Source organism: Spiribacter onubensis (assembly GCF_040838425.1).
GTDB lineage: Bacteria > Pseudomonadota > Gammaproteobacteria > Nitrococcales > Nitrococcaceae > Spiribacter > Spiribacter onubensis.
Window position 1 is genome coordinate 223,153 of record NZ_JBAKFI010000003.1, and the last position, 55,032, is coordinate 278,184.

A 55,032-nucleotide genomic window follows, 5' to 3' on the forward strand; every position below is an offset into this window, starting at 1 on the left:
CAAGGTCACGGGGCTCATCGAGACCGGAGCGAATGACGTGCTGGTCGTGGCAGGAGAGCGGGAGCGACTGATCCCCTACGCGCCCGGTGTCTATATACAATCGGTGGATCTGTCCGGCGGGCGGATGGTGGTCGACTGGGACCCGGAGTTCTGAGCGGGAATGCGATTCGACGTCGTTACGCTGTTCCCGGAGATGATCCGGTCGGTCATGGGATACGGGGTCATCGGCCGGGCCATTGAGCGTGGCCTGGTCGAACTGGTGACCTGGAACCCGCGGGACTACAGCCGGGATCGGCATGGCACGGTGGATGATCGTCCCTACGGTGGCGGCCCGGGAATGGTCATGAAAGTCGAGCCGCTGCGTGACGCGATCCAGGCGGCGCGGGCAGTCTCGGAACCGGGGCCGGTGATTTACCTGTCGCCGGATGGGCCGACCCTCGACGGTGGTCATGTGGGATCGCTGGCGGAGCAGTCCCGGGTTATCCTGCTCTGCGGCCGCTATGAAGGCATTGACGAACGGCTCATTGAGCTTGAGGTCGATGCGAGACTGTCGATCGGGGATTATGTCGTCAGCGGCGGCGAACTGCCGGCGATGGTGGTGATGGATGCAGTGGCCCGGCTGGTGCCGGGCGTCCTCGGGCATGCCGAGTCGGCGGCCCAGGATGCATTCGCGGAGGGGCTTCTGGACTGGCCCCATTACACCCGCCCGGAGACCGTGGCGGGGCGTGGCGTGCCGGCGGTGCTGACCAGTGGCGATCACCAGGCCGTGGCACGCTGGCGCCTGCAGCAGGCGCTCGGGCGGACGCAGGCGCGGCGTCCGGATCTGCTGGACAGGCGTGGCCTCGACGAGCAAGAACAGGCGCTGCTCGATGCCTATCGGGCGGAGCACGGAAACTGAAAGACAAGGGATGCTGGCATGAGCAACATCATTGAGGAACTGGAGCGCGAGCAGGTCGAGCAGACCGGGCGTTCGCTGGATGACATCAACCCGGGCGATACGGTCCTGGTCAATGTCTGGGTGCGCGAGGGCAACCGTGAGCGTGCCCAGCCCTTCGAGGGTGTGGTCATCGCCAAGCGGAACCGGGGGCTGAATTCCTCGTTCACGCTCCGCAAGGTCTCCCACGGCGAGGGCGTAGAGCGTGTCTTCCAGCTGCACAGCCCGCTGATCGAGAGCATCAAGGTCAAGCGTCGCGGCGACGTACGGCGCGCGAAGCTGTACTTCCTGCGCGAGCGCCGTGGCAAGGCCGCCCGCATCAAGGAGAAGGTGCGCGCCAAGAGTCGTACCGCTTCCTGAGTCCGCGACGCCGGCGAAAGAATCCGCGCCTAGTGCGGATTCTCCGCGTCGTTCATGCCCATCAGGTAGAGGACGCCATCGAGGCCGATGGTGGATATCGCCTGGCGGGCATTCTTCTGCACCAGGGGTTTGGCGTGAAAGGCGATGCCAAGGCCGGCCATGCGCAGCATGGGCAGGTCATTGGCGCCATCGCCGACGGCGATCACCTGGGCGAGATCAATGCCCATTTCCTGAGCCAGCTCACTCAATAGCAGCGCCTTGCGTTCACCGTCGATGATCTCGCCCTGGACCCGACCGGTCAGGCGGCCGTCCCGGATCTCGAGCCGGTTGGCGTGGACGGTATCCAGATTCAGGCGCGACTTCAGGTGGTGGCCGAAGAAATCGAACCCCCCAGAGATGACGGCGGTGCGATAGCCGAGAACCTGGAGCGTCTTGAGCAGACGCTCCGCGCCCTCGGTCATCGTGAGGCGGTCCGCGACCCGTTGCAGGACCGACGCCTCCAGACCCCTCAGGAGCGCCACACGTCTGGTCAGGCTGTCGCGGAAGTCGATCTCGCCCCGCATGGCGGCCTCGGTGACCGCGGAGACGGCTTCGCCGACACCGGCTTCCCGGGCCAGCTCGTCGATCACCTCTTCACGGATCAGCGTCGAGTCCATGTCGAAGACCACCAGCCGCCGATTGCGGCGATAGAAGTTGTCTTCCTGGAAAGAGATATCGACATCCATCTCGCGGGAGATGGACAAAAACTCCGCCTTCATGGCATCGGCATCGTCCGGTTCGCCGCGCAGGCTCAGTTCCAGGCATGCCCGGCTGGCATGGCTGTCATCATGCAACGGGCTGCGGGCGGACAGCCGCACGATATCCTCGATGTTGAGCCCGTGGGCGGTGGTGACGCCAGCGATACGGGCGATCTGGGCGGCCGTGACCCGGCGGCCCAGGAGCGTCAGTACATAGGCCGTCTGGCCCTCGCCCCGCACCCACTGCTGGTATTCCGCCGGGGTCACGGGCTGGAAGCGCACGCGCAGCTCGAGCTTGTGGGCCTCGAAAAGCAGGTCCTTGAGTACCGGCGCCGAGGCAGTGGAGGCGGGCAGTTTGATGAGGATGGCGAGGGCAAGGTTCTGGTGCACCATCGCCTGGCTGATGTCGAGGACACGGACGCCGTATTCCGCGAGGATGCCCATGAGTGCCGCGGTCACGCCGGGGCGGTCACTGCCGGAGATGTTGACGAGGATGATTTCGTTGTCCGGGTCGTTGTGGCTCATGGGCTCGCTCGTTGCGGATTGGCCGCGGTATTGTAGGGCAAATTCCATGTGAGCCGAGTGCTATGAGCGATCAGGGTGATCCCGATGTAACCGACTGGCGGCAGCGTCTTACCCCCGAGCAGTACCGGGTGACGCGGCAGAAGGGTACCGAGCCCCCATTTACCGGTGAGTACAACGACTTCAAGGGGGATGGCCGATTCCACTGCGTCTGCTGCGGGGCACCGCTGTTCGACAGTCAGCAGAAATTCGACTCCGGCTCCGGCTGGCCCAGCTTCTGGGCACCGGCGGAGGAGGCGCCGATTGATACCGAATCGGACAACAGCCTGGGCATGCGCCGGACGGAGGTTCTCTGCGGGCGGTGCGATGCCCATCTCGGGCACGTGTTTCCCGACGGACCCGAGCCCACCGGCCTGCGATACTGCATCAATTCCGTGGCGCTGCGGTTCGAGCCGCGCCATGAGGGGGATTGATGGTTGTCGCAGTGCACGATGGCTGGGTATGATCAAACCGTACGAAAGTCACTGATTCCAGGATGATGACCATGCAGGAAGCCGCACCTTCCGTTGAGGCCGGGCAGGCCGGCACGCCGGACTCCACAACCACCCGCCACGCTCGCACCGGCGAGCAGATGAGCGGGGCCGAGATGGTGATCGAGGTTCTGGCGCAGGAGGGTGTCGACACCGTATTCGGCTACAGCGGTGGTGCCATCCTGCCCACCTATGACGCCATCTTCCGCTACAACGAGCGCGAGCGCGGCGCGGATCAGACCGACCCCATGCGTCTGGTGGTCCCCGCCAACGAACAGGGTGCCGGATTCATGGCCGCCGGTTATGCGCGCAGCACCGGCAAGGTCGGCGTCTTTCTCGTCACCTCCGGTCCCGGCGCCACCAATACGGTGACGCCGATCCGTGACTGCATGGCCGATTCCGTGCCAGTCGTGCTGATCACCGGCCAGGTGGCGCGTGGCGCCATGGGAACCGATGCCTTCCAGGAGGCGCCCATCGTCAACATCATGGGCAACTGCGCCAAGCACGTTTTCCTGGTGACCCGCCCGGAGCAGCTCGAGGAGACCATTCGCACGGCCTTTGAAGTGGCCCGTTCGGGCCGTCCCGGCCCGGTGGTGGTGGATCTGCCCAAGGATGTCCAGAACTGGGTCGGGGAGTTCCGAGGCAGCGGCCTGCTCGGCATCCGCGGGTATCGACAGCGCATGGAATCACTGCGTCAGACGCAGGTGTCCGAGCGCAAGGCGCGGCAGTTCTTCGAGATGCTCGGCCAGTCCAACCGTCCGCTGCTCTACGTTGGCGGTGGCGCCATTCACGGCGAGGGTGGCGAGGCGGTGACCGCATTCGCCCGGGAATACGGGATCCCCAGTGTGAGTACCGTCATGGGGCTGGGTGCGGTGGACACCACCGACGATCTGCATCTGCACATGCTCGGCATGCACGGCACGGCCTACGCGAATTACGCGGTGGAGGACTGCGATTTCATCATCGCCGTCGGTTCCCGCTTCGACGATCGGGTGGCCGCCAAGGCCGAACTGTTCGCGCCGCTTGCCGAACACGTGGCGCATATCGACATCGACGCGGCGGAAATCGGCAAGGTCAAGCGAGTCGACTGGTCCCACGTGGGCGAGGCCGGCACGGCCATGCATCAGCTCCTGGAGTACGGCCGCAGCATCGATTTCGGCGCTGATTACCAGCGCTGGTCGACGCACTGCCGCAATCTGCGCGAGCGCCACCCGATGAATTTCAAGGAGGATGGTGAGTTCATCCAGCCGCAGGCGGTCATGCGGGCGCTCAACGAGCTCACCGGTGGCGACGCCATCATCAGTACCGGTGTCGGTCAGCATCAGATGTGGGCGGCACAGTACCTGGATTTCCGTCGGCCGCGGCTGTGGATGACATCCGGTTCGATGGGAACCATGGGGTTCGGTCTGCCGGCCGCCATCGGCGCCCAGTTCGCCAATCCGGACGAACTGGTCATCGATATCGACGGTGACGGCAGTCTGCGTATGAATCTTGGCGAGATGGAGACCGTCACCACCTATGGCCTGCCGGTCAAGATCCTCCTGTTGAACAATAATGGCGACGGCATGGTGCGCCAGTGGCAGAAACTGTATTTCGATGACCGCTTCTCCGGCAGCGACAAGTCGCTGCATCGAAAGGATTTCATCAAGGCCGCCGAGGCCGACGGCTTCGAGTTCGCCCGTCGTGTCGCCAGCCGTGAGGAAATGCCGGAAGTGCTGGAGGCCTTTGTCCGGTTCGACGGGCCGGCGTTCCTTGAGGTCATGATCGATCCCGATGCCGGCGTCTACCCCATGGTGGGCCCCGGCATGGGCTACAAGCAGATGGTGACCGGCGACTACATTCCGGGCCGCGAGATCCCCGAGATTGGTCGTGGCGGCCGCGTCGACCCCAGCGAGGCGTTCTGAACGGTCTTGAATTGCGCGCCACCCGACCCCAGTCCAACGTCGGACACGGGATGACAACGGATACACAATGAGCGAGCCACAGACCCCCGAGACTCACGAGTTTCAGGCAGAGGTCCGGCAGTTGCTGGACCTCATGATCCATTCCCTCTACAGCAACCGGGAGATCTTCCTGCGCGAGCTGGTCTCCAACGCGGCGGATGCCGCTGATCGGCTCCGGTTTGAGGCCCTGCAGGATCCTGCGTTGTTTGAGGACGACCCCGAACCGGTTGTTCGCCTGTCGATGGACGAGAACGCGCGGACCATCACGATCAGCGACAACGGCATCGGCATGAACCGCACCGATGTGATCGACAACCTGGGCACCATCGCCCGCTCGGGTACGCGTCGGTTCCTGGACGCGCTCACCGGTGACCAGAAGCAGGACGCCCAACTCATCGGCCAGTTCGGTGTCGGCTTCTACTCCGCCTTTATCGTCGCCGATGAGGTCAGTGTGCACACCCGGCGAGCCGGCGAACCCGCGGAGAACGGAGTGCTGTGGCGTTCGGATGGCAAAGGCGCGTTCACGCTGGAGGACAGCCCCCGCGAGCGGCGGGGGACCGAGGTGACGCTGCATCTGGCCGATGGCCAGGATGAGTTCCTCGACCGCTCGCGCCTGCGCCAGATCGTGCGCAGGTACTCCGATCATATTGCCCTGCCCATCGAGCTGGCGGATGGTGAGGGCGAGTGGGAGACCGTCAACCAGGCCTCTGCCCTGTGGATGCGCCCCAAGGCCGAGATCACGGACGAGGAATACCGCAAGTTCTACCAGCAGCTGAGCTTTGACACCGAACCGCCACTCGAGTGGATGCACAACAAGGTGGAGGGCAATCAGTCCTATACATCGCTGCTTTTCATCCCCGCCCAGCGCCCGTTCGACCTGTTTGAACCGGAGTCGGGGCATGGTCTGCGGCTTTATGTCCGCCGCGTTTTCATCATGGAAGACCGTGAGCATCGACTCCTGCCGCGTTACCTCCGTTTCGTGCGCGGCGTCGTGGACTCGGATGATCTGCCGCTGAACGTCTCACGCGAGCTGCTGCAGCATAACCGTCTGATCGATCGGATTCGTGGCGCCTCGGTCAAGCGTGTGCTCGATGCGCTCGAGCGCATGGCGCGCGACGATGCGGATCGATATGCGCGCTTCTGGGATGCCTTCGGCACGGTCCTCAAGGAAGGTCCGGTGGAGGATCCCGGCAACGCCCAGAAGGTGGCCGGATTGCTGCGCTTCCACTCCACGCATAATGACGGCGGTGCCACGGTGTCGCTCGAGGACTATGTCCGGCGCATGCGTCAGGGGCAGAAATCCATCTACTACCTGACCGGCGAGAGTCTGGCCGCGGTCCGCAACAGCCCCCATCTCGAGGTCTTCCGCAAGCGCGATGTCGAGGTGCTCCTGCTGGCCGAGCCAGTGGACGAATGGTTGGTCGCCCACCTCAATGATTTCGACGGCAGGCCGTTGCAGGCGGTGGCCAAGGGTCAGCTCGAACTCGATGAGCTTGGCGATTCCGACACCCCGGATGGCGGGGAAAAGCCAGAGGCGAGTGACTCGGTGAAGGCGCTTATCAGTCGTATTAGCGAGGCGCTTGGCGATCGTGTAAGCGAGGTGCGGGCCAGTGCGAGGCTCACAGAATCACCGGCCTGCATTGTGGTCGGTGAGCATGAATTCGGCATGAACATGCAGCGCATGTTGAAGGCGGCCGGCCATGAGTTGCCGCAGCAGCAGCCGGTTCTGGAGATCAACCCGGATCATCCGATTATTCAGCGCCTCGCGGAGGACGAGCAGGCGCCCATCGATGAGTGGTCGGCACTGCTGCTCGAGCAGTCGGTGCTGATGGATGGCGGCCGCCTGGAGGATCCCGCCGGATTCGTCCGCCGCATGAACCGGTTGCTGGACTGATGGCAGTCAGTCAGACGTCGGGCGCGGCCTTTGAGCTCAAGGGCCGGATGGCGACACTCACGGTCCTGCGTCTGCTGAGCGCCGATCCCGGGCTTGTGTTCATCCAGCTGGACGCCAGGCTGGCCCAGGCACCGGGATTCTTCGACGGCATGCCCCTGGTCCTCGCCCCGGGGCAGGACGTCAGCCTGGATGCCGCCATGCTCGAGACGCTGGTGGCCGGACTCCGCGACCGCGGTCTGCTGCCGGTGGCAGTGGCCGATGTGTCGGAGGATGTCGCGTCGGTCGCTGGGCTCGGTGTTCTCCGCAACCTCGGCGGCTCACGTTCCGAAGCATCGGGCCAGGCCGCGCGCGGCCGCTCCGAAAAGCCAGCGGCGGAGCCCAGAGCGCATGAGAACGGGGCGGCACGTCTGGTGACCCAGCCGGTGCGTTCCGGTCAGCAGGTCTACGCGCGTGGCGGCGACCTGGTGGTCTCGGCGCCGGTGAGCGCCGGGGCCGAGTTGATGGCGGACGGGCATATCCATGTCTACGGCACCCTTCGTGGACGGGCGCTGGCCGGCGTGCAGGGAGACGTCAATGCGCGTATCTTCTGCCAATCGCTGGAAGCGGAACTGGTCGCGGTGGCCGGTCATTATCGGCTGAGCGAGCAGATTGATGCCGGGCTCCGCGGCGCCCCGGCAATGATCCGGCTGCGTGGCGACGAGCTGGAAATTGACGCGCTCTGAAATTCTGGAGGTGAACGTGGCGCGAATCGTGGTTGTGACATCCGGCAAAGGGGGCGTGGGCAAGACCACCACCAGCGCCGCATTCGGGGCGGGCCTGGCCCGCGCCGGTTACCGTACGGTGGTCGTGGATTTTGATGTCGGCCTGCGCAATCTCGATCTGATCATGGGTTGCGAGCGCCGGGTGGTCTACGATTTCGTCAACGTGATCAATGGCGAGGCCAACCTCAACCAGGCACTGATCCGTGACAAACGCGTCGAGGGTCTCGAAATCCTTCCCGCATCCCAGACCCGCGACAAGGACGCCCTGACCTTCGAGGGTGTCGAGGCGGTACTCAGCGCCCTCGCCGAGACTCATGACTATGTGGTCTGCGATTCACCGGCGGGCATCGAGCGAGGTGCCCATCTGGCGATGTACTTCGCCGATGACGCCCTGGTGGTGACCAACCCGGAGGTGTCCTCGGTCCGCGACTCGGACCGCGTGCTGGGCCTGCTCTCCAGCAAGACGCGTCGCGCGGAGCAGGGCGATGAGCCCGTGAAGGAACATCTGGTGGTTACCCGCTACGCGGCCTCGCGCGTGGGCAAGGGTGAGATGCTGAGCATGGAGGACATCTGCGAGATCCTGTCCATCGATCTTCTCGGCGTAGTCCCTGAATCGACGGCCGTGCTCAATGCCTCCAACGCAGGCGTGCCGGTGATCATGGAGGAGAAGACGGATGCCGGTCAGGCCTATGACGATCTGGTGGCACGGTATCTGGGAGAGGAGCGGGAGCACCGTTTCCTGACCGAGAAAAAGGGTCTGTTCGGCCGGCTGTTCAAGGGCTAGCGCAATGGGTTTTCTGGATTACTTCCGTTCCGAGAAAAAACGCAGTGCCTCGCTGGCAAAGGAAAGGCTTCAGGTGATCGTGGCCCGGGAGCGCACGAACCGCGGCGGGGCGGATTACCTGCCGGCGCTCCAGCAGGAGATCCTCGAGGTCATTCGCCGCTACATCGCTGTCGATGACGACGCCGTTCGCATCCAGGTGGAGCGAGAGGGAGACTGCGAGGTCCTTGAGCTCAACGTGACGCTGCCCGAAACGGAGTGAACCCGGCGCAGAGGGAGTAAGCGCTCAGAGATTGCTCTGGGCGGTCACATCCACCTGCATGCGAAGCGCCTGGCCAGGTTGTAGATAGACGCCCTCGCGCAGGCCGTTCCAGCGTCGAAGGTCGGACACACTGACATTGAAGCGGCGGGCGATCCGGTGAAGTGAATCGCCCTCGCGTACCGAATACGTCACGGACTGCAGACGGTCACCCGGTGTGCCGCCGGCGGTCGCGAGGCCGGCGCGATCGTCAGACCAGACCGTGAGCTGTTCACCGATGGCCAGCGTCTCGTCGGGTGCCATGCCGTTCCAGCGGGCCAGCTCCCGCATGCCGACCCCGAAGCGCTGCGCGATGGACCAGAAGCTGTCCCCGGCGCGGACTACGTAGTTCCGCCGGCTGCTTCCTTCCCGTGCCCGGTTTCCCGAGCCCCCGCGGTTCGAACCGGCGGTCAGCGTGGACTCGCCCGATGGCCGGCCCGCCATCGGCACAAGCAGATGATCGCCGGCACGGATCATGTGGCCCTGGACATCGTTGGCCTCCTGTAGCGCGGCCACGGTGACGTGATACCGATTGGCGATTTCACCGAGGGTCTCACCCCTTGCAATGCGGTGCCGCTGCCAGCGCATCCACCCCCGGCGAGGCGTCTCCGCCAGCCCCTGCCGGAACGCCGCCACCCGGTCGCGGGGTAGAAGCAGGCGATGCGGGCCGGAGGGCCCCGTCGCCCAGCGGTTATAGCCGGGATTGAGGCGATAGAGCGTCTCCATGTCGATGCCGGCCAGCTCCGCGGCCAGCGCCAGGTCCAGCTGTTGATCCAGCTCGACCACCTCAACGGTCGGCTCATTGGGGATACTGGCCAGTTCCACCCCGTGCGCTCCAGGGTCTGCCACCAGTTCGCTGATGGCCAGCAGTCGCGGGACATAGTTCATGGTCTCGCGTGGCAGATCCAGCGACCAGTAATCGGTCGGTTTCCCGGCCTGACGGTTACGTTCCATGGCCCGCGATACGGTGCCCTGGCCGGCGTTATAGGCGGCGAGCGCCAGTAGCCAGTCGCCCTCGAAGAGCTCGTTGAGATGCTGCAGGTAGTTCAGAGCCGCGTCGGTGGCGGCGATCACATCGCGCCGGCCGTCGTACCACCAGTTCTGTTCCAGACCGTAGTGACGACCGGTGGCCGGGATGAACTGCCAGATTCCTGCAGCCCGGCCATGCGAGTAGGCGAAGGGTCGATAGGCGCTCTCCACCATCGGTAGCAGCGCCAGTTCCTGCGGCATGTCCCGTGCTTCGAGCTGCTCGACGATATGGTGCAGGTATGGGCGGGCCCGCTCGGAGACCGTCATCCAGTAGTCGCCGTAGCCCGCATATGCCCGGAACTGCTCCTCCACCCGTTCATTGTCGTGCCCGGGGATCGCGTAGCCGTTGCGCACGCGCTCCCACAGATCGGTTACTTCGGCTGCATCCGGATCGCTCACCCCCTCGGCCCGGCCGCGGGGGGTGAGGCCATGATCGCGGACCGGCGTGTCCACGGACACCGATGGCGTCTGCGCATCACGGGTGATGCCATCGGGCCCGCCGGCCGTCTCGTGCTCTGGCAGGCCGGCGCAGCCGGCGAGAACCAGAGCGGCGGCCAGCGGCCAGTATCGGGCGTTGCTCACTCCAGGCGCTCCTCAGAAGTGGTCCTTCCACTGACGAAGGACGGCGAAGACCTCCGTCGGGCTGTTCAGCGGGTGTCCTGCGTGTTCCATCGCCCGCTCGCAAACGGCGCCGCTGTCCCAGCGCAGGAATGGGTTGGTGGCCCGCTCCTCGCCGATGGTGGAAGGCAGTGTCACAGCGCCGCGGCGGCGCTGTTCGTGTACCCGGGCGAGCCGGTCCTGGGTGGCCTCGTTCTCGGGCTCCACCGCCGCCGCGAATTCCAGGTTCGCTTCGGTATATTCGTGCCCGCAGTAGAGGCGGGTCTCGGGAGGCAGGGCCCGCAGGTCGGCCAGGTAGGCCTGCATCTGCTCCGGGCTGCCTTCGAACATGCGGCCACAGCCGCCGGCGAACAGTGCATCTCCCGCGAACAGCATACCGTCTCCGTAGAAGGCGATATGATCCAGGGTGTGCCCGGGGACGGCCAGTACCTCGAAGCCCGTATCGAGCCCTGCGGGGGTGAACCGGTCGCCGGCGCGTACCGGGTGGCTCAGGTGAGGGATGCGGCTGTCATCCGGGCCGTAGACCGGTACGCCATTCTCCATCAGGCCGTCCACGCCCGCCACGTGGTCGCCGTGGTGATGGGTGATCAGGATGGCGCTCAGGTGAAGCTGAAAGCCTTCAAGCGCGCGGATCACGGGTGCTGCTTCGCCGGGGTCGACGACCACGGCGGTCTGCGACTGCGGGCTGCGCAACAGCCAAGTATAATTGTCGCTGAGGACGGGGATCGGGGTTACTTGCAGCATGCGCGCATGCTACCCCGAGCGCTGAACCGCCTCAAATGCTGATGAGACAGGCATGGATGAGGAGAGCGCCATATGCAGGGGCTGCGTGACTGGTTTGCCACCACGGCCGGACAGGACCTGGCCGAGCGTGAGGCACGGCTGCTGTCGCGCCGTCTGGCGGGGCTCTATGCCAGGCGGGTCCTGCAGATCGGGGCCTACGGCGGCGGCCGCTGCCCCACTGTCTACGGTGAGGCGCGCCAGTGGGTGATGGATGACTGGCCGAATGGCCCGATCGACCTGCATGCCAGCAGCGAGGTGATTCCGCTGGCCTCGGGGGGAGTCGACGTGGTCATCCTCATCCATCAGCTTGAGTTCGCCGAACGCCCTCACCAGGTGATCCGCGAGGCCGCGCGTGTACTGGCCCCGGAGGGGCATCTGCTGGTGCTGGGTTTCAACCCACTCAGCCTGTGGGGTCTGCGTCGCATTCTGCCGGTGAATCGACAGACGCCGCCATGGTCCGGTCGCTATCTTGGCGCGCGGCGGATCGCCGACTGGATGCTGCTGCTCGGTCTGACGCCCCGCCCCCGCGAGAGCCTGGCGGTGCTTCCGCCGCCGCTGCAGCGCTGGTGGCTGCAGCGTCACCCGTCGCGGGTTGCCGATAGCCAGAGTCTGGGTCCCGGGTTGCGCTGGTGCGGTGGCGTCAATCTGGTCATGGGCCAGAAGCGGGTCAACGGGGCGGTCAGTCCGCCCCTGGCCTGGCGTCGGCGCCTTGAGATCATTCCCGGCGGGCTGGCCGAGGCCGGTGCCGGGGCCCGTCGGACAAGAAGGGAGACCTGGCATGACGCCGGTTGAGATTTACACGGATGGCGCCTGCCGCGGCAATCCTGGCCCCGGTGGCTGGGGCGTGCTCATGCGCTGTGGCGACGCGGAGAAGACCCTCCACGGTGGCGAACACAACACCACCAACAACCGCATGGAGTTGATGGCGGCGATCCAGGCCCTGGAGGCGCTCAACAGGCCCTGTCGCGTCGAACTCACCACCGATTCGCAGTATCTGCGCAAGGGGATTACCGAGTGGATGGCCGACTGGAAGCGGCGGGGCTGGAAGACGGCCGCGCGCAAACCGGTCAAGAATCGCGACCTCTGGGAGCGGCTCGATGCGCTTGCCCAGCGTCATGAGATACGCTGGCACTGGGTGCGTGGCCATGCCGGCCACGATGAGAACGAACAGGTCGATGATCTCGCGAACCGGGGCATTGACGAACTCGAGCGGGTAACGAATTGATGCGCCAGATCATTCTGGATACCGAGACGACCGGACTCGAGCCCGAGTCGGGCCATCGCGTCATCGAGATCGGCTGCTACGAAATCGAGCAGCGGCGGGCCACGGGGCGGACGTTCCATGAGTACCTCAACCCCGGTCGACCGGTTGATCCGGAGGCCATGGAGGTACACGGCATCACCGACCAGTTCCTGGCGGACAAGCCGCGTTTTGCCGACGTCGCGCAGGGTTTCATCGATTTCATCGCCGGGGCGGAACTCATCATCCACAACGCGCCTTTCGACGTCGGTTTCCTCGACAGCGAGCTCGGGCGACTCGGATCTGCCTGGGGACGGCTGGAGGATCACTGCCGGGTCACCGACAGCCTGACGCTCGCGCGCCGGCGTCATCCCGGTCAGCGCAACAGCCTCGACGCCCTGTGTCGCCGTTACGGCATCGACAACAGTGGGCGCACGCTGCACGGCGCGCTGCTCGATGCGGAGATCCTGGCCGAGGTCTACCTGGCCATGACCGGCGGTCAGGTCACCCTGCATCTGGGTGCCGAGGAGGCGAGCGGCCCGGCGCGCGGTGCCGAGGCCATCCGGCCGGTCAGTGATGACCGGCCGCGGCTGCGCGTGATCGCCCCCAGTGAATCGGAGTACGCCGCCCATGCCGCCTGGCTGGACCGGCTCGATGAGGCCAGCAACGGGCGATGTGTCTGGCGGTCCGTCAGCGAGGGGGTGACGGCTTGAGTACCCAGCCCCTGCGGCCGCCGGTGAAGGCGGTTACCTTTGATCTCGACTTCACATTATGGGACCTGACCGGCGTCCTGCATCATGCCGAAGCGGTGTGCCAGGGACTGCTCGAGCAGCGTTATCCGGAGGTGGCGGCACGTTTCGACCGCGATGGACTGCGTGCTTTGAGGAACACCGTCGCCGAGGAGACACCCGCCATCGCGCATGATGTCACCGCGCTTCGGCGGGCAGGACTGCGCCGGGCGGGAGAACTGGCCGGTTACCACGGGGGCGAACTCGACCAGCTCGTCGAAGAGGCGTTCGAGGTGTTCCTCGAAGCACGCCATGCGGTGACGCTCTACGATGACAGCCTGCCGCTCCTCCGTGCCCTGCAGGGACAAGTCCGGGTGGGTGCGCTGACGAATGGCAACGCGGAAGTCGCCCGGCTGGGTATGGAGGGATACTTCGATTTCGCACTCTCGGCGGTGGAGCTGGGGGCGGCCAAGCCCTCGCATCTCGTCTTTGAGACGGCGGCCAACCGTGCCGGTGTGCCGGCAAGCCAGATCGTCCATGTGGGAGATGACGTCCATAGTGATGTCTACGGGGCCTCAAACTTCGGTATGCAGGCGGTCTGGTTGAACCGTGACGGGGCGAGCTGGCCGGCCGAGGTTCCCCGGGTTCCCCACCATCAGGTCACCAGTCTCGCCGAGTTGGAGGGCATGCTGCTCGGCCTCATCCGGGCGTCCGCATGAGTGGATCGCCGGTTCGCGGATTCGGTCTGATCGTCATCGGTGACGAGCTGCTGTCCGGCAAGCGCCAGGACAAGCATTTCCCGCACCTGCTCGGCCTGCTCGCGGAACGCGGCCTGGAGCTCCGCTGGGTGCGATTCGTCAGTGACGAAGCACCGCTGATCACCCAGACACTACGGGAGACCCTGGCCGGTGACGATGTCGTCTTCAGCTGCGGCGGGATCGGGGCGACACCCGATGACCGCACGAGACAGTGCGCCGCCGAGGCGCTGGGCCGCCCGCTTGCCTTCCATCCGGAGGGCGTGGCGATGCTGGAGGCCCGATTCGGTCAGCCCGTGGAGCCACCGCACCGGCTCAATCTGGTGGCTTTCCCCGAGGGCGCCGGGCTGATCCCCAATCCGGTCAACCAGGTGCCGGGCTTCAGCATCGCCCATCATTACTTCATGCCGGGTTTCCCGAGTATGGCCTGGCCCATGATGGCCTGGGTGCTCGACCGGCATTACGCCAGCTGGCAGAACCCGGATCGCCTGGCTGAGCAGGCCATCGCCGTGGATGGCGCACGCGAAAGCGACGTCATCCCGCTGCTGGAGCGTTTCGAGCGCGATTACCCCGGACTCCGCCTGTCCTGTCTGCCGACCGTGCGTGACGAGGGTTTCTCGCTGGAGCTCGGCCTGCGGGGTGCGCCGGGGGAGGTCGGGCCGGCCATGTCCATTCTCCGGGCAGCGGTGGAGGAACTGGGATTCGAGTGGCGGGAGGTCGGATTGAGTGACCAGCATCCGGAATGAGCACTCGCCCGGCGTCGTCCGCCGGCATGGACTGCAGACCGCGGCGATCGTGTTGCTTATCGTCGTGGCGCCGCTGGTCGGGTCCGGCCTTGCCGGGATTGATGCGGGTGCGTTCCTGCGTTTTCCACCGCGGCCGCTGGAGCCGGCCCCCGGCAGCTTCACGCCCTGGGCCTTCGCGCTCTATGCCCTGTTGATCGTCGGCGTGCTGGCACCCTTCGTGCTCCGTATCACAACAGGCCACGCGCCCGCGGCATCGCGCGCGGTCCAGGCCGCGTCGGAGGCCCGCCCTTTTCCTGCATGGGGCTGGGCCGCCGTGGGCATGCTCGCACTTGCCTGGCTGGTTGCCTGGGTGCCGATACCTGGACTCGAGGAGGCGCGCCGGCTCAGCTTCACGCCTTTGTGGGTTGCCTACACGATCGGTGTCAGCGCCTGGATCCAGCGGCGGGGCGGGCGCGTTCTGATGCTGGAGCAGCCCCGACGGTTCCTGGCCCTCTTTCCGGCGAGCGCGCTGTTCTGGTACCTGTTCGAGTACATCAATCAGTTCACCGGCAACTGGATTTACGCCGGAACCGGCGTCGCCGATCATCAGGCACTGAACTGGTTTCTGCGCTCGGCGCTGCCCTTCAGTACTGTGCTGCCGGCGGTCGTCGTGACCCGGGATCTCTTCGCGACCTGGCCTGCCTTGTCCCGTGGCCTTGACGATTTCCTGCCGATCCGGCCATCGAGGCCTCGCGTCATGGCGGCCTGGCTGCTCCTGGCCGGCGTCGTCGGTCTGGTCGCGGTGGCCGTCTGGCCCGATGCCCTCTATGCGCTCGTGTGGGTCGGTCCACCATTGATCATCGTCGCCGTCCAGGCAATGTCCGGGGAACGCCATCTGTTCTCTCCGGTATGCCGGGGCGACTGGCGTGATGCCTGGCTCGCCGTGCTCGCGGCGCTTTTCTGTGGTCTTTGCTGGGAGCTATGGAATATCTTCAGCCTGGCGCGCTGGACCTACCACATACCCCATGCCCAGGTGCTGCACGTGTTCGAGATGCCGTTGCTGGGTTATGCTGGTTATTTACCATTTGGTATCACTTGCATCGTGGCCGCCCAACTTCTCACCGGGCTCGATCCTCGCGCCCGGTATCGATGATGGGGTAGAGGGCCAGACAGGAGGGCGCCTTTCATGAGTGACTATCGTCGGCGGGCCAACCGGACGCTCGGCCTGCTCGCCATCGCCATCCTCCTGGCCTACATCGTGCCGTATGGACTGATGCGTGACTATGCGGCCTGGCAGGGTGCGTTCCTGTTCTGGACGCTGTTCGGTGTGGTCTCGATCGGGCTCATTTTCCGGCTGGTCGCGGGGTGGCGTTCATGACGGCCGGGATCATCACGGCGCTGGCCCTGTATGCGCTGCTGGGGATCCTGGTTGCCCTCGCCGCCCGTCGTGGTCTGGGCGAGGGCGCAAGTGAATACTATCTGGCCGGTCGCCGTGCCGGCGGTGTCATCTCCGCGCTGAGCTACGGCGCGACCACCTACAGCGCCTTCATGATGGTCGGTCTGGCCGGGTTGACCTATGCCGGTGGTGTGGGTGCGCTCGGTTTTGAGCTGATCTATCTCGCCGGCCTCGGCCTCGTCGCGATCTTCGGCCCGCGGTTCTGGCTGGCCGGGCAGCGCTTCGGGTTCATCACGCCGGCCGAGATGCTCAGCTTTCGGTACGACAGCCGCCTGGTGGGCGGTGTCATGGCGCTGGCCGCCTGTGTATTCCTCATTCCCTACAGCGCGGTTCAGCTGATGGGCATCGGCTATCTCCTCTCCGGCGTGACGGACGGGGCAGTCGGCTTTGAGGCCGGCATTTTCATCGGCGCGGCGCTGGCACTGATCTGGACGCTGGCGGCGGGTCTGCGCTCGGTGCTCTGGACCGATGCCCTGCAGGTGATTGTCATGCTGGTCACCAGCCTGCTGGCGGTGGGCTTCGTCGTGGCGGCTCTGGGCGGGCCGGCGACGTTCCTCCAGTCCACCATGGAGAGCCGCGGGGAATGGCTCAGCGTGCCCGGCCCGGGGCTGTTCAGCCTGACCACGTTCATCGGCCTGACGCTGCCGTGGTTCTTTTTCTCCATCAGCAACCCTCAGGTCAGTCAGCGACTGTTCACCACCGAGTCGCTCGGCGCGCTGCGGGTCATGCTGCTCGGGTTCCTCGTGCTGGGCTTCATCTACACGCTGGTCTCGGTGCTCTGGGGATTTTCCGCACTCCAGTTGCTCCCGGCGCTCGAACGCGCCGATCTGGCCACGCCCCGGCTCCTTGCCAGTGGTGCGATCCCGGCGGCGGTTGCCATCGTGCTGGTGGTCGGTATCGTCGCCGCGGCCGTCTCCACGGTGGACTCCATACTGCTCAGTCTATCGGCGCTGGCCGCCCGTGACCTCTACCGGCCGTTATCACCCCGGGGTGGCCGGGAGATGCTCGCCGGGCAGCTGGTGATGCTGCTGGTGACTGGACTGGCGATTCTCTTTGCCCGTCTGCAGCTGGATCTCATCACCATCCTTTCGGTGGCGTCGTCCTCAGGGCTGCTGGTGACGGTGCCCGCGATCGTCGGATGCTTCTTCTGGCGGCGCGGGACCGCCGCCGGCGCGCTGGCCAGCATGGTGATCGCGGGCATCGTCGTCACCTGGCTGCAGCTGACCGGGACCAACCCGCTGGGCATTCCCGCATCGGTCTGGGGTGGTGGCCTCGCGCTGGGGCTGTTCGTTGTCGTCAGTCTGGTGACCAACCCGTCCCCGGGCCGTGCCGAGCACTTCCTGCAGCCCGTGGAAGAGGGTCTGGCGCGGCATCGGATTCGCTAGCGGCCGGTGCCTCAGTCGGCACCGGCGAGAAGGTCCCGGCGCAGGTTCTTTGACAGCGGGTCATCAGCATCCAGCCAGATCCCGAAATAGGCCGCGGCGAAATCGGCGCCCTCTACCGTGCCGACGGGCTTGCCATTGAACAGCAGCTGGGTGCCCATGCCCGGCACGTAATCCATCCGGTATCGGTCACCATCGCTGACTGCCTGATACATCGAGTGGAACTGCTTGATCTTCGGCTCCAGCCTGTCGAGTTCGCTGCTGCTCAGCTGTTCCTTGAGCTTCGTTCTCGCCGCCTTGATGATGTCGCTGGCACTGATGTCGTGGAAGTACTCGATAGCGAGGATGCGCGGCGTATCCCCCGACAGCACCTGGTCGGTCTTCGTGTCGGCGGGCAGGTAGAGGCCGGCCGCATAAACGGTGATCACGATTCGGTACTTGGCGACGCCCGTGCCACTGAGGTCGAGCGTCTCGTCATCAAGCTGGATCTGCTTGCTGAACCGGGCGCCGTTCTGCTCGACATCGGCACTCAGCGCCAGCGCCGGTAAAAGCAGCAGGAGCGCGCCGGCGATGACCCGCCGGCGGATGCTTGGCTGGACGGTCATGAAGAGGGCCCCTCGGCATCCGCACGCCGGAAGAAAAGCGTCACGGTGCCGACGCGGAATCCGAATTTGGTGACCTCCGCCTTGTTGATGAGGGTGTTCTCATCGGTGAGGTACATCCAGTCATCGAACTGGAGGTTCCACGTCCGGTCGCCGACATCCAGGGCCAGCGTGTAGCGCCAGTTGAGGGCATTGCCATAGCGTTTCCCGGTGGCAACGCCGACAACGTCACCGGCACGCCCCTCGTAGGTGTGGTCGTCGATGCGCTCGATCTCCCAGACTCGCCGGTCGGTCTCGCCGTCGGCGTAGGTGAAGTGCTCATCCAGGGTGATCCGGTCGCCCTCTACCGTGCCGTCGATATCCACGGTGAAACGGCGGCGGACTTCGCCATTACGGGCCTGGAACATGCCCCAGGCATGGACCTTGCCGTCAAAGTAATCCTCAATCCGGAATTCGGGCGTCTCGCCCGCATAATCCCTGGGTGCGACCCCCGCGCAGCCCGCCAGTATGAGGGCGACGGCGGCGATCAGGCCGTATTTGAAGGTGGACGCGCGCGACATTGCAGCCTCCGCTTGCGGGTCTTTCGGGTCATTGGGCATGAATGCCCGTTGACTCTATCATGAGCGCTGAATTCACCGTCATGAGGAATGCGATGTCATCCGGGCACGATATCCAGGAGCTGGCGAAAAGCGCGGAAGTGGTCGTGTTTCACTCGCCGGTGACCGATCTGGCCGGGCTGGATGAGTTGCTGGAGGGCTCCGGTCGCGAGTGGCGTGCCATCGAGATGGGCATGGGCTCGGCCGAGAGTCGCGATCAGTTCGCCCGGCTCAAGTCACTGACCGGTTCGGCAACACTGCCGCAGGTATTCATCAACGGCCGTTTCGTGGGCGGCCTGCGTGACGCCGAGGCACGAATCGCGCTGGCCGACCGCCACCAGACCGCGGCCGCCTGGATGGGCTATCTGGGTCTGCTGCCGTTCCTTGCAGGAGCGGCCGGCCCCTGGCTCGGGATCGACTGGCTGGCCGGCTGGCTGCTCGCCTACGGTGCGGTCATCCTGTCTTTCGTCGGCGCGATCCACTGGGGCGTCGCCATGGGCCGGCGTAATCCGGCCCCGGAGTGGTTCTATGCGTCGGTGACGCCTGCCCTGGCCGGCTGGGTCGCCCTGCTCCTGCCCAAGCTCATTGGCCTGCCGCTGCTTGCGGCGGCATTTGTCGGCTGGCGTCTCTGGGAGTACCGCGGTTCCGCGCCGGGATTACCACGGTGGTTTCGGCGGCTGCGCACGGCGCTGACCATCGGCGCCGTGTTGAGTCTCGTCGCCGGCTGGCTGGCCCTGCTACCGTTCACAGGTACGGTGTGAACAGCCACGCCGCCGCATCGCGCACCCTTGCGGGAAGCGGACGGGCATCGAGTTCTTCCAGCGTGACGCGACGGGCGTCCTGGCGGGCGGACTCTACATGCTTCGCCATGCGGGCCCCGAAGCGCGTGTCGTAGACCTCCACCATGACCTCGAAATTCAGGCGCAGGCTGCGCGCGTCGAGATTGGCCGAGCCGATCTGGGTGTAGTGATGATCCACGACCAGCAGTTTCGTATGGTCGAAGGGGCCGGGCTGGTAGTAGACCCGCACCCCCCATTTCACCAGCTCCCAGAGCATGTTGCGGGTCGCCCAGTGCATGAACGGGACGTTATTGGTGCCCGGCAGCACGATATCCACCTGCGTACCCCGTACCGCCGCGGCCTGCAGGGCGGCGATCAGTTCCCGGGGCGGGAGAAAGTAGGGCGTCATGATCGCGACATGCTCGCGGGCGGCGGCCACGGCGCCCACCAGTACCATGGTGAGTCGCTGTAGATCCTCATTGGGGCCGTCAATCAGCGTGCGGCCAAGCGCGCTTCCCTCACCGGCCGGGTGGGGGCGGTCGGTGGGCTCGTCGCGCCGGCCGGTGGCGAATTCCCAGTCGTCGAGGAAGATGTCCTCGAGCTGTCGGGTCAGCGGCCCCTGGATGTGATAGTGGATGTCCTTGATGCCCTCGCGGGGTCCCGGACGGTTGATGAGATGGCGGTCGCCGATATTCATGCCGCCGGCGAAGGCGGTGACGCCGTCGGCGATCAGCAGCTTGCGATGGTTGCGCAGGTTGATGACCGGGTTGGGCGGGATCAGCCGGGGTGGCAGGAAACGGGCGACACTCACCCCCGCGCGCCGCAATTGGTGGCGTATGCGCGGCCAGCTGTACCACTCGCCGGCGCCATCCAGCAGGACACGCACATCCACGCCACGGTCATGGGCGGCCGCCAGCGCTCTGGCGAACTGATGGCCGCTGTCATTGGACTCGAAGATATAGGTCGAGAGATAGACCCTCTGGCTGGCCTGTTCAATGGCGGCGAGCATTTCCGGATAGGCGGCCTCGCCGCCGAACAGGCGCTCGACCCTGTTGCCGCGGGTCAGGGGCAGTTGCGTCACGGCACTGGAGATCTGGGCCTGGGTGCGGAAAGCGGAGGGGATCCGGTCCGGTATGTCTTCATCAGGCTCCGGTTCCGCCGGGGCCGACGTTGTTCGTCCGCGTAGCCGCCGGGCTCGGGTCCGCACGCGGTTGATACCGAACAGGTAGTAGAAGATGGACCCCACCAGCGGGAACAGCAGGCAGAAGGCGATCCAGCCGAATGCCGCCGTGGACTCACGCTTGTGTAGCAGGGCGTGCAGGGCGCTTGCCGTTGAGATGACCGCCAGGATGGCAACGACGGTCCAGTGCAGTGGGTGCATTGTCTCCGGATGCCTCCCGGGGCTAGTATCCAGTCATGGCACATCCCGTGCCGAGGAGGCTGCATGATAACCCTCCAGCGACAATTCATGCTCGCTGCCCTGGCTGCCATCATTTTTTCCGGGTCCGCGCTCGCTGAGCGGCTGCCGAGGCCGGTGGGGCTGGAGCCGGCCATCCAGTTCTGGCAGCGCATTTACACCGAGCTGTCGGTGTCGGAGGGCGTGATCCACGACTCGGGGCATGCGATGACCGTGGTGGGTCGCATCGACATCGAACCGCCACCCGACTGGCAGGCGCGACGCGAAACCGTGCGGGCGGCGCTGAAACGTTACCGCGCGGGGCTCAACGCGCTGGCTGATCAGGCCATGCGGCCGGCGGATGATTTCCAGGCCCGTCTTCTGGCGAGGCTGCCGTCTGCGACCGACGCCCCGGCCGCCCGGCGGATCGCGGAACGTCTGCGGTTTCAGGGCGGCTTACGGGAGCGATTCAAAGAAGGGTTGGTGCGCTCCGGGCGCTGGCGCGGCCATATCCGCAGGGTGCTGGCGGAATACGGGGTTCCGCCGGCTCTGGTCGCGCTGCCCCACGTCGAGTCATCCTTCAATCCGCGCGCCCGCTCCCATGCCGGGGCAGCCGGCCTCTGGCAGTTCACCGCCGGCACCGGGCGGCGGTTCCTGCGTATCGACCCGGTGCTGGACGAACGGCTAGACCCCTGGGCCAGCACCCGGGCAGCGGCCGCCCTGCTGGCGCACAACCATTCCGAGATCAACAGCTGGCCGCTCGCCATCACCGCCTACAATCATGGCCTCAACGGCATGAAACGGGCGGTGCGAGAGGTGGGTACGCGTGATTACCTGACCATTCAGCGGGAGTACACGGGCCGTTACTTCGGGTTCGCATCACGTAATTTCTATCCGGCACTGCTCGCGGCGGCCGAGGTCGATGAAAACGCCCACCATTATTTCGGTGCCCTGGAGCAGGACCCACCATTGGAGCCGGTCCGGGTGGTGCTGCCGCACTACACGCCAATGGAGACGCTTCTGGAGGGGGTCAGTGTCGATGAGGCGGTCATTCAGCGCCTGAACCCGGCGCTGGGTCCGGCCGTCTGGGACGGGCGCAAGTTCATTCCCGGCGGTTATGCGCTGGCCCTGCCGGAGGATGCCGGCGTCGACTGGTCCGAGCAGGTCGCGGCCCTGCCCGGTACCCGCCTCTATCGCGATCAACGCCCGGATGTGGCCCATCGGGTGGTATCCGGCGATACCCTCTCGCAGATCGCCATGCGTTACGACGTGGACCTTCAGGCGCTGATGGCGCATAACAGCATCCGCGACCCGAGGCGCCTGCGCGCCGGTCAGCGCCTGCAGCTGCCGATGGCCGGTAGCATGCCGGAGCCCGTGGGCGGTCGGCATTATGAGGTGCGCCCGGGTGATACGCTGGGTGCCATCGCCATGCAGCACGGCGTGGAGACGCGAGCGCTCGTGCGACTCAACGAACTCGACGACCCCGACCGACTGCGAGTCGGGCAGCGACTCGTCATCGGTGAGGGACCGCGGGTGGCGGTGGTCGACACGGCCATCGAGCCCTGATAGTTAGGACATTATCCAGGCAACGGGAACGGGCTTGGCAGATGATCGAGGCCATCAGAAGATTCTACGAAGAGCGCATGAAACCGGGTGGCGATGGCGGGGACGATCCTCCTGCGCACCGTCTGCAGCTGGCGACGGCGGCTCTGCTCATCGAGATGGCGCAGGCCGACAACCAGCGCCACAGCATGGAGTTTCAGGCTATCCACGACGGCATCACCGAGGTCTTTGATCTCTCGCCGGAGGAAACCGCCGAGGTCATTGAGCTGGCGGATCAGGAGGCCCATGAGGCGACCGACCACTTCGAGTTCACCCATCTGATCAACGAGCAGTTCGATTACGCCCGCAAGTGCCAGGTGGTGGAGCTGCTCTGGCGGGTATGTCTGGCCGACTCGGAGATGGACCGGTACGAGGAGCAGCTGGTGCGCAAGATTGCCGAACTGCTTCATGTCGAGCACGGCGAGTTCATCGCCGCCAAGCTCCGTGTCCAGCGCGAATACAGCGCCAACAGTCATTTCAGCGACTACGAAGACTACGAATAGTGGCTGCTTTCCGCGCGCGTCAGGTGGCCCGGATACGGGATGCCGTGGCCGCCGGGCGGCAGGCGGTCCGAAAGGTGGGCGAGGCCGATCCAGTGGTATTCGCCCGCGCCTTCGTGGCGGCCGGTGGGGCGCAGGTACCGGGAGACCGGCAGGGTGAGGCCGGTGAGGCTCTCGGTGTCCGCCTGCTCGAGGTGATCGCCCGAGGACAGGACGCGGCGCCCGACGATCCGGATCTCGATCGCGAATTGCGCAGGGCGTCCATGGAGGCGCGCTGGGCCGTGGCCCTGGACGATGACCGGATCGTCGGCTTTCTTCTCGATCTCCCTGAATCGGCCCTGGAGACGCCCACCGTGGAGGCCCTCGCTCATCAGAGCCAGGGGCTGGGGCCGGGTGTTTTCCGCAAGGCCGAGATCCTCGTGCTCCAGCCCGAGTGCGATGGCGCACGCTTCATTCCGGTCACCGAACACGATATCGAGTGCTGAGTTTTCCCGGCGGTTGACTTGGGTTCTGCTTGGAGTACGCTAGGGGTCAGTACACAATATGTAGTGGCCTGGGGGTACAAGGCCGACACATGTTGTGGATAACCGCCAGCAACCCACTGCTGTTGCGGCTTCGGCCATGAACCGATCAGCGCAAGGAGAACCCGATGACGACCGCAACGAAACTGCGTGCGCTACCCAAGACCGTGACCGAGATCCCGATCCAGCCCGCCTCGGAGGACATCTGGGACAAGAAGTACCGGCTCAAGTCCAAGGAAGGGGAGGTGATCGACGAAACCGTCGACGACACCTACAAGCGGGTGGCCCGTGCTCTGGCCGAGGTGGAGCCCGAGTCACGGCAGGAATACTGGTACGAGCAGTTCCTCTGGGCCCTGCGCCGCGGGGCGATACCCGCCGGCCGCATCACCTCGAACGCGGGTGCCTGGGAGCACAAACCCGCCACCTCGACGATCAACTGCACGGTCTCGTCCACCATCGGCGATTCCATGGACGACATCCTGGACAAGGTCCACGAGGCGGGCCTGACGCTCAAGGCCGGCTGCGGCATCGGCTACGAGTTCTCCACCCTGCGTCCCAAGGGCGCCTATGTCTCCGGTGCCGGCGCTTACACCTCCGGGCCGCTGTCGTTCATGGATATCTACGACAAGATGTGCTTCACCGTCTCGTCGGCCGGTGGTCGGCGTGGCGCGCAGATGGCCACCTTCGACGTCGGCCATCCGGATGTCATGGACTTCATCCGTGCCAAGCGCGAGGACGGCCGACTGCGTCAGTTCAACCTCTCGCTGCTGATCACCGATGGCTTCATGCAGGCCGTGGAGAACGGAGAGGACTGGCCGCTGGCCTTTCCGATGAAGGCCGACGAGGCCGAGAGCGAGGGCGTCGATGTCAACGATCCGGAGCAGGTCCTCTGGCGCGAGTGGCCGAACCGCAACAGCGGCTATCTGACCCGCGACGATGGCCTGGTCGCCTGCCGGATCTACCGGTGGGTCAAGGCCCAGCGGATCTGGGACATGATCATGACCTCGACATACGACTATGCGGAGCCGGGGTTCGTGCTCATTGACCGGGTCAACGAGATGAACAATAACTGGTTCTGCGAGGAGATCCGCGCCACCAACCCCTGCGGCGAGCAGCCGCTGCCGCCCTACGGCGCCTGCCTTTTGGGATCGGTCAATCTGACCAAGTTCGTGCGCGAGCCGTTCACCGATCGGGCGCACTTCGACTGGGAAGAATACCGCCGGGTTGTTGCCCTGTTCACCCGCATGCTCGACAACGTGGTCGAGATCAATGGCCTGCCGTTGGATCGCCAGCGCGAGGAAATCCAGCGCAAGCGTCGCCACGGCATGGGATTCCTCGGCCTCGGATCCACCGTGACCATGCTCTGCATGAAGTACGGCGACGAGGAGTCGCTGGCCTTCACCGAACAGGTGGCCCGGGAGATGGCCCTCGAGGGCTGGCGCGAGGCCCTTCGCCTCGCCGAGGAGAAGGGACCGGCTCCGATCATGGAGGAGGATTTCCCGCTGACCGAGCGCATGCTGGCCTGGCGGCCGGAGCTTCGCGAGGATGGCTACAAGGTCGGCGACAAGGTCAAGGGCCGGGTGCTCTGGGGTCGCTACAGCCGCTACATGCAGCGCGTTGCCGAGGTCGAACCGGAACTGGTGGACCAGCTGGTGGACAAGGGGGCAAGGTTCACTCACCACACCTCCATCGCACCCACCGGGACCATCAGCCTGTCGTTGGCCAACAATGCCTCCAACGGCATCGAGCCGAGCTTCGCGCATCACTATTTCCGCAACGTGATCCGCGAGGGGAAGAAGTCGAAGGAAAAGGTGGACGTCTTCAGCTTCGAGCTGCTGGCCTATCGGACGCTCATCGATGATGGCGCGCTGCCCAGCACCGACCCGGAAACCCGCAATCTGCCGGATTACTTCATCGCCGCCGATGACGTCACGCCCAGGCAGCACGTCGACATCCAGTCGGCGGCACAGAAGTGGGTGGACTCCAGCATTTCCAAGACGGCCAATGTGCCGACTGAATACCCCTACGATGATTTCAAGGACATCTATCGCTACGCGTACCAGAACGGCCTGAAGGGTTGCACGACTTTCCGCTTCAACCCGGAGGCGTTCCAGGGCGTACTGGTCAAGGAGTCCGATCTGGAAAACACCACTTACCGGTTCAAGCTCGAGGACGGCCGCACCGTGGAGGTGAAAGGCGGTGACGAGGTCGAGTACGACGGGGAAGTGCATACCGCCGCCAATCTCTATGACGCCCTCAAGGAAGGGTACTACGGGAAGTTCTGAGGACAGTCGCCATGGCCGTGAAAATCGACAGCAAGATCATTGACTACGAGGTCGCCCGGGCCGAGGCGGAGGCGAAAGCGGGGGAGTCCGTCGAGGGTGCCCCCGAGGCCGGACCGGAGAGCGCCGCCATCGAGCATATGCACGAGGAGCTCCAGCGTCCGGAGCGCCTTGAGGGGCAGACATACAAGATCAAGACGCCGCTCTCGGAACACGCCCTCTATGTGACCGTCAATGACGTGATCCTCAACGAGGGGACGGAGCATGAAATCCGGCGCCCGTTCGAGGTGTTCATCAACTCCAAGAACATGGATCACTTCCAGTGGATCGTGGCGCTGACGCGGATCGTCTCGGCGGTTTTCCGCAAGGGCGGCGACTGCACGTTCCTCGTCGAGGAGCTGCGCAGCGTCTTCGATCCGCGTGGTGGGTATTTCAAGAAGGGCGGCAGGTTCATGCCCTCCCTGGTGGCCGAGATCGGCGATGTGCTGGAACAGCACCTCCGCTCCATCGGCATGATGGAGACCGAAGGGCTGGATGAGCATCAGCGCCGGTTCATCGAGCAGAAAAAGGCCGAAGCGGAAGGTCGTGCCGCTCAGGAACCCATCGAGGCCGATTGTGATGACAGCACGGGCGACTATCCGCCGGGAGCAGAGCTCTGCGGGAAGTGCCATACGAAGGCCATGGTCATCATGGACGGTTGTCTGACCTGCCTGAACTGCGGCGAGAGCAAATGCGGCTGACCCGCATCACCTGACAGGCGGCGCCGGGCGGCTGATCACCGGTCGCCCGGCGCTGTGGTCCCTCCTGCTAGCGTGGCGCCCATGCGCCACCGTCACCTTCCTCGATTCCGCGATGCACAGGCCGGCAGCTCCCTGGTGGAGGTGCTGGTCGCCACACTCGTGCTCGGTATCGGACTGCTCGGGCTGGCCATGAGCCAGGCGCAGTCGCTGGATGGCCTTCGTCAGGGCCGGCTCGCGCTGCAGGCGCGGCTACTGGCGACAGAACTCGTGGAGCAATGGCGGGCAGCGGAGCCCCATCACCCCCCGGCGGCGTCCATCGCAGTCTGGCGCGAGCGGGTGCGGACGCGACTGCCCGCCGGGCGCGCCCGGATCGAATGGCCCGCCGCGGGAGCGACCGCAGGCCGGGTCGTCATGACATGGTCCGATCGCTCCCCCGATAGAGAGACCACACTCGAACTGGAGTTCGGCCCTTGAGCGGACGACGCCGCGCCGGGCAACGGGGTTTCACGCTGCTCGAGCTGTTGATTGCCTCGGCGCTGGGGCTGGTGGTGATCATGGTTGCCACCGAGTTGCTGGTGGGTGCCCGGCAGGCCGAGCGCCTGGAGCGGGCGCATGCGCGCCTCGTTGACAGCGCCCGGTTCGCGACCTCGCTGATCGGACGGGCCTTGCGGGAGTCGGGATATCCCGGCTGCCATCCGGCCCTGCGTCGCAATCTGATCGCCGACGGGCTGGAGCCGGCCTGGCCCCCGGTGGATCGCATCGCCAGTGTCTCCGCCGCGTCGGCTGGTGATGGGCTGGTCATCCGTTCGATGCGTTCTCTGGGCCGGGCCACGATTCTGTCGACATCAGCCGATGGCGAGCGCCTGCGATTGGATCGCGAACATGGGCTGCGGCGCGGTCAGGCGCTGGTGGTGGCGGCTCGGGCCACGGCCGATTGCGTCCTGTTCCACCAGGCCGCCAATACGGTCGATATTCTCCATCGCGGGTCCGGTCTGGATGGTCTCAACCGCCGGCCGCCTGGCGGTTACCGTCCGCTGGCGGGCGGGATCGAGCTGTTGGTGCCGGAGCGGACCGTCTTCTATGTGGATGATGCCGTGGGGCAACCCGGCGTGCGCAGTCTCTACCGCCGGCAGGATTCGCGGGGTGGCCGACGCGAGGAGCTCGTGGTCGGCGTCGAGCGCCTGAAGCTGCGATTCGGGCTGGACGAGTCAGGAGACGGAACGGTCGACCGTTACGTGTCCGCCGCGGAGCACGCCACGCATGGGGAAGTGGCCGCCGTCCAGGTGGATCTGCTTGTCGCGAGTCATCACACTCCCGGTGTTCTCGACGCGCCCATGCGGCTGGATTCGGGGGAGACGGCGATCGACCGCCGTCTCTACGAGACGGTCACGCTCACCATCGCACTGCGCAACCAGCGGCCGTGAAAGCACGTCAGCAGGGGGTTGCGCTGGTCGGTGTGCTGGCCATCATTCCCATCGTCGCACTGATGACGTGGATGGGTCTGGAGCGCAGCCTCGTCCAGACGCGCACCGCGGGCACCGCAATGGATCGGACCATCGCCCTGGCGGTGGCCGAGATGGCCCTGCGACGCGCGGCGGAATCGGCGGCGCAATGGGCGCGACCGCCGCTTGAACCCATGCCCGAGGCCGCCGCGTCATCGTGGCGGGCGATGATGGACGAGTATGGCCGGACACTCCCGGCACTGACCACCGACGTGGCATTGCATCGACCCCCGGCGGTACTGGTTGAGCGGCTCGTTCCGACCGGGACGGCGGACTGCGGCGGTCCGGCGGCATGTGGCTATCGAATCACCGTCGCGGCCACGGGCCGTTCTGCCGGGACCGATGTGGTTCTGCAGGCCATCATTGCGGAACGCTCATCTGTCCGCATCTGGCGAGAGCTGCGGTAACATGCCACAGAACCCGCAAGCCGGTGAGGAGTCGCCCGTGTCGCGAATCGTCCATGTCAATGGGAGCTTCCTGCCGGAAGAGTCCGCCCGTCTGTCCATCTTCGATCGTGGTCTGCTGTTTGCCGATGCGGTCTATGAGGTCACCGCGGTCATCGACGGCGGACTGGTGGATTTCGATGCGCACCAGCGGCGCCTGCGCCGGAGCCTTGGTGAGCTCGGTATCGCCTTCGATCCCGATGCATGGGATCTGCTCGGGGTCCATCGCGAGCTCGTGCAGCGTAATGATCTGCAGGAGGGACTGGTCTATCTGCAGATCAGTCGTGGCGCAGCGGATCGGGACTTCGTCCAGCCCACCGGCGCAGAGCCATCCGTGATTCTCTTTACCCAGTCACTCCCATTGCTGGATGCACCGGCCGCCGCCCGTGGACTGAGGGTCATCACGCGGCCCGACTTACGCTGGCATCGCCGCGACATCAAGACCACCCAGCTGCTCTACCCCTCCATGATGAAATCGGCTGCCGTAGAGATGGGTGTCGACGATGTCTGGATGGTGGAGAACGGCGACATCACCGAGGGCAGCTCCAGCAACGCGCATATCATCACCGTCGATGGTCAGCTCATCACCCGGCCGCTTTCCCACGACATTCTGCATGGCATCACGCGTGCCGCGGTGCTCGACTATGCGGCCGAGGCGGGTATCGAGGTGGTGGAAAGGCCGTTCAGCGTCGCCGAGGCCAGGTCCGCACGGGAGGCATTCGCCACCAGCGCCACCGCGTTCGTGACCCCGGTGGTGGAGATTGATGGCGGACCGGTGGGGGATGGTGTTCCCGGACCCGGGACGGACCGGATCCGGGCGCTCTATATCGAACGCAGCCGCGAGCGGCTGCAGTTCTGATTACTCTGGCCGCGGGCCACCCATGACCTCATCGAGGCGCTCGCCCCTCGGCAGGCCCCGAGCCAGGCGAATGTTGCCGTCCGCATCGCGGTAGAACACCGACGGCGTACCGCGGATGCCGAGCTGGCTCATCAACTCATTATTCGACTGAACGGTCTGCTGGGCCTCGGCCGGGAGTCGATCGGCCGGCGTGACACCACCATTGTCAAAGTTCGCCTCGTGCTCATCGAGTGCCGCCGACGGGTCATCCGCCGCCAGCAGGGTGGCCGCCTTGGGGAGGCTGTCCTGCCGGAGCACGCCCACCATGACATGACGGATCTGTATGTCACCGGCCTCGACCCAGTCACGGGTCTGCTCGTGGAAGCGATGGCAGAACGGGCAGTTGGGGTCAGTAAAGGCATAGACGACGCGGTCGGCGTCATCACTGCCGTCGGCGATCCAGCCCGCTTCGGAGACCGCCTGCCACTCGCTCTCGGGTCGCGCGGCATTGGCCGCCGCGGAGAGCACCGGCTGGGACAGGTTGGTGCCGTCCCCATCCAGCAGCGTGCCGACCACCACATGGTCACCGTCGGGGGTGAGATAGGCCGCCAGGGTCTGTCCCTGGAAACTGACGGTATAGCCGGTCAACCCGGAGGGTGCATCAAACGACTCGCCGATGGTCGCTCCCCGGTCCTCGAGGGCGGCGATGGGCGCTGGAAGGCCTTCGGTAGCGTCCTGCGCGGTGGCGGCGCCGCCGACCAGCAGGGCGAGGGTGGTGAGGATCAGTCGGGTCATGCCTGCATTGCCTCTGTTCGAGTAAGTGGTTCCCGCACGACGGAACCGGCCGCCGAGATCCGTTGGAGCCGCGACGTGCCGGGAAGTTCGCTGCAGCATACACCGTGAATAAAAAACCCCCGACCCGCCATGCGGAATCGGGGGCTCTTCGTGTGCAGGGGCTGAGTCAGCTCATTGCGACCCAGGCGCTGCACCAGCCATTGACGTTGACCAGCTTGCCCGGGAAGGCCGTGCATCCGCCCCATTCCGCATCGGAATCACCGAGATAGAGACGGCAGTTGCCGCAGATGGCACCCGGCTCACGCATGTCGTCCTTGTCAGCTGCATTGTTGACATAGTTCAGGGCGATGGCCGTGGGGTCATCTTCCGAGAGCTTGGGCATATCCTGCGCCAGGGCGTTGGAGCCACGCACGCTCATATAGGCGAGCGGTGCTGCGGCGACACCCATGAGAGCGCCCCGGAGGAGGCGACGACGGTCGTTGCTGAAATTTTTATCGGTCATGGTCTTCCCCTTGGATTGTGGAAAGGAAAATCTGTTTGCAACTGTTCTAATCTTTGAGTGCAGGGTACCGGTCATGGGGCAAACGGAAAAGGCGATCTCCGAGAGAACTTGATCTGACGCAATTCCAGTGCCGGCCCCGTTCAGCCTTCGGCAACGCAGATCTGTCCGCGACTTGCGGCGCGTCCGGTGAGTACGACGAGCCAGCCGATCAGAGCGGTGGTGGCGGCGGCCATGAAGCCTCCCAGCCAGAGGGTCCAGGGCGTACCCGTGAGTTCGTGATAGATCATCAGGGCGACCGTCATGGCGGCCAGGGGGAATGAATAGGCCCAGAATGACAGGGCGAAGTCGAGGGCTGCGAAGCGCCGGGCCTGGGTGACCAGCAGGATGGTCAGGAACAGCGCGATGTTGACCATAATCCGGCCGAAGGTATCGAGCTCGCCCACCAGTGCCATATAGGCGATGAATCCCGCGGCCGGGGGCGCGATCAGGATGAAAAGCGTCGGCAGCAGCCGCCCCGGCAGGGGGTCATGGAAGATGACCCGGTAGAAGACAATGGTGAGCAGGATCACCCAGAAGACGACGCCGATGCTGAAAAAGAACCAGGAGATCGACGGATACCCGTGTGCCACACCGGCGATGGGCACCAGGATGTTGCCGACCGCCGGTATGAACCACGCGGGGTTCATGTGCACGACCTGGAAATGGCCCTCATGCATCCAGCGATTGATGATGAAGATGGTGAGTACCAGCTGCAGTGCGGTGCCCAGTGCCCACAGCCAGAGCGAGAGCATGGGCATGAGATGCCGCAGGGCGGTGCCGATGAGGATCAGGCTGATGCTGATGGTCGGAAAGAAGCTGAGCTTGACCGGGTGGTCCAGCTCGGCCCTGACCGCGGCCGGGTGGCGCACCGCCTTGAGGAGGTAGGCGATCAGCAGCAGCGCGAACAACGCACTCACCACAAACACAAGGCCCCGGCCTATCACCACTGGTGTGCCGAGGACCTCGCCGGCCTTCTGCCAGACCAGCGTCAACCCGGACAGCCCCATCACCATGGCGAAAAAGGCGATGGGCAGGTTCTGCAGCCGTGTTTGGTCGCTCATGACCTCCTCAGGCGGTTTTTCTCATCAAAAGCTGAAGCGGTGGGTAGAGAATCATTCCCGATGCGATGCCGATGCCGATGCCAGCGGCGATCACGCCGAGGTAGTCAATACCGCTCTGCAACTGCGACAGGCTTGCGCCCGTCCAGATCGGGAAGTACAGCGCAGCCGCAATGCCCAGCAGTACCCCCAGGCCCACCGCTGTGATGATGCCGCCGGAGATGTTGAGCGACCGATGCCGTCCGATGACGAGTGCCAGCAGGACGAGATCGACCACAATGACCAGCGCCAGTGGCAGCAGGATGGGGCGGATGAGTTCGAGGACGACGGCGAGAATGCCGAAAATCGAGAATTCCATGATCGCTCTCCTTAGACCCGGCCACGCAGCATGGCGTTGTAGGCGGCATGCAGCATGCGTTCCTTGAGAAACCACGGCGCCCACTGGGGCTCGAACGGGTCAAGGAAATCGAACGACGGTGTCATCTCGAGGTTGAAGTCGAATTCCACCAGCATGGCCTGGCCACGCTCGGTGATGAGCGGGCAGGAGGTGTAGCCGTTCCACTCGGCCGGGAATTCCCTGCCCTGGATGGCGGCGACCAGATTGTCCGCGACGACAGGCGCCTGGGCCTTGACGCTGGCGGCGGTCTTGCCGATCGGCGTGCCGACAACGTCGCCGGCGCCGAACACATTCGGGTAGCGGCGGTGCTGCATGGTGTACTGGTCGACCTCGAGCCAGCCCTCGAAGCTGCCTTCCTGCCAGCCGAGATCGCCGTAGCGGATCATGTCCGGTGCGGACATCGGCGGCACGACGTGAATGAAGTCGTAGTCCAGTACCCGCGCCCCGTCCGGCGTCGCGAAGGTTGCCTGACGCTTCTCCGGATCGATCCCCGAGAGCGGATGATGCCACTCAATGGCGATGTCCCGCTCCTCCGGAAAGTAGCGCTCGAGAAATGCATGAATGTCCGGCTGCGAGAAGAGCCCGTCAGCCGGTGGCAGATAGTGCAGCTCGGCACGGCTGCGCATGCCGTTGTCCTGCAGTGCATCCTCAATGAGCATGGTGACCTTCAGCGGTGCACCGGCACACTTGATGGGTCCGGGTGGGCGCGTGAAAAGGCCGACGCCACCGGTCTCGATGAATTGACGGGCGGCCTGCCAGGTCCGTGAGGCATTCTGCGGATCGGCATAGACACAGCCGACGCCGTTGCTGCCGATCAGTTCCGGCTCCATGCCCTCGATCTGATCGAAGTTGAGCTGAAGGCCGGTGGTCACGACCAGATAGTCATAATCCACCCGATCGCCGCCGCTGGTTTCCACCTGATTGTTATCGGGGTGGAAGGCGACGACATCGTCCTGTATCCACTCGTCCACCGGGGGGATGAACCGCCGGTTGGGGTCCTCCACCTGGGCCGCGTCCCAGACGCCCGTCGCCACCAGCGTCAGTCCGGGCTGGTAGATGTGCGTTCTGCGACTGTCGATCAGTGTGATCCGCGCCCCGTCCAGCTGCCGCGAGAGGCGGGTTGCGATCGAGATCCCGGCCGCGCCGGCGCCGGCGATGACGATATGGGCGTTGGTCGAGACGGCCTTTGCCGGCGTGCTGGCCAGCAACGATCCGGTGCCCAGACCACCGGCTGCGGCACCGGCGGCCAGGGCCGATCCGGCCAGGAAGCGCCGACGCGATGTATCGGTTGATTCTGAATGACTCATTATTCCTCCTCCCCGAGGCGTGGCGGGGTTTTTGCCCGCCGAGTGCAGGGTCTCTCGAGCCCTTGGACTCCAACAGTGACAAAGTCACCGAGCTCATGCCCGGGAACTGCCAATCTTGTTGATCTGGATCATAAAAGCGTGGATACCGATGCAAGACCAGTCTGAAGCTTCTCCATGCGTAGCGCTTGATGCGGCGACACCCGAGGTGCTCGGTGACGACGCGATCGAGCGCCTGCGTGCCATTGCGATTCAGCACGGAGCGGTGGCGGCCGGGACGCGCATATTCCGTGCCGGTGAGCCTTTCCGCGCCATTTACGGCGTGCGGATCGGGGCGATCAAGGCGATCCGCTACGACGGGGCCGGCGAAGAGCAGGTTGTCGCCTTCCACCTGCCCGGCGAGTTTTTCGGCCTCACCGGCATCCACTCCGACCGCTATGTGAATACGGCGGTCGCCCTCGAACGCACGGCCGTCTGCGGTCTTCCGTATCAGCGACTGTTTCATGTGGCCAACGACCATCCGCGCCTGCGGCGGCAGCTGATGCGCCTGATGAGTGGCGTCATTCTGACCGAACAGGACCAGTACGCCGCCATGGCCGGTCACACGGCGGATGCTCGACTGGCGTTCCTGCTGCTTGATCTGCGCGAGCGGATGTCCCGGGGCGGGGCACTCCAGGACCGCCTGCGTCTGCCGATGACGCGGGCGGAACTGGGCAGCTCCGCAGGCCTCGCCCCGGAGACCACCAGTCGCGTTTTCCAGCAGTTCCGGCGGCGTGAACTCATCGAGGCGAGCGGTCGCAACATCCGGTTCCTCGATCTTGCCGGACTGCGGCGTCTGGCCGTTCCGCTGACCCATCCCGGTGATGGCAGCGGTCGAACGACCGCTGCCTGACGCGACGGACAAGCTCGACAGGCGGCACTGTCCGGCGCATGCCGGTCAGCCCTGACTGCCGGTGCGCTTGCTGCCCGCGGCCGCGGCACTTGAGGGAGCGGCCTCGCGCATCGAGCGCATCTGCTCGAACCACGCCTGCCAGAGCTGGCTGCGCATGTGCAGTGCGCCGCGGGAAAACTCGGACATGATGTCGACCATGCCGTTCATGCCGGGCACATCGCCGGCGCCGCGCTGCAGCTCATCAACGGCCCGCTCCTCGAGTGCCAGCGTTTTCTCCACAGCCTTCTGCGTGGTGTCGAGCTCGCGGCGATAGACACTCTCGAAACCGCCGGTTTCGCCGTCCGTCGGCGTCAGTGCCTGCATGCTGCCCAGCATGTATTCGCGCTGGATGTCCATCAATTCGCGGGCGAGATTCATCATTTCGCTCTGCTGTCCGGCCATGGTGGCTTGCCTCCTTTCAATGGCGGTTTTCAAACCCGTTGTCCTAGTAGGCAATTAAAACCATTCGGTCGTTCCTCGGGGAATCGGAAATTCCACCCGACATCGCTCCGACTGGCCCCGACGGCCCTTGATGGGTAACCTGCGGACATGACCAGCGCAGCCATCCGCCTCTTCGCCCCTGCCGGTCAGACCGATCTGGCCGTTGCGGTCGCCGGGCACCTGGGCATCGAACTCGATGCCCTGGAGGAGCGGGATTTCGAGGATGGTGAGCACAAGACTCGCCTGCTCGAGCCGGTCGCCGGCGGCGACTGTTATGTCCTGCAGTCGCTTCACGGCCATGACGGTTACTCGGTCAACGACCGTCTGGTCCGGACACTCTTCCTGCTCGCTGAGCTTCGGGATCACCGCGCCGCCCGGGTGACGGCGGTCCTGCCGTATCTGGCCTATGCGCGCAAGGATCGTCGCACGAAGCCGCTGGACCCCGTGGCAACCCGCTATGTTGCCCAGTTGCTGGAGGCTGCCGGTGTCGATCGTGTTGACACCCTCGATGTGCATAATCCGGCGGCCTTCGAGAATGCGTTCCGCGTCCCGGTCCGTAACGTCGAGGCCGGCCCATGGCTGGCTCAGGCACTGCTCGAGACCGATCGCCCGGCGGCGATGACCGTGGTCTCGCCCGATGCCGGGGGATACAAGCGCGCCGAGCGCTTTCGTGAGATTCTTGCGGAACGCATGGGCACCCGGCCGCGGCTGGCGTTCATGGAGAAAAAACGAAGCGCCGGTGAGGTCAGCGGAGACACCCTGGTGGGAGAGGTGGCCGGAACGACGGCCGTCCTGATCGATGACATGATCAGCACCGGTGGCACGCTGGCCCGGGCGGCCAATGCATGTCGACAGGCCGGTGCCGATCGGGTGCTGGCCGTGGCGACTCATGGCCTTTTCACCGGAGATGCCATGGCGACTCTCGGTGCCGCCCCGATGGATCGGATCTACGTCACCGATACGCTTGCGGCCGCCAGCGCAGCCGATGACGCGATGGGCGACCGCCTCGCTCTGGTCCCGGCCGGGCCCATTCTGGCCAGGGCGATCGCCGACGGCTGATCAGTGCCCGTTCCGCTCAGGCGTGAGGCGGTTCAGGTGGCCTTCGGCCAGCGCCAGGTAGTCGCCCGCCCGGTCATACCAGTCGTTCTCGCCACGGGCATCCGAGTGACTGCGGTGACGGATGGCGAGGACGGCCCAGAGGAGCGCGCGACGGGCGGCGTAGAAATGCCAGAGGCCGGCCGGCGAGTCCTCATCATATGTCCGGGCGAACCGGGTCCGTAGCCGGTGAGCCGCCTCTGTGGCCCCCATGCGCTCGCATTCCATGGCCAGGAAGGCGATTTCCTCAAGCGGATCCTGGAGGCGCAGCGGCCGTGAGAATTCCAGGCAGTCGATGACCATCGGCGCGCCCGCGAAGTAGACATGTTCCGGGCGCAGATCGCCATGGACTTCGTGGATGTGGCCCGTTCGGACCCGTTCCTCGATGAGCTGCCGCAGTTCCCCGCCAAGCCGCCGCAGCGCCGCCCCCAGATTGTCGAGGCTGAGGCCCGGGGGTCGGATGGAATGCCTTGCCAGTTCCCCGATCTCTTCGCCGACCTGTCTCTGCATGCGTTGCCAGTGTGCCCGCGGCGAGAGCCACTCCGGCGGTGAGCGCCGGTAGAAGCCGGCCAGGAGATCGATCAGCGCATCCAGATCGGCGGGATCGAGGCGACCATGCCGAATCTGCCACTGCAGGTTCTGGCGCTCGTGCAGACGCACCATCTTCACCAGGTATTCATCCGCCTCCACCGTCCCGTCGCGGCACCGATCGAGTCTCCCTTTGGCGTCGCCACAGAGCCCGATCACGCCAATGTAGACGTCGGCGGCCAGCCGCCGGTTGAGATGCACCTCGCTCTGGCAGGCCAACCGCCGGTCACGGGGTGTTTCATGGTGCAGTAGTGGTTCGTCCAGGGCCTTCTTGAGCTTGAACGCAAAACGTCGGGTCAGGATGACCCAGGAGAAATGCGTCTCAATGCAACTCGCCGGCCCATGGTCCAGCACCGACGGGTCGGTGAGCAGTGACTGGACCATGCGCCTCTGCGATGCGAGGGGGGTTCGCATGCCTCAGGTCCCGCAGAAGGTGGCCGGAACGATCTCCCGGGGTTCAGGCGGCAGCGTCAGTTCCGGAAAGCCCGATGGCGACCGGTAGGGAGTCCGCAGGGCGTCAATCAGCCGTCGGATCGGCGCCAGGTCACCCTCCCGGGCGGCCTCCAGGGCCATTTCGACGCGGTGGTTGCGTGGGATGATGACCGGGTTTGCGGCCGTCATGCGGCGCACGCGGACCGCTTCATCAATCCCCAGCGCATGCAGACGGGCTCCATACTCGGCCATCCAGGCGTCCACCTCTTCGTCATGGTCGAACCATTCGCGCACACGCATCCTTTGGTCGTGGTCGTCAGGCGGTGCTTTCAGGAGCAATTGCCAGGTGTTGGTGAAATCCGCCCCGTGCCGCGCCATGAAGGCCAGCATTCGCTCCCCGAGCTCGGACTCCACCGTGCCTGAGCCCCCGGGGGCGTCCTCCGTGCCAGCCAGCCCGAGCTTGCGGGCCAGCATGTGGCTGTGGCCGATGGCGAACAGATCCGCATACTCGCCCAGGACGGCCTCGGCGGCCTCCACTGCGGCGTCATCCTCTTCATCCACCAATGGCAGCAGGCACTCGGCGAGCCGGACGAGGTTCCAATGTGCCATCCGTGGCTGCTGGTTCCAGGCATAGCGACCATCCCGGTCGACCGAGCTGTAAACGCGATCGGGCCGGAAATGATCCATGAAGGCGCAGGGACCGTAGTCCAGCGTTTCCCCGCTGAGGGTCATGTTGTCGGTGTTCATCACGCCATGGATGAAGCCGACCCGCAGCCATTCATTGACCAGTGCCGCGGTGCGTTCCATGACCGCGCGCAGCAATGCCAGATAGCGCATCGGCGCGGGCTGCGCCCGCAACGCCGGGAAGTGCCAGCGGATGGCGGTATCCGCGAGGCATCGAAGGCCCGCGGTATCGCCGCGATGGGCGTAGTACTCGAAACTGCCGAAGCGCAGATGGCTCGCCGCCACCCGGGTGAGCACGGCTCCCGGTTCCGGGCCGAACTGCCGCTGGACCGTCTCGCCGGTCGTCGCCGCGGCCAGTGCCCGGGTGGTGGGGATGCCCAGGGTATGCATGGCCTCGCTGACCACGAATTCGCGCAGGACCGGGCCCAGTGCCGCGCGACCGTCCCCGCCCCGCGAGAAGGGGGTCGGGCCCGACCCCTTGAGCTGGAGGTCATGGCGCTGGCCGGCACGGTCAGTCAGCTGCCCGAGCACAACCGCGCGACCGTCACCCAGTCGGGGGACCGGTCGGCCGAACTGATGCCCGGCATAGGCGAGTGCGATTGGCACGCTGCCCCCGGGCAGCTCCGTGCCGGTCCAAAGGCGACCCGCGTCCGGGTTGTCGGGCCATTCGGTTCCCATGCCCAGTTCCGCGGCCAGATCGCCATTCCACAGCAACAGCGCCGGATCGGCGGCGGGTGCTGGCTGGCATCTCCGGAAGCCGTCGTCGGGCAGGTGGGTCGGGTAGCGGTTTTCAAGCGTGGGGATTTCCATATCCGTACATTAACGCCCGTCGGGGCGGGCTGGCGAGGCGACGTCGTAACCGGCAAACTGCCTGCCATGCAGGTGATCCGATCTAACGCTCGCCGGGAGGCAATCGCGACGTGACCATGATGCACGGGCTTGCCCGACACCCACGGCGCCTGAACCTGCTGCTCTCGCTGGCCTGTCTCGCGCTCGTGGCCATCGCCGTGTCGCTGGAGGCGATCGGCGGCATGGAGCCGTGCCCGCTCTGCGTCTTCCAGCGCGTTGCCTTCCTGGCCATGGGGGCGGCATTGCTGCTCGGTGTGTTCATCCCGGGTCGGTTGGCCGCCGGGCTGACGGGGCTGGCGGGGCTCGCCGGCATCGGACTGGCCTGGCGACACCTCTGGCTGCAGTCCCTGCCGGCGGACCAGGTGCCCGCCTGCGGGCCGGGGCTTGACTATCTGCTGGACGCGTTTCCGCTGACCGAGGTGGTCGATATGGTGCTGTCGGGCTCCGGTGAATGTGCCGAGGTCGACTATGTCCTCGGTTTGAGCATCCCGGTCTGGACGCTGTTCGCCTACATCGGCATTGCCGGCCTCGGCATTATCGTCAACGAGGCCGCCCGGCGGCGCCCGATCGCCGCATGACCGCATCCGCTGTGCTGGAAGGGGCGCTTGCCGCCGACGGACCACTGGCCGCGGTATTGCCGGGCTACGCACCTCGGCCCGAGCAGCTCACCATGGCGCGTGCGGTCGCCGATGCGATCGAGCAGGAGAAGACCCTCGTCGTGGAGGCCGGTACCGGCACTGGCAAGACGCTCGCCTATCTGATCCCGGCTCTGCAATCGGGCCGGCGGGTCATCATTTCGACCGGCACGCGTACGCTCCAGGATCAGCTCTTCCATCGTGACCTTCCTGTTGCCTGTGCCGCACTGGACCGGCCGGTGCGGACTGCGCTGCTGAAGGGGCGGGGCAATTATCTCTGTCCGTATCGCATGGAGCGCACGCTGGAGGCCGGTCGTCTGGAGAGCCGTGAAATGGCCGACCAGTTACAGCGGCTGCGCGCCTGGGCCGGAACCACGCGCCGCGGCGATCTTGCCGAAGCGCCGCTGGGGGCCATTGACGGGCGCCTGCTCCCACGGGTGACCTCTACGGCGGACAATTGTCTGGGGCAGAACTGTCCGCTGTACGCCGACTGCTTTCTCATGGAGGCACGGCGCGAGGCACAGGAGGCGGATGTGGTGGTGATCAACCATCATTTGCTGATGGCCGACTGGGCCCTGCGCGAAGGTGGTTTCGGCGAGGTCCTGCCGGCGGCCGACGTGACGATCCTCGACGAGGCCCATCAGCTGCCGGAGACCGCCGCGCGCTTTTTCGGCGTGACGGTATCCAGTCGCCAGCTTCAGGATCTTGTCCGCGATACACGCCTCGAGCAGCAGAGAGAGGCCGCTGATTCCGGGGCCCTCTCGGAGCAGGCCGGCGTCGTCGAACGCTGCACGGCCGAGCTGCGGCTTGCGCTTGGCGATTCGCTGCGAGTCGCATGGGTCGAGGTCGGGCCTCAGGCTGCGCAGGCCGCGCGGGAACTTGCCGAAGCCGTGGACCATCTCGTCGAGGTGCTGGCACCTCAGGCAGTGCGTGGCCGTGGCCTGGAGAACTGTCATCGACGAAGCGATGAGTTGCGCACGGCATTGCGGACATTCCTGTCCGACGATGCCGACAGCAGCCGGGTCGGCTGGGTGGAGACACGCGGCCAGGGGTTTGCCCTGCGCCTGACCCCGCTGGATGTCGCCGAGCACTTCGAGGCCAGCCGGCAGCGCCATGGCCGGGCATGGATCATGACATCGGCGACGCTCGCGGTGGACGGGCGATTCGACCATTTCCAGAGGCGCCTCGGGCTCGATTCGGCGGAGACGCTGCGACTCGACAGTCCCTTCGACTACGCCTCGAACACCCTGCTCTATGTCCCCGACGCGTTGCCCGAGCCCAAGGACCCGGGGTTCAACGAGGCCTATCTGAATGCCATGGAGCCGGTACTGAAGGCGAGCGGTGGTCGGGCTTTCCTGCTTTTCACCAGCCACCGTGCCCTGCGGCAGGCGGCGGACTGGCTGCGAGCGAGGGACTGGTCGGGCCTTCTGGTGCAGGGCGAGGCGGCACCGAAACAGCTGCTGGAGCGCTTCCGGGAAACGCCCGGCGCTGTATTGCTGGGCACGCAGTCGTTCTGGGAGGGCGTCGATGTCCGTGGCCCGGCACTGTCCTGCGTGATGATCGACCGCTTGCCGTTCGCCTCGCCGGGCGACCCGGTGTTGCAGGCCCGGGTCGCCTGGTTGCGGGAGCAGGGCCGGAACCCGTTTGGCGAGTACCAGGTGCCGGAGGCCGTCATCGGCCTCCGGCAGGGCGTCGGGCGCCTGATCCGCGATGTCAGTGACCGGGGCGTACTCGTTCTCGGCGATACCCGGATTCTCGGCAAGTCGTACGGCAGGCTCTTTCGCAAAAGCCTGCCGCCCATGCCGCTGGTCCGTGATCTCGGACCCGTCGAGGCGTTCTTCGCGGATCAGTCCTCGACGAGCTCGTAGGAGCCGTCGGCATCGTGGGTTTCGCGACCCGTGACCGGCGGGTTGAACGCACAGATCAGCCGCATGTCCTCGGTTCCGCCACGCAGCGTATGCCGGTCATGCTTGTCGAGGGCATAGAGGACGCCGTCGCGGATCTCATGCACCTCGCCGGTGGCGAGATCCTCGACGCTGCCGTTGCCGGAGACGCAGTACACCGCCTCCAGGTGATTCTTGTACCAGAGGGTCATTTCCGCGCCGGCGGGAATGATGGTCTCGTGGAAGGAAAAGCCCATCCCGTCCTTTTTCAGCAGCAGTCGGCGGCTGGTCCAGCCGGGGCCGGTGACTTCGCGATCCGAGCCCTTGATGTCGTCAACGTCAACGATCTTCATTGCAGTTTTCCTTATGGTGCGAGTCGGTTGAGTGCCGATGGCCGGTAGGGACCAATGGTGAACAGTTCCTCCGCCGAATGACCCGGCTCGGGAAAGTCCTCCGCGGCAAAGCAGGGGCTGATCCGGCATTCGGCGTCAAGCTCCCTTGCCATCGACTGGAACAGGGCCCGGGAGGCGTCATTCTCCGGTGCGATCGTGGTCTCCAGAAGGCTGGCACGGTCTGCACCCGGCTGGCGCAGGAAAGCAGCGATCAGGCGCTTGCCGAGCCCCTTGCCCTGCAGCCCAGGGCGGATCCCCACCTGCCAGAGGAAGACAACTTCGGGATGGCGCGGGCGCCGGTAACCGCTGGCAAAGCCGACGATCCTGCCGTCGTGTTCGGCGACCACGCAGGTGTCCGCGAAATCCCGCGCCAGCAGCATGTACAGATAGCTCGAGTTGAGGTCGAGCGTGCCCGTGTCACGGGCAACGGCCCAAATAGCGCCCCCCTCGTCAGCGCGCGGTGAGCGCAGCCGGATGCCCTGGTCGGGGATTTCCTCGTCGGTCAATCGTGCCTCCTGATGATCCGCCTGAACAACGGCAGCGATCTTAGCAATGCCCATGCGAAAACCGCCAATAAAAACGTAGTCAAGGGCCGCATCGTGGACTATCCTCTCGGCGTTGGCGGGGTGTTCGCCCACGCCCGGCTCCGGTATTCCTCATGCATCACACGCTGTCGCCCTTCATCGCGCTGTTCGCCTCATTCGGTCTATTGCTCACCGGCGGCGGTCTGTTGACCACGCTGGTGGGGGTGCGCATGTCCGAGGAGGCCTTCGCCACCGATATCATCGGCGTGGTCACGGCCTGCTACTCGGTGGGTTTTGTCATGGCGACCCGGGTCTGTGCGGGCATCATCTCGCGGGTCGGGCATATACGCAGCTTCGCGGCCTTCGCGGCCATGGCGGCAATCAGTACGCTGGTCTACCCGCTGCTGATCGAGCCGTGGCTCTGGGCCGCCATGCGCCTGGTCTACGGGTTCAGTCTCGCCGGCCTGTACATGGTCACCGAGAGCTGGCTCAACGACCGAACGCCCAGTGAACGGCGAGGCCAGGTCCTTGGTGTCTACAGCATTGTCAGTTACGTCGGCCTCGGTGGTGGTCAGTTCCTGTTGCTGACCGGCCGCGCCGGGAGCTTTGAACTGTTCAGCCTCGCGGCGATGCTGATTGCCGCGGCGGTGGTGCCGGTCACCATTACCCGTATCACGTCCCCGGAGCTTCCCGTCGTCGAGCGGGTGGGGCTGCGGCGCCTGTTCGACGCTTCGCCCCTGGGCGTGGTCGGCTCGGCGCTGGCGGGCGCGATCAACGGGGCTTTCCTCGGTCTGGCGCCGGTCTATGCCCGTGGCACCGGGTTCAGCGATGCCGGCATCGCGTTGCTGATGGGGTTGAGTATCCTGGGGGGGTTTCTGCTGCAGTGGCCGATCGGTCACCTCTCCGACCGGTTCAACCGTCGTGATGTGCTGATGGGGGTGAGCTTCTCAATGATGGCCTGCAGCCTCGCCATCGTCTTCTCCACCGGTCGCAGCGAACTGGCCATCATCGCGCTCGGTGTGCTCTGGGGCGGCCTCGCCTTTACCCTTTATCCGATTTCCCTGTCCCTCGCCAACGACTTCCTCGAGCCGCGCCAGATGCTCGGCGCCAGCGCAAGCCTTCTGCTGGTCCATGGGGTGGGCATGATCGCCGGCCCGCTGATCGCCTCTCAGCTGATGGCGATCATCGGTGCCCCCGGCCTCTTCTGGACCGTTGCCGGCGCTGGGCTTTTGCTGGGTGGTTTCGCCTGGCTACGCCAGCAGGTCGGGCCACCCATTCCCGTGGGCGAGCCGGCGACCTACCGGGTCGTCCCGCGGGAAGGGGTGTATGCCGGTGGGCTGGATCCGCGCTACGAGGAGGTCCAGCTCGAATTCAACTTTGAGGCGGAGACGCCGGAAGCCCCCGAACCCGAGGCTGAACCATGACATCTTTCCCTATCCTGCTGGGTCTCGACGCCAGCACCGGCACCTGCTCCGTGTCCCTTGCCGTAGGCGATACGGTGGAGACCCGGCTGCAACGGCAGCGCAAGGGCCATGCCGCACTGCTGCTCGCCCTTGCCGAGGAGTTGCTGGCCGAGGCAGGTGTGGCCCGGACGGCGGTGGACGCGATCGCCTGTACCCGAGGACCCGGCGGATTCACCGGCGTCCGCATTGGTGTGGGTGTTGCGCAGGGCCTGGCCCTTGGGCTGGACCGGCCGGTGGTGCCCTTGTCGACGCTGCAGGTCCTCGCTGAGACGGCGATCCGACAGGAGCGCCGCGGTGCCGGCGTCCTGGCCCTTCTCGATGCGCGCATGGGTGAAGTCTACGGCGGCCTCTTCCGTCATCAGGCGGGCGTGCCGGGGACGACCGTCCCGGTGGATTTGGAATGGCTGGGCCCGCCGGCCCCGGTCAGCCTCCCGACCGGCGAGTGGTTCGGTGCGGGCAGTGGCTTTGAGGCCTATCCCGATCTGGCCTCAATGGTCGGACTCCATTCGGTGGGAGCCGACTGCATCCCGGACATGGGGGCGGGCATGATCCTGGCGAGCCGCCAGTTTGCCAAGGGCGGAGGGGTGCCGGGTCATCGTCTCGACCCCGTCTATCTCAGAAATCGGGTGGCAGATCCGCCGGTGTCTTGAAAACGGGGAAGGGTAGCCACAGATCTGCACTGAGGGAGGGATGAATAGGACATTCAAACCACTGATCTCAGGAGGTAGCGACATGGATCTCAAACCCTATCGTCCCATGGGAGGCCTTTTTGACCTCCATCGCGAACTGAACCGTTTCTTCGAGTCGCCCTGGGCCACGACCACGCCGGATGGCTCCACGGTGGAGACCAGCCAGTGGGTGCCGGCGGTGGATATCCGGGAGGCGGCGGACCACTACGAAGTCGAGGCCGATATCCCGGGCGTCAAGCCCAGTGATATCGAGGTCACCATGGAGCACGGCATGCTGAGCATCCAGGGTGAGCGGCATTACGAGTCGAGCAGGGAAGAGCACGGCGCGCGTCGGCTGGAGCGCTCCCATGGCGTGTTCTATCGGCGTTTCGCACTGCCGGATGATGCCGATCCCGATGCCATCGAGGCGAAGGGTGACAACGGTGTGCTCACCGTGACCATTGGCAAGCAGAAGGAAGCTCACAGCCGGCGTATTCCGGTCAAGCACTGAGACCGGATCGGGGTTTCACGCATCGGCCGATGGGCTTAGGCTTGACGGGACCAACAGGAGCCCATGCCGATGCGTGACCCACTTGATAACGATTGCTCCGACCAGACAGTGGTCAGTCCATTCCCGGGCGAGGGGCATGATCATCAGCAGTGCATCGACCAGGCGCTGGCTGAAGCCGAGCGGCTCTGCGCCGCTCGGGGGCGTCGTCTGACGCCGCTTCGCCGACGCGTGCTCGAACTGATCTGGGACAGTCACCAGCCGGTCAAGGCCTATGATCTGCTGGCGCGGCTGCGGGCCGATTCCGCATCCGCTGCGCCGCCAACCGTCTATCGGGCGCTGGACTTCCTCATGGCGGAACGCCTGGTGCATCGTCTGGCTTCGATGAATGCCTACGTGGGCTGCGGCCACCCCGGGCACCGGCATGCCGGGCAGTTCCTCATCTGCCGGGGCTGCCATGCCGTGGCGGAAATGGATGATCCCGATGTCCAGTCACTGCTGGATTCGCGGGCCTCGGACCTGGGGTTTGCCCTCGTGGATCAGACCATTGAGCTGGAAGGGCTCTGTCCGCGCTGCCGGCGGGCGCATGCGGCAGTCGGGCGGGCGAGGTAGGATCCACCGAGGGGCGGCATTTGCCGGCATTCATCGCTGCCGACTATCCTTTCCGCATGAAACACTCCCCGAGCGAGAGCACCGACCCCCGCGAGATGGCCCACTACGACCGTCTCGCCGCGACCTGGTGGGACCCGGACGGGCCCTTCTGGCCCCTCCATGGCCTCAACCGCTTCCGTGTCCAATACCTTCGCACACGCCTGATCGAACACTTTCATCTGGATGACGGTCATCAGCCGCTCGAGGGCCTTTCCATCCTCGATATCGGCTGCGGTGGCGGCATACTCAGCGAGTCCATGGCACGGCTGGGGGCGCGGGTGACCGGCATCGACCCGGTGGCCCGGAATATCGCCATCGCCGAGGACCACGCCGAGGCATCAGGGCTCGTCATCGACTATCGGTGCGAAACCGTGGAGGCGCATGAGGCACCATCCGGCGGCTATGATGCGGTGCTCAACATGGAGGTGGTGGAGCATGTCGAGGGGCTACCGGGGTTTCTCCATGCCTGTGCCCGACAGCTGCGGCCCGGTGGCGTGATGTTCGTGGCCACCATCAACCGCACGCCGCTGGCCGGGCTGACTGCCATATTCGCCGCCGAGTACATCCTGCGCTGGCTGCCGAGGGGCACGCATCAGTACCGCAAGCTGCGGCGGCCCGCCGAGGTCCGGGGTCCGCTCGCCGACAGCGGCCTTGAGGTGGTTCACCAGACCGGCGTGGCCGTGAGCCCGATCACCCGCCGTTTTCGCTACACGCGTAGCCTGACGGTCAATTACATGATGACGGCGGTTAAATCCGCTGCCTGAAGGAGGCGATGGCATGGCCGTCAATGGCATCCGAACCGCCGTACTGTCGGCATTGCTTGGCCTCGCCGGTATGGTGCAGGCGCTCGAGGTGAGTGGCCCTCAGCGTCAGGGTGGTCTGCTGGCGGGGCAGGTCGAGCCCGGCGCCCGGGTGGAAGCGCTCGGCCGGGCCATCCCGATGGATGCCACCGGGCGCTTTCTGCTGGGGCTTGGTCGCGATGCACCGGAGACCGTGATGGTCCGGGTCACCCTCAGCGACGGCACGACCCGCGAGCATGCGCTGTCGGTGGAGCCGCGGCGTTATGATATTCAGCGTATCGACGGGCTGCCGCAGAATCAGGTCAGTCCCGACACGCAGACGCTGGCACGGATCCGCGAGGATGCGGCCCGGGTGAGGGAGGCCCGCAGCCGCCGGATTGACCAGCGCCATTTCGACGCCGGCTGGATATGGCCGGTCACCGGGCCCATCTCGGGCATCTACGGCAGCCAGCGCATCCTCAACGGGGAACCGCGGCAGCCGCACTACGGCATTGATATCGCCCGGGCGACCGGCACGCCGGTGGCCGCCCCCTCGGATGGCGTGGTGACGCTGGCGGCAGAGGATCTGTTCTTCTCCGGCGGAACGCTGATCATCGATCACGGCCAGGGGCTCTCCTCGAGTTTCCTGCACCTGTCACGGATCCTGGTGGAGCCCGGTGAGCGGGTTCGACAGGGCGATATCGTTGCCGAAGTAGGGGCCACGGGCCGGGTGACCGGCGCCCATCTGGACTGGCGGATGAACTGGTTCGATCAGCGTATTGATCCGTCCCTGCTTGTGCCGCCGATGCGCGAGGTGCGGGCGGAATGAGTGCCGGTCAGCGCCTGATCGTGGTCCTTGGTGACCAGCTCGATCGTCGGGGACCGCTGCTGGACGGTCTCGATGCCGCCCGGGATACGGTCTGGATGACCGAGGCGGTGGCCGAGGCCGAGCGCGGTCCTGTCCATCAGCAGCGCCTTGTCCTTTTCTTCTCCGCCATGCGACACCTCCGCGACGAACTGCGGGCACGCGGCATCAACGTGCGTTACCGGTGCATCGAAGATGCGCCGGTCGGTTCATCGGATCAGGGCCTGGCCGATCACCTGCGCGCGGATATCGCGCACCTGCAGCCGGACACCGTTGTCATGATGGAGGCCGGTGACTGGGGCATCGAGCACGGCCTGCAGGATGCCGTGCGCGCGTCGGGGGCAACACTGGACTGGCGACGGGACAGCCATTTCCTGGCCAGCCGGGAGTCCTTCGCCTGCTGGGCAGCGGGGCGCAAGAGCCTGACGCTCGAGTATTTCTACCGCAGCATGCGCAAGCGTCATGTCGTGCTCATGGAAGGTGATCAACCGGCGGGCGGTGCCTGGAATTTCGACAAGGATAATCGCGCCGCCTTTGGCAGGGACGGGCCGGGTGAGCTGCCGCCACATCCGCGCTTCCAGCCTGATACCACGACCCGCGAGGTGATCGACCGTGTGCTCGAGCGCTATGGCGACCACCCGGGAGATGCCCGGGATTTCGACCAGCCGGTGACGCCGGATCAGGCGCAGCGGGCGCTGGACGACTTCATCCGGTATCGGCTGCCCCGCTTCGGGACCTGGCAGGACGCCATCTGGGTGGGTGACCCGCTGCTCTACCATGCACGGCTGTCGACATCGCTCAACCTGCATCTGCTGGATCCGCGTGACTGCCTGGAGCGGGCTGAGGCGGCCTATCATCGCGGTGAGGCGCCGCTCAACGCCGTGGAGGGATTCGTCCGCCAGATCCTTGGCTGGCGGGAGTTCATCCGCGGTATCTACTGGTTGAAGATGCCGGACTATGCCGAGGGCAATGCGCTGGATCACCACGAGCGGCTGCCGTCTTTCTACTGGGATGGTGAGACCGAAATGGCCTGCGTGGCGGACGCCATGGCCGCGGTGCTCCGTCATGGCTATGCGCATCATATCCAGCGGTTGATGGTGCTCGGCCTTTTCGCCCAGCTCTATGGCGCGCATCCCTACGCCTTCCACGAGTGGCACATGGCGCTCTATCTGGATGCCGTGGACTGGGTGAGCCTGCCCAATGCGCTGGGGATGAGCCAGTTCGGTGACGGGGGCGTGGTGGGGACCAAGCCCTATTGCGCCAGCGGTGCATACATCAGCCGCATGAGTAACGCCTGCGGACAATGCCGCTACGATCACGGCCAGGCCACCGGGGAGCGGGCCTGCCCCTTCACCACGTTTTACTGGGAGTTCCTCGACCGCCATGAGGAGCGGCTGGGGCATAATCGCCGGCTGCAGTTCCAGTACCGCAACCTGCATCGCAAGAGCAAAGCCCAGCGCGCAGCCATCCGCGAGCAGGCCATGCGGTTGCGTGAGCAATTGGCGGCGGACTCGGGTTCCGGCGGGAGAGGCTGACCATGCAACGGTTACAGGATCTGCGCGAGACCGCTGGCCGGTGGATTGAGTCGCCTCTGCCGCATAACACCATCATCGTCCTGATTGTCCTTAATGCGGTCCTGCTGGGATTGGCCACATCGCAGAGCGTCATGACGGCGGCGGGTGGCTGGATCCTGGGAATCGAGGCGGTGATCGTCGGCGTATTCGCCCTGGAGATCGCCATCAAGCTTTTCGCCTGGGGGCCACGCTTTTTCCGCAGCGGCTGGAACCTGTTCGACTTCATCATCGTAGGCATCGCGCTGGTGCCCTCCGCGGGGCCGCTCAGCATTCTCCGCTCCCTGCGCATACTCCGCGTGCTGCGTCTGCTATCCACAGTCCGTCGCCTGCGCCTGCTCGTCGAGGCCTTGATATCGGCCATCCCCAGCATCGGGTGGATCGTTTTCCTGCTCGGGCTGGTCTTCTACATCTTCGGCGTGATGGGCACCGAGCTTTTCGCGGCCCGGTTTCCGGCATGGTTCGGCACGCTCGGCCGCTCCATGTACACCCTGTTCCAGGTGATGACCCTCGAGAGCTGGTCCATGGGCATCGCCCGGCCGGTGATGGAGGCTTATCCGTTCGCCTGGCTGTACTTTGTTTCGTTCATTCTCGTGACCGCGTTCACGATTCTGAACCTTTTCATTGGTATCATTGTCAACACGATGCAATCAGCGCACTGGGAAGAAGAGGATGAGCGTCGCGCCGAAACCGAGGCAAAGGCGCACCTTGAGCGCGAAGAAATCCTCGAACTGCTGCGGCGGACTGATGAGCGGTTGACCCGCCTGGAGAAAGCGGGATTGATGCGTGTCAAGCACAGCGACTGAGCAGCGCGGGAATTGATGGATATCCTCAGGATAGTGATATACTGCGCCGCAACACATGGTTTTCTCTCTCTCCTCCTCTTGGCCGGCCTCAGCGTCGGCTTTTTTTTGTCTGAAGGAAATCGATGATGCAGGGAAACGGCAGGATCGAGGGGTTCCCGAGCATGGTTGCCGGTGTGCTGCTGCTCGGGTCGGGCGTGGTCCTGGGGGCTTTCGGCGCTCATGGTCTGGGCGAAGACCTGGCCCCGGCCACGCGTGCCGCCTGGCAGACCGCCGTGCAATACCAGCTGGTCCATGGCCTGGCGCTCTTTGTACTGGGAGCAATCGCCGACCGTCTGCCGGCGGGGCAGATCCGCGGCCATGCCGCATTCCTGCTGGGCGCAGGCTGCGTCCTTTTCAGCGGCAGCATCTATTGGCTCAGCCTTGGAGGCCCCTGGTGGCTGGGTCCGGTGACGCCCCTCGGCGGCGTGACCATGATCATGGGCTGGGTCTGGGTGCTGCGGTGGCTGTGGCTTGCCCGTGGGCAGTCCACTCAGTCCGCCGGCTGATATGCGTCCACCGCGAGAACGGCTTCACCACTGGTGACGTAGCGGGACCGGCCGCGACGGGCGGTCACCGGGGCGCCGCCGGTCATGCCACCGAAGGCCGGCAGGATCAGACCGTCACCGGACTCTTGTATGAACGCCGGCAGCCGCAGGCTGTCGCCACCGGCGTCGAGCCGGACCACCGGGTGCCAGTGGCCGGCGATCCAGGGTCTGTCGATGCCTCCCTCTGGCGGGTGATGTCGCAGCACCACCCCGCTGCGTTCGATGCCTTCCTCGTAACAGTCCAGAGCCGGTTCCAGTCGCCGGAGCTCCCGGTCATGGTTGCCGATGATTGCCGTCATCGTGATAGCGCCATGCCGGACCCGCCAGTCAAGGATCTGCCGATGCAGGGCCGGGTCGCTTCCCAGCCGCACATGTAGGATATCGCCCAGCAGGATGATCTCCCGGGGCTGCCAGTTCGTGATCAGGGCATCCAGCCGTTGCAGGCTCGCGGCGGTGTCACCCTCGGGAATGGCAAGGCCCGCCCGACGGAAGGCGGCCGCCTTGCCCAGATGCAGATCAGCCAGAAGCAACGCGGACAGTGCCGGCCAGTAGACCGCACGCTCGGGGAGCAGCTGCAGCGTATGCCGGCCGATCTGGAGGGTCTGTTCGCTCATGTGCGGTCGGCCGCACGCTCGAGCTGGGCGACCATCTTCGCCACGCGGTCCTGCCAGCGCTGCGTGGTCAACCGGTTGCGCAGCCGCTCGGCCCAGAGGGGAAAGGCGAGGGGCGTGAAACGCTCCGTTTCGTGAACCACCAGCCCGGCACGGGCGATGGCCTGCAGGGCGCTACGAAGCCGATCGATCTCCAGAGCGCTATCCAGGACCTCGCGCCGGGCCTGGTCGAGCAACCGGTTGTCGGGATCGTAGCGGTTGATGGTGTCGAAGATCAGTCCGCTGGATGCCTGCAGTTGCCGCGCGGTTTTTCCACGCCCGGGGTAGCCCTGAAAGATCAGGCCGGCGACCCGGGCGATGTCGCGGAACTGGCGGCGGGCGAGTTCGCTGGCGTTCATGCCCGCGAGCAGGTCATCCACCAGGCCGTCCGCGGAGAAAAGTGTCCGCCATTCCGCCTCATCCAGAGGCGGCAATGACTCGCCAACCAGCTCGAAACCATAGTCATTGACCGAGAGGCTGAAGGTCGCCGGGCTCTGCTGGCCGAGCCGCCAGGCGGTCAGTGTCGCCAGGCCCTCATGGGCGAGTCGGCCGGCAAAGGGGTAGACGAAGAGATGCTGACCTTCCCGCGATCGCGTGCGCTCGATCAGCAGTTGTCCCGGGCGGGGGAGCGATGACCAGTTCGACTGGATCTCAAGCAGCGGTTGGATGGCCGCCATCTCGGGCTCGCGACAATGGCCATCGGCGGCCTCCGAGAACAGTTCGAGCACACGGCTGGCAAGCGCCGTCGACAGCGGCAGCCGGCCGCCCTGCCAGCGCGGTACCGCCTGGCGCCTGGCGCCCGCGCGCTTGACGAACGCGGTCAGGTCGCGGACCCGGATCAGCTCGAGGCTTCGCCCGGCGAAGAGAAAGGCATCGCCGGGCTTGAGCCGGGCAATGAAGCTTTCCTCGATCGTGCCGATATGCCCGCCGCCCTGATAGCGAACGGCGATGGCGGCATCGCTGGTGATCGTGCCGATGCTCATCCGATGGCGGCTGGCCTGGGCACGGCCGGCGATCCGATAGACGCCATCGCTACCCTGGACGACCCGCTGGAAGTCGGGGTAGGCCTCCAGCACCGGCCCCCCATGCGTCACGAATTCCAGCGTCCACTGCCAGGCATCGTCACCCAGTCCGGCATAGGCATGCGTCGTGCGGACCTCATTCAGCAGGGCATCGGGTTCGAAGCCATCGCCCGTCGCCAGTGTCACCAGGTGCTGAGCGAGCACATCCAGGCTCTGCACCAGAGGGCGCCGGGCTTCCACCTCGCCGGCGGCCCAGGCCCGCCGGGCCGCGGCAATCTCGACCAGTTCCAGGGCATGGGTGGGCACGCAGAGGATGCGGCTGTCGCGGCCGGGCTGATGGCCGCTGCGGCCGGCCCGCTGGGCCAGACGCGCAACCCCTTTGGGGCTGCCCACCTGAATGACCTGATCCACCGGGGAGAAATCCACGCCGAGATCGAGACTGGAGGTGGCGACCACGCAGCGGAACGCACCGGCCGCGAGGCCCGCCTCGATGCGCTGCCTGAGGCTGCGATCGATGGATCCATGGTGCAGGCCGAGGCCCTCCAGCCAATCCGGCCGGGTGCGGAGCAGGGACTCAAACCACAGCTCCGCCTGGGAGCGGGTGTTGGTGAAGAGCAGGCAGCTCTGGGGGGCCTCCAGTACCTCGATGACGTCGTCGAGGAGCTGGGTCCCGAGATGACCGGCCCATGGAAAGCGTGTGCCGGCCGCTGGCAGCAGGGTGCGGATGTCGATGGGGCGCGACGGAGGACCCTGGATGAGCCGCCCCGAGGCACTGTCGTCGCCGAGCAGGCAGTCGCGTGCTTCCTCAAGATTACCCAGTGTCGCCGAGAGCCCCCACGTTCGAAGCCCTGGCGCCAGCCGCCGCAACCGGGCCAGGCAGAGCTCCAGTTGCACACCCCGCTTAGTGCCGATGAGCTCATGCCATTCATCGACCACGACGGCGCGCAGATTCCGGAACTGCCGCGCGCCATCGCGATAGGAAAGCATCAGCGACAGGCTCTCCGGCGTCGTCACCAGGGCCTCTGGGGGGTGCTGCCGTTGCCGGGCACGGGCACCGCTGCTGGTATCACCCGTGCGTTTTTCCACCCGCCAGTCCAGGCCGACGCCCGCGGCGGCAGCGTCCAGGTTGTTGACGGTATCGCCGGCGAGCGCCCGCAGCGGCGTGATCCAGAGCACCCGCAGGCCGCCACGGCGGTCGTTGCCGTCCGCCTCGCCGACGCCCTCGATCAGTGGACCGCCCCACGCGGCGAGGGATTTGCCGGACCCGGTCGCGGAGTGGATCAGCCCACTCTCACCACGACCATAGGCCGCCCAGGCCTCCAGCTGAAACGCCTCGGGCTGCCAGCCATGAGAGGTGAACCACTCGGTCAGCCGGGCCTGCGGGTTCTCGCTCACGGTAGCAGGGCCTTCGCCTGTGCCAGCGTATCGGCGTCTCCGGGGCCCAGATCCTCACGCCAGCGTGCGATCCGCGGGAAGCGCAGAGCCAGACCAGATTTATGACGCGACGAGGGGGCGATGCCCTCGAAGGCGAGTTCGAACACCTGGACCGGTTCCACCGAGCGGACCGGCCCGAAGCGTTCCCGGGTATGGCGGCGGATCCATCGGTCGAGCCGGCGGATCTCGGCATCATCCAGTCCGGAATAGGCCTTGGCGATGGGCACGAGACGCTCGCCATCCGGCACGGCGAAGCTGTAGTCGGTATACAGGTTGGCCCGGCGGCCGTGCCCCGGCTGGGCGTACAGCAGAATGACATCAAGAGTCAGTGGGCTGATCTTCCACTTCCACCACGGGCCGCGGGGGCGCCCGGTGCCGTAGGCGGTATCGCGGCCCTTGAGCATGATCCCTTCCACCCCCCGGTCACGGGACTGCTCGCGCAGACCGGCGAGATCGCTCCAGCTATCGGACTCGATGCGCGGCGAGATCATCAGCGGCGTCTCGATCCCGGTCATCAGCTCCTCCAGCCAGCTCCGCCGGCGCTCAAGGGGTATGTCACGCAGGTCCCGACCGTCCGCCTCAAGCAGATCGTAGGCCAGCAGCCGCACCGGCACCTCGCGCATGAAGCGCTGGCTGACCCGTTTGCGTCCCAGCCGGCGCTGGAGCTGGGCAAAGGGCAGCACCGTCTCTTTCCATGCGAGGATTTCGCCATCGATAACCGTGTCCGGCGGGAGCTGTGCGGCGCCCTGTTCGATCTCGGGGAAGGTCTCGGTGATCAGGGATTCGCCGCGGGACCACAGGTGCACCGCATCCGCCCGCCGAACCAGCTGCGCGCGGATACCGTCCCATTTCCACTCCAGCTGCCAGCCGTCGATGGCGCCGAGCGCTTCCGCCGGATCATCCTCCAGCGGATGGGCGAGGAAAAACGGGTAGGGCCGCGAGGCATCCTCCCGGCCGGAGCGTTCGTCGAAGAGGCCTCGAAAGAAATCGCCATCCGGCGTCCACTGGCCCATCAGCCGATGGGCGATCACCGGCCGGGGCTGGCCGCTGGCCTGGGCCAGGGCCCGTTCGACCAGCGTCTGGGAGACGCCCACGCGCAGGGCGCCGGTGAGTAGCTTGCTGTAGAGAAAACGCGAGCTCTCCTCCAGCCGCTGCCATGCCGCGGTGACCCGTTGCCGACGCGCGTCGTCGTCGAGCTCGCGCAGGATCTGGATCTCTTCCTCCAGCCAGACGGCCAGCCCTCGGTCATCGGTCAGCCCGGCATCTCCAGACCCGTGGAGCAGTAATGCGATCGTCTCGGCGAGATCCCCGACATGCTCATGGGTTTCCTCCACGAGCCAGCCCGGCAGTCCGCTCACATCCGCCAGCCACTGGCGCAGCTGCATCGGTCCGATCAGCCGCTTCAGGCGCCGGCCACTCAGGAAATAGACGGCCCAGGCGCCGTCGGCGGCCTCGACCGTCGAGAAGTAGTCCGCCATGGCCGCCACCTTGGCGTTCGTGCCGCGCTGTTCATCCAGTTCCCGGAATAGCGCTGCGAATTCCTGCATCAGGCGTTGTCCTCGTCATCACCATAGAGTGTGGCCAGCGGGCGGGCCTGCAGACCCAGTTCATTGAGGTATCTCACCAGTTCATCCGCGCGGCCATGCGTGGTGAGCACCTGGCGGGCGCGGGTATCGCGGATGGTCTGCAGCAGGCCGGGCCAGTCGACATGGTCGGAGATGACGAAACCCCGGTCATGGCCGCGCCGGCGGCGGTTGCCACGGATCCGCATCCAGCCGGAGGCGAACCCGGTGACCGGCTTGCGGAACCGTCGCATCCAGGTGGAACCGGCCGCGCTGGGCGGTGCGATGACCAGGCTGCTGCCGTAGTCCTCTTCCTTCGGGGCTTCGCTGACCATGCGGGTGGGCGGCAGGTCGACGCCGGCATCCCGATAATCCTGGGTGAGCGGAGCGACGGCGCCATGCAGGTAGATCGGGCCGGGGTGTTCCGCTGGCAATGCGGCCAGCAGCCGCTGGGCCTTGCCCAGGGCATAGGAGAAGAGCATCGTGGTGCGTCCCTGCCGGGCGTTGCGATGCCACCAGTCATGGATGTCCCGGGCGACCGATGCCACCGGCGGCCAGCGATAGACCGGCAGGGCGAAGGTGGCCTCGGTGATGAAGGTGTCGCAGGCAAGCGGCTCGAAGGGCGCGCAGGTCGGGTCGGCGT

Annotated in this window: 60 protein-coding genes (2 of these 60 cut by a window edge); 40 read left to right on the forward strand and 20 right to left on the reverse strand. The window is 65.7% G+C overall.

Annotated features, from left to right (window positions below; all coding sequences use genetic code 11):
• The 3 genes in view from rimM to rplS are tightly spaced (at most 18 nt apart) and all read left to right on the forward strand, a layout consistent with a single transcriptional unit that may run on beyond the window.
• Positions 1–154, forward strand: the end of a protein-coding gene (rimM, locus tag V6X63_RS07195) for a ribosome maturation factor RimM (RefSeq protein ID WP_367966094.1). The gene continues 371 nt to the left of window position 1, outside the view; 154 of the gene's 525 nt are visible here — the last part of the coding sequence; its start codon lies off the left edge, out of view; its stop codon occupies positions 152–154.
• 6 nt (positions 155–160) lie between these two features.
• Positions 161–898, forward strand: coding sequence for a tRNA (guanosine(37)-N1)-methyltransferase TrmD (trmD, locus tag V6X63_RS07200; protein WP_367966095.1), 738 nt, complete (start codon positions 161–163; stop codon positions 896–898).
• 18 nt (positions 899–916) lie between these two features.
• Complete coding sequence (gene rplS, locus V6X63_RS07205; protein ID WP_367966096.1) at positions 917–1,294, forward strand: 50S ribosomal protein L19; 378 nt, start codon at positions 917–919, stop codon at positions 1,292–1,294.
• 29 nt (positions 1,295–1,323) lie between these two features.
• Here the strand turns inward: rplS and serB are convergent, their stop codons facing one another.
• The gene (gene serB / locus V6X63_RS07210) at positions 1,324–2,556 is read right to left on the reverse strand and encodes a phosphoserine phosphatase SerB (RefSeq protein ID WP_367978518.1); all 1,233 of its coding nucleotides are present in this window, start codon (positions 2,554–2,556) and stop codon (positions 1,324–1,326) included.
• A gap of 62 nt (positions 2,557–2,618) precedes the next feature.
• Here serB and msrB point away from each other — a divergent pair, with 62 nt between their 5' ends.
• From msrB to minE, 6 genes are all read left to right on the forward strand, one after another.
• The gene (gene msrB, locus V6X63_RS07215) at positions 2,619–3,026 is read left to right on the forward strand and encodes a peptide-methionine (R)-S-oxide reductase MsrB (RefSeq protein ID WP_367966098.1); all 408 of its coding nucleotides are present in this window, start codon (positions 2,619–2,621) and stop codon (positions 3,024–3,026) included.
• A 71-nt stretch (positions 3,027–3,097) separates the two neighbouring features.
• Complete coding sequence (gene ilvB / locus V6X63_RS07220) at positions 3,098–4,987, forward strand: biosynthetic-type acetolactate synthase large subunit (protein ID WP_367978519.1); 1,890 nt, start codon at positions 3,098–3,100, stop codon at positions 4,985–4,987.
• A gap of 67 nt (positions 4,988–5,054) precedes the next feature.
• Positions 5,055–6,920: a molecular chaperone HtpG gene (gene htpG, locus V6X63_RS07225; protein WP_367966100.1), complete on the forward strand. Its 1,866-nt coding sequence runs from the start codon at positions 5,055–5,057 to the stop codon at positions 6,918–6,920.
• Positions 6,920–7,642, forward strand: a complete 723-nt coding sequence (gene minC / locus V6X63_RS07230) for a septum site-determining protein MinC (protein WP_367966101.1) — start codon at positions 6,920–6,922, stop codon at positions 7,640–7,642. Before htpG ends, minC begins: the two co-directional genes overlap by 1 nt.
• Before the next feature lie 16 nt (positions 7,643–7,658).
• Entirely contained in the window at positions 7,659–8,465 is an 807-nt protein-coding gene (gene minD / locus V6X63_RS07235) for a septum site-determining protein MinD (RefSeq protein ID WP_367966102.1), read from the forward strand.
• Positions 8,466–8,469: 4 nt separating this feature from the next.
• Complete coding sequence (gene minE / locus V6X63_RS07240) at positions 8,470–8,724, forward strand: cell division topological specificity factor MinE (RefSeq protein WP_367966103.1); 255 nt, start codon at positions 8,470–8,472, stop codon at positions 8,722–8,724.
• 24 nt (positions 8,725–8,748) lie between these two features.
• Here the strand turns inward: minE and V6X63_RS07245 are convergent, their stop codons facing one another.
• Positions 8,749–10,371 (reverse strand): LysM peptidoglycan-binding domain-containing protein, encoded by a 1,623-nt coding sequence (locus V6X63_RS07245; RefSeq protein ID WP_367966104.1) that lies wholly within the window; start codon positions 10,369–10,371, stop codon positions 8,749–8,751.
• Positions 10,372–10,383: 12 nt separating this feature from the next.
• Positions 10,384–11,151 carry a hydroxyacylglutathione hydrolase gene (gloB, locus tag V6X63_RS07250; RefSeq protein ID WP_367978520.1) on the reverse strand — a complete coding sequence of 256 codons (768 nt, stop codon included), beginning with the start codon at positions 11,149–11,151 and terminating at the stop codon, positions 10,384–10,386.
• 72 nt (positions 11,152–11,223) lie between these two features.
• Between gloB and V6X63_RS07255 the strand changes: the two genes are divergently transcribed.
• The 8 genes from V6X63_RS07255 to V6X63_RS07290 are packed head-to-tail and all read left to right on the forward strand — an operon-like array spanning position 11,224 to position 17,479.
• Positions 11,224–11,982 (forward strand): class I SAM-dependent methyltransferase, encoded by a 759-nt coding sequence (locus V6X63_RS07255; protein ID WP_367966106.1) that lies wholly within the window; start codon positions 11,224–11,226, stop codon positions 11,980–11,982.
• The gene (gene rnhA / locus V6X63_RS07260) at positions 11,969–12,415 is read left to right on the forward strand and encodes a ribonuclease HI (RefSeq protein ID WP_367966107.1); all 447 of its coding nucleotides are present in this window, start codon (positions 11,969–11,971) and stop codon (positions 12,413–12,415) included. The genes V6X63_RS07255 and rnhA overlap by 14 nt, the downstream gene beginning before the upstream one ends.
• A complete protein-coding gene (gene dnaQ / locus V6X63_RS07265) occupies positions 12,415–13,143 on the forward strand; it encodes a DNA polymerase III subunit epsilon (protein WP_367966108.1) in 729 nt (242 codons plus the stop codon). The genes rnhA and dnaQ overlap by 1 nt, the downstream gene beginning before the upstream one ends.
• On the forward strand, positions 13,140–13,877 hold the full coding sequence (locus tag V6X63_RS07270; RefSeq protein ID WP_367966109.1) for an HAD family hydrolase: 738 nt from the start codon (positions 13,140–13,142) through the stop codon (positions 13,875–13,877). Before dnaQ ends, V6X63_RS07270 begins: the two co-directional genes overlap by 4 nt.
• Complete coding sequence (locus tag V6X63_RS07275; protein WP_367978521.1) at positions 13,874–14,659, forward strand: competence/damage-inducible protein A; 786 nt, start codon at positions 13,874–13,876, stop codon at positions 14,657–14,659. The genes V6X63_RS07270 and V6X63_RS07275 overlap by 4 nt, the downstream gene beginning before the upstream one ends.
• Positions 14,640–15,791 carry a hypothetical protein gene (locus tag V6X63_RS07280; protein ID WP_367966111.1) on the forward strand — a complete coding sequence of 384 codons (1,152 nt, stop codon included), beginning with the start codon at positions 14,640–14,642 and terminating at the stop codon, positions 15,789–15,791. The genes V6X63_RS07275 and V6X63_RS07280 overlap by 20 nt, the downstream gene beginning before the upstream one ends.
• Before the next feature lie 33 nt (positions 15,792–15,824).
• On the forward strand, positions 15,825–16,016 hold the full coding sequence (locus V6X63_RS07285; RefSeq protein WP_367966112.1) for a hypothetical protein: 192 nt from the start codon (positions 15,825–15,827) through the stop codon (positions 16,014–16,016).
• Complete coding sequence (locus V6X63_RS07290; RefSeq protein ID WP_367966113.1) at positions 16,013–17,479, forward strand: sodium:solute symporter family protein; 1,467 nt, start codon at positions 16,013–16,015, stop codon at positions 17,477–17,479. Before V6X63_RS07285 ends, V6X63_RS07290 begins: the two co-directional genes overlap by 4 nt.
• A gap of 11 nt (positions 17,480–17,490) precedes the next feature.
• Here V6X63_RS07290 and V6X63_RS07295 read toward each other — a convergent pair whose 3' ends face one another.
• Both V6X63_RS07295 and V6X63_RS07300 read right to left on the reverse strand, forming a co-directional pair.
• Positions 17,491–18,081: a chalcone isomerase family protein gene (locus V6X63_RS07295; RefSeq protein ID WP_367978522.1), complete on the reverse strand. Its 591-nt coding sequence runs from the start codon at positions 18,079–18,081 to the stop codon at positions 17,491–17,493.
• A complete protein-coding gene (locus V6X63_RS07300) occupies positions 18,078–18,638 on the reverse strand; it encodes a DUF3833 domain-containing protein (RefSeq protein ID WP_367966115.1) in 561 nt (186 codons plus the stop codon). The genes V6X63_RS07295 and V6X63_RS07300 overlap by 4 nt, the downstream gene beginning before the upstream one ends.
• A 92-nt stretch (positions 18,639–18,730) precedes the next feature.
• On the opposite strand from V6X63_RS07300, the gene V6X63_RS07305 reads away from it, so the two are divergent.
• Positions 18,731–19,435 (forward strand): DUF3429 family protein, encoded by a 705-nt coding sequence (locus V6X63_RS07305; RefSeq protein WP_367966116.1) that lies wholly within the window; start codon positions 18,731–18,733, stop codon positions 19,433–19,435.
• On the opposite strand, the gene V6X63_RS07310 is transcribed toward V6X63_RS07305, so the two are convergent.
• Positions 19,419–20,834 carry a phospholipase D-like domain-containing protein gene (locus V6X63_RS07310; RefSeq protein ID WP_367966117.1) on the reverse strand — a complete coding sequence of 472 codons (1,416 nt, stop codon included), beginning with the start codon at positions 20,832–20,834 and terminating at the stop codon, positions 19,419–19,421. The two genes, V6X63_RS07305 and V6X63_RS07310, sit on opposite strands and share 17 nt — an antisense overlap.
• Positions 20,835–20,897: 63 nt before the next feature.
• On the opposite strand from V6X63_RS07310, the gene V6X63_RS07315 reads away from it, so the two are divergent.
• From V6X63_RS07315 to V6X63_RS07355, 9 genes are all read left to right on the forward strand, one after another.
• Complete coding sequence (locus V6X63_RS07315) at positions 20,898–22,415, forward strand: lytic transglycosylase domain-containing protein (protein WP_367966118.1); 1,518 nt, start codon at positions 20,898–20,900, stop codon at positions 22,413–22,415.
• A 77-nt stretch (positions 22,416–22,492) separates the two neighbouring features.
• Positions 22,493–22,954: a tellurite resistance TerB family protein gene (locus tag V6X63_RS07320; RefSeq protein WP_367978523.1), complete on the forward strand. Its 462-nt coding sequence runs from the start codon at positions 22,493–22,495 to the stop codon at positions 22,952–22,954.
• A complete protein-coding gene (locus V6X63_RS07325) occupies positions 22,954–23,436 on the forward strand; it encodes a hypothetical protein (RefSeq protein WP_367966120.1) in 483 nt (160 codons plus the stop codon). Before V6X63_RS07320 ends, V6X63_RS07325 begins: the two co-directional genes overlap by 1 nt.
• 164 nt (positions 23,437–23,600) lie before the next feature.
• A complete protein-coding gene (locus V6X63_RS07330; protein WP_367966121.1) occupies positions 23,601–25,757 on the forward strand; it encodes an adenosylcobalamin-dependent ribonucleoside-diphosphate reductase in 2,157 nt (718 codons plus the stop codon).
• Positions 25,758–25,768: 11 nt separating this feature from the next.
• Positions 25,769–26,494: a TSCPD domain-containing protein gene (locus tag V6X63_RS07335; protein ID WP_367966122.1), complete on the forward strand. Its 726-nt coding sequence runs from the start codon at positions 25,769–25,771 to the stop codon at positions 26,492–26,494.
• Positions 26,495–26,575: 81 nt separating this feature from the next.
• Positions 26,576–26,968, forward strand: coding sequence for a type IV pilus modification PilV family protein (locus V6X63_RS07340; RefSeq protein WP_367966123.1), 393 nt, complete (start codon positions 26,576–26,578; stop codon positions 26,966–26,968).
• Positions 26,965–27,918: a PilW family protein gene (locus tag V6X63_RS07345; RefSeq protein WP_367978524.1), complete on the forward strand. Its 954-nt coding sequence runs from the start codon at positions 26,965–26,967 to the stop codon at positions 27,916–27,918. Before V6X63_RS07340 ends, V6X63_RS07345 begins: the two co-directional genes overlap by 4 nt.
• Positions 27,915–28,403, forward strand: a complete 489-nt coding sequence (locus V6X63_RS07350; RefSeq protein WP_367966125.1) for a pilus assembly PilX family protein — start codon at positions 27,915–27,917, stop codon at positions 28,401–28,403. The genes V6X63_RS07345 and V6X63_RS07350 overlap by 4 nt, the downstream gene beginning before the upstream one ends.
• Before the next feature lie 37 nt (positions 28,404–28,440).
• Positions 28,441–29,298: a D-amino-acid transaminase gene (locus tag V6X63_RS07355; protein WP_367966126.1), complete on the forward strand. Its 858-nt coding sequence runs from the start codon at positions 28,441–28,443 to the stop codon at positions 29,296–29,298.
• Here the strand turns inward: V6X63_RS07355 and dsbG are convergent, their stop codons facing one another.
• The 5 genes from dsbG to V6X63_RS07380 form a co-directional block, all read right to left on the reverse strand.
• Positions 29,299–30,072: a thiol:disulfide interchange protein DsbG gene (gene dsbG, locus V6X63_RS07360; protein ID WP_367966127.1), complete on the reverse strand. Its 774-nt coding sequence runs from the start codon at positions 30,070–30,072 to the stop codon at positions 29,299–29,301.
• A 166-nt stretch (positions 30,073–30,238) separates the two neighbouring features.
• On the reverse strand, positions 30,239–30,574 hold the full coding sequence (locus V6X63_RS07365; protein ID WP_367966128.1) for a high-potential iron-sulfur protein: 336 nt from the start codon (positions 30,572–30,574) through the stop codon (positions 30,239–30,241).
• 140 nt (positions 30,575–30,714) lie between these two features.
• Entirely contained in the window at positions 30,715–31,674 is a 960-nt protein-coding gene (locus tag V6X63_RS07370; protein WP_367966129.1) for an SLAC1 anion channel family protein, read from the reverse strand.
• Positions 31,675–31,681: 7 nt separating this feature from the next.
• Entirely contained in the window at positions 31,682–32,029 is a 348-nt protein-coding gene (locus V6X63_RS07375; RefSeq protein WP_367966130.1) for a hypothetical protein, read from the reverse strand.
• An 11-nt stretch (positions 32,030–32,040) separates the two neighbouring features.
• The gene (locus V6X63_RS07380) at positions 32,041–33,375 is read right to left on the reverse strand and encodes an NAD(P)/FAD-dependent oxidoreductase (RefSeq protein ID WP_367978525.1); all 1,335 of its coding nucleotides are present in this window, start codon (positions 33,373–33,375) and stop codon (positions 32,041–32,043) included.
• A 148-nt stretch (positions 33,376–33,523) separates the two neighbouring features.
• Between V6X63_RS07380 and V6X63_RS07385 the strand changes: the two genes are divergently transcribed.
• A complete protein-coding gene (locus tag V6X63_RS07385) occupies positions 33,524–34,264 on the forward strand; it encodes a helix-turn-helix domain-containing protein (protein ID WP_367966132.1) in 741 nt (246 codons plus the stop codon).
• Positions 34,265–34,309: 45 nt separating this feature from the next.
• On the opposite strand, the gene V6X63_RS07390 is transcribed toward V6X63_RS07385, so the two are convergent.
• Complete coding sequence (locus V6X63_RS07390; RefSeq protein WP_367966133.1) at positions 34,310–34,705, reverse strand: hypothetical protein; 396 nt, start codon at positions 34,703–34,705, stop codon at positions 34,310–34,312.
• Between the two features lie 147 nt (positions 34,706–34,852).
• Between V6X63_RS07390 and V6X63_RS07395 the strand changes: the two genes are divergently transcribed.
• Positions 34,853–35,803: a ribose-phosphate diphosphokinase gene (locus tag V6X63_RS07395; RefSeq protein ID WP_367966134.1), complete on the forward strand. Its 951-nt coding sequence runs from the start codon at positions 34,853–34,855 to the stop codon at positions 35,801–35,803.
• Here V6X63_RS07395 and V6X63_RS07400 read toward each other — a convergent pair whose 3' ends face one another.
• Complete coding sequence (locus V6X63_RS07400) at positions 35,804–36,841, reverse strand: hypothetical protein (RefSeq protein ID WP_367966135.1); 1,038 nt, start codon at positions 36,839–36,841, stop codon at positions 35,804–35,806.
• A 3-nt stretch (positions 36,842–36,844) separates the two neighbouring features.
• Complete coding sequence (locus V6X63_RS07405; protein WP_367978526.1) at positions 36,845–38,353, reverse strand: protein adenylyltransferase SelO; 1,509 nt, start codon at positions 38,351–38,353, stop codon at positions 36,845–36,847.
• 116 nt (positions 38,354–38,469) lie between these two features.
• On the opposite strand from V6X63_RS07405, the gene V6X63_RS07410 reads away from it, so the two are divergent.
• Positions 38,470–38,970, forward strand: a complete 501-nt coding sequence (locus tag V6X63_RS07410) for a disulfide bond formation protein B (protein ID WP_367978553.1) — start codon at positions 38,470–38,472, stop codon at positions 38,968–38,970.
• Positions 38,967–40,895 carry an ATP-dependent DNA helicase gene (locus tag V6X63_RS07415; RefSeq protein WP_367978527.1) on the forward strand — a complete coding sequence of 643 codons (1,929 nt, stop codon included), beginning with the start codon at positions 38,967–38,969 and terminating at the stop codon, positions 40,893–40,895. The genes V6X63_RS07410 and V6X63_RS07415 overlap by 4 nt, the downstream gene beginning before the upstream one ends.
• Here the strand turns inward: V6X63_RS07415 and V6X63_RS07420 are convergent.
• Both V6X63_RS07420 and ectA read right to left on the reverse strand, forming a co-directional pair.
• The gene (locus V6X63_RS07420) at positions 40,874–41,263 is read right to left on the reverse strand and encodes an ectoine synthase (RefSeq protein ID WP_367966138.1); all 390 of its coding nucleotides are present in this window, start codon (positions 41,261–41,263) and stop codon (positions 40,874–40,876) included. The genes V6X63_RS07415 and V6X63_RS07420 overlap by 22 nt on opposite strands.
• A gap of 11 nt (positions 41,264–41,274) precedes the next feature.
• Positions 41,275–41,940: a diaminobutyrate acetyltransferase gene (gene ectA, locus V6X63_RS07425; protein ID WP_367978528.1), complete on the reverse strand. Its 666-nt coding sequence runs from the start codon at positions 41,938–41,940 to the stop codon at positions 41,275–41,277.
• A gap of 20 nt (positions 41,941–41,960) precedes the next feature.
• Between ectA and V6X63_RS07430 the strand changes: the two genes are divergently transcribed.
• The 9 genes from V6X63_RS07430 to V6X63_RS07470 all read left to right on the forward strand — a co-directional run bounded on the left by V6X63_RS07430 (position 41,961) and on the right by V6X63_RS07470 (position 49,682).
• On the forward strand, positions 41,961–43,250 hold the full coding sequence (locus tag V6X63_RS07430; protein ID WP_367966140.1) for an MFS transporter: 1,290 nt from the start codon (positions 41,961–41,963) through the stop codon (positions 43,248–43,250).
• Entirely contained in the window at positions 43,247–43,939 is a 693-nt protein-coding gene (tsaB, locus tag V6X63_RS07435; RefSeq protein ID WP_367966141.1) for a tRNA (adenosine(37)-N6)-threonylcarbamoyltransferase complex dimerization subunit type 1 TsaB, read from the forward strand. Before V6X63_RS07430 ends, tsaB begins: the two co-directional genes overlap by 4 nt.
• A gap of 82 nt (positions 43,940–44,021) precedes the next feature.
• Positions 44,022–44,468 (forward strand): Hsp20/alpha crystallin family protein, encoded by a 447-nt coding sequence (locus V6X63_RS07440; protein ID WP_367966142.1) that lies wholly within the window; start codon positions 44,022–44,024, stop codon positions 44,466–44,468.
• A gap of 69 nt (positions 44,469–44,537) precedes the next feature.
• On the forward strand, positions 44,538–45,077 hold the full coding sequence (locus tag V6X63_RS07445) for a Fur family transcriptional regulator (protein ID WP_367978529.1): 540 nt from the start codon (positions 44,538–44,540) through the stop codon (positions 45,075–45,077).
• A gap of 56 nt (positions 45,078–45,133) precedes the next feature.
• Positions 45,134–45,880 (forward strand): bifunctional 2-polyprenyl-6-hydroxyphenol methylase/3-demethylubiquinol 3-O-methyltransferase UbiG, encoded by a 747-nt coding sequence (ubiG, locus tag V6X63_RS07450; RefSeq protein ID WP_367966144.1) that lies wholly within the window; start codon positions 45,134–45,136, stop codon positions 45,878–45,880.
• A 13-nt stretch (positions 45,881–45,893) separates the two neighbouring features.
• A complete protein-coding gene (locus V6X63_RS07455) occupies positions 45,894–46,724 on the forward strand; it encodes a M23 family metallopeptidase (RefSeq protein WP_367966145.1) in 831 nt (276 codons plus the stop codon).
• On the forward strand, positions 46,721–48,295 hold the full coding sequence (locus V6X63_RS07460) for a cryptochrome/photolyase family protein (RefSeq protein ID WP_367978530.1): 1,575 nt from the start codon (positions 46,721–46,723) through the stop codon (positions 48,293–48,295). Before V6X63_RS07455 ends, V6X63_RS07460 begins: the two co-directional genes overlap by 4 nt.
• A gap of 2 nt (positions 48,296–48,297) precedes the next feature.
• Positions 48,298–49,137 carry an ion transporter gene (locus tag V6X63_RS07465; protein ID WP_367978531.1) on the forward strand — a complete coding sequence of 280 codons (840 nt, stop codon included), beginning with the start codon at positions 48,298–48,300 and terminating at the stop codon, positions 49,135–49,137.
• Positions 49,138–49,259: 122 nt separating this feature from the next.
• Entirely contained in the window at positions 49,260–49,682 is a 423-nt protein-coding gene (locus tag V6X63_RS07470) for a DUF423 domain-containing protein (RefSeq protein WP_367966148.1), read from the forward strand.
• Here the strand turns inward: V6X63_RS07470 and pdeM are convergent.
• The 4 genes in view from pdeM to V6X63_RS07490 are tightly spaced (each overlapping or abutting the next) and all read right to left on the reverse strand, a layout consistent with a single transcriptional unit that may run on beyond the window.
• On the reverse strand, positions 49,667–50,335 hold the full coding sequence (pdeM, locus tag V6X63_RS07475) for a ligase-associated DNA damage response endonuclease PdeM (RefSeq protein ID WP_367966149.1): 669 nt from the start codon (positions 50,333–50,335) through the stop codon (positions 49,667–49,669). The two genes, V6X63_RS07470 and pdeM, sit on opposite strands and share 16 nt — an antisense overlap.
• Complete coding sequence (locus V6X63_RS07480; RefSeq protein ID WP_367978532.1) at positions 50,332–52,788, reverse strand: ligase-associated DNA damage response DEXH box helicase; 2,457 nt, start codon at positions 52,786–52,788, stop codon at positions 50,332–50,334. Before V6X63_RS07480 ends, pdeM begins: the two co-directional genes overlap by 4 nt.
• Complete coding sequence (locus V6X63_RS07485; RefSeq protein WP_367978533.1) at positions 52,785–54,374, reverse strand: ATP-dependent DNA ligase; 1,590 nt, start codon at positions 54,372–54,374, stop codon at positions 52,785–52,787. The genes V6X63_RS07480 and V6X63_RS07485 overlap by 4 nt, the downstream gene beginning before the upstream one ends.
• Positions 54,374–55,032 carry the 3' portion of a ligase-associated DNA damage response exonuclease gene (locus V6X63_RS07490; protein WP_367966152.1) on the reverse strand. Its footprint extends 346 nt past the window's final position, so only the last 659 of its 1,005 coding nucleotides appear in the window; its start codon lies off the right edge, out of view; it ends in the stop codon at positions 54,374–54,376. The genes V6X63_RS07485 and V6X63_RS07490 overlap by 1 nt, the downstream gene beginning before the upstream one ends.

Bases quoted from the DNA above. Each gene is read 5' to 3' on its own strand.
- V6X63_RS07380 (WP_367978525.1), bottom strand. From the start codon at position 33,375: ATGAGTCATTCAGAATCAACCGATACATCGCGTCGGCGCTTCCTGGCC.
- V6X63_RS07320 (WP_367978523.1), top strand. From the start codon at position 22,493: ATGAAACCGGGTGGCGATGGCGGGGACGATCCTCCTGCGCACCGTCTG.
- V6X63_RS07285 (WP_367966112.1), top strand. From the start codon at position 15,825: ATGAGTGACTATCGTCGGCGGGCCAACCGGACGCTCGGCCTGCTCGCC.
- htpG (WP_367966100.1), top strand. From the start codon at position 5,055: ATGAGCGAGCCACAGACCCCCGAGACTCACGAGTTTCAGGCAGAGGTC.
- V6X63_RS07390 (WP_367966133.1), bottom strand. From the start codon at position 34,705: ATGGCCGGACAGCAGAGCGAAATGATGAATCTCGCCCGCGAATTGATG.
- V6X63_RS07315 (WP_367966118.1), top strand. From the start codon at position 20,898: ATGATAACCCTCCAGCGACAATTCATGCTCGCTGCCCTGGCTGCCATC.
- V6X63_RS07340 (WP_367966123.1), top strand. From the start codon at position 26,576: ATGCGCCACCGTCACCTTCCTCGATTCCGCGATGCACAGGCCGGCAGC.
- V6X63_RS07465 (WP_367978531.1), top strand. From the start codon at position 48,298: ATGCAACGGTTACAGGATCTGCGCGAGACCGCTGGCCGGTGGATTGAG.
- trmD (WP_367966095.1), top strand. From the start codon at position 161: ATGCGATTCGACGTCGTTACGCTGTTCCCGGAGATGATCCGGTCGGTC.
- V6X63_RS07460 (WP_367978530.1), top strand. From the start codon at position 46,721: ATGAGTGCCGGTCAGCGCCTGATCGTGGTCCTTGGTGACCAGCTCGAT.
- minC (WP_367966101.1), top strand. From the start codon at position 6,920: ATGGCAGTCAGTCAGACGTCGGGCGCGGCCTTTGAGCTCAAGGGCCGG.
- V6X63_RS07290 (WP_367966113.1), top strand. From the start codon at position 16,013: ATGACGGCCGGGATCATCACGGCGCTGGCCCTGTATGCGCTGCTGGGG.
- gloB (WP_367978520.1), bottom strand. From the start codon at position 11,151: ATGCTGCAAGTAACCCCGATCCCCGTCCTCAGCGACAATTATACTTGG.
- pdeM (WP_367966149.1), bottom strand. From the start codon at position 50,335: ATGAGCGAACAGACCCTCCAGATCGGCCGGCATACGCTGCAGCTGCTC.
- V6X63_RS07305 (WP_367966116.1), top strand. From the start codon at position 18,731: ATGTCATCCGGGCACGATATCCAGGAGCTGGCGAAAAGCGCGGAAGTG.
- V6X63_RS07395 (WP_367966134.1), top strand. From the start codon at position 34,853: ATGACCAGCGCAGCCATCCGCCTCTTCGCCCCTGCCGGTCAGACCGAT.
- dnaQ (WP_367966108.1), top strand. From the start codon at position 12,415: ATGCGCCAGATCATTCTGGATACCGAGACGACCGGACTCGAGCCCGAG.
- V6X63_RS07410 (WP_367978553.1), top strand. From the start codon at position 38,470: ATGATGCACGGGCTTGCCCGACACCCACGGCGCCTGAACCTGCTGCTC.
- V6X63_RS07330 (WP_367966121.1), top strand. From the start codon at position 23,601: ATGACGACCGCAACGAAACTGCGTGCGCTACCCAAGACCGTGACCGAG.
- V6X63_RS07335 (WP_367966122.1), top strand. From the start codon at position 25,769: ATGGCCGTGAAAATCGACAGCAAGATCATTGACTACGAGGTCGCCCGG.
- V6X63_RS07400 (WP_367966135.1), bottom strand. From the start codon at position 36,841: ATGCGAACCCCCCTCGCATCGCAGAGGCGCATGGTCCAGTCACTGCTC.
- V6X63_RS07370 (WP_367966129.1), bottom strand. From the start codon at position 31,674: ATGAGCGACCAAACACGGCTGCAGAACCTGCCCATCGCCTTTTTCGCC.
- msrB (WP_367966098.1), top strand. From the start codon at position 2,619: ATGAGCGATCAGGGTGATCCCGATGTAACCGACTGGCGGCAGCGTCTT.
- V6X63_RS07295 (WP_367978522.1), bottom strand. From the start codon at position 18,081: ATGACCGTCCAGCCAAGCATCCGCCGGCGGGTCATCGCCGGCGCGCTC.
- minE (WP_367966103.1), top strand. From the start codon at position 8,470: ATGGGTTTTCTGGATTACTTCCGTTCCGAGAAAAAACGCAGTGCCTCG.
- V6X63_RS07385 (WP_367966132.1), top strand. From the start codon at position 33,524: ATGCAAGACCAGTCTGAAGCTTCTCCATGCGTAGCGCTTGATGCGGCG.
- V6X63_RS07440 (WP_367966142.1), top strand. From the start codon at position 44,022: ATGGATCTCAAACCCTATCGTCCCATGGGAGGCCTTTTTGACCTCCAT.
- V6X63_RS07470 (WP_367966148.1), top strand. From the start codon at position 49,260: ATGATGCAGGGAAACGGCAGGATCGAGGGGTTCCCGAGCATGGTTGCC.
- serB (WP_367978518.1), bottom strand. From the start codon at position 2,556: ATGAGCCACAACGACCCGGACAACGAAATCATCCTCGTCAACATCTCC.
- V6X63_RS07300 (WP_367966115.1), bottom strand. From the start codon at position 18,638: ATGTCGCGCGCGTCCACCTTCAAATACGGCCTGATCGCCGCCGTCGCC.
- ilvB (WP_367978519.1), top strand. From the start codon at position 3,098: ATGCAGGAAGCCGCACCTTCCGTTGAGGCCGGGCAGGCCGGCACGCCG.
- V6X63_RS07430 (WP_367966140.1), top strand. From the start codon at position 41,961: ATGCATCACACGCTGTCGCCCTTCATCGCGCTGTTCGCCTCATTCGGT.
- dsbG (WP_367966127.1), bottom strand. From the start codon at position 30,072: ATGACCCGACTGATCCTCACCACCCTCGCCCTGCTGGTCGGCGGCGCC.
- V6X63_RS07310 (WP_367966117.1), bottom strand. From the start codon at position 20,834: ATGCACCCACTGCACTGGACCGTCGTTGCCATCCTGGCGGTCATCTCA.
- V6X63_RS07455 (WP_367966145.1), top strand. From the start codon at position 45,894: ATGGCCGTCAATGGCATCCGAACCGCCGTACTGTCGGCATTGCTTGGC.
- V6X63_RS07415 (WP_367978527.1), top strand. From the start codon at position 38,967: ATGACCGCATCCGCTGTGCTGGAAGGGGCGCTTGCCGCCGACGGACCA.
- V6X63_RS07445 (WP_367978529.1), top strand. From the start codon at position 44,538: ATGCGTGACCCACTTGATAACGATTGCTCCGACCAGACAGTGGTCAGT.
- V6X63_RS07405 (WP_367978526.1), bottom strand. From the start codon at position 38,353: ATGGAAATCCCCACGCTTGAAAACCGCTACCCGACCCACCTGCCCGAC.
- V6X63_RS07485 (WP_367978533.1), bottom strand. From the start codon at position 54,374: ATGCAGGAATTCGCAGCGCTATTCCGGGAACTGGATGAACAGCGCGGC.
- V6X63_RS07365 (WP_367966128.1), bottom strand. From the start codon at position 30,574: ATGACCGATAAAAATTTCAGCAACGACCGTCGTCGCCTCCTCCGGGGC.
- V6X63_RS07275 (WP_367978521.1), top strand. From the start codon at position 13,874: ATGAGTGGATCGCCGGTTCGCGGATTCGGTCTGATCGTCATCGGTGAC.
- V6X63_RS07420 (WP_367966138.1), bottom strand. From the start codon at position 41,263: ATGAAGATCGTTGACGTTGACGACATCAAGGGCTCGGATCGCGAAGTC.
- V6X63_RS07375 (WP_367966130.1), bottom strand. From the start codon at position 32,029: ATGGAATTCTCGATTTTCGGCATTCTCGCCGTCGTCCTCGAACTCATC.
- tsaB (WP_367966141.1), top strand. From the start codon at position 43,247: ATGACATCTTTCCCTATCCTGCTGGGTCTCGACGCCAGCACCGGCACC.
- rplS (WP_367966096.1), top strand. From the start codon at position 917: ATGAGCAACATCATTGAGGAACTGGAGCGCGAGCAGGTCGAGCAGACC.
- V6X63_RS07255 (WP_367966106.1), top strand. From the start codon at position 11,224: ATGCAGGGGCTGCGTGACTGGTTTGCCACCACGGCCGGACAGGACCTG.
- rnhA (WP_367966107.1), top strand. From the start codon at position 11,969: ATGACGCCGGTTGAGATTTACACGGATGGCGCCTGCCGCGGCAATCCT.
- ubiG (WP_367966144.1), top strand. From the start codon at position 45,134: ATGAAACACTCCCCGAGCGAGAGCACCGACCCCCGCGAGATGGCCCAC.